The sequence below is a fragment of the Paenibacillus timonensis genome, from assembly GCF_022427145.1.
GTDB classification, from domain to species: Bacteria; Bacillota; Bacilli; order Paenibacillales; family Paenibacillaceae; genus Fontibacillus; species Fontibacillus timonensis.
Genome location: NZ_JAKSXN010000049.1, coordinates 1 through 42035 on the forward strand (window position 1 = coordinate 1; position 42035 = coordinate 42035).

The following is a 42035-nucleotide window of genomic DNA, read 5'->3' on the forward strand; positions in this document are numbered from 1 at the left end:
GTTTTTACAACATTATTCGAGACGGGCCAGTTAGGCCTAGTGAAATGTTGCAGTTTTTACAACATTTTTGGATACTGGCCGATCATACCCGATAAAATGTTGCACGTGATCCAACATATCGCCGGGAACACAGATTACGCGAGCCACGGAAGAAGTTCCGGGCACGCGTTTTTTGCGTTTTATGTGTTTTTGGAAGCTGGAACGGACCGCAAAGACGTGGAGGTCAGTCTGGAGCCTCGAAACGCTTCCGCCTCATGTTCACCGCCATCCCTCGTCCGATTACGCTTCGTTCCGCGGCATCCAAATCCGGTAGTTTCCGCTTAACGCCAGCAGCGCGAACAGGTAGAGGCAATTGTCGTAATAGCGACGTTTGCCGGTTCGAACCGGAGTGTTCCAGAACAGCTCGACGCTCGCTTTCGCTTGGGGGCCTTCGGCTGCCAGCGACGCCATCGCATTGGTGGCAAGCAATCCGACCGGGTGAAGCGCTGGTTCCTCGAACGGCTCGCCCGATATCGTGTAGCGGCGATAATCCTCCGGCTCCTTATCGGCGAAGAACGCCTGAATTTTGCCCGCCGTCTCCCGCTGCCAAGGATCGGCGGCGAACCACTCCCAGTCGAGGCCAAGATTAGCCGCCACCCGATAGGCATCGCTATAAAAGTGGCCGAACCCCCGCTCGTTATTCGGCGTTCCATCATAATACGCATACTCCGGCGCTAGCCCCGTGACCGGGTGGCAGGAGAGGTGCAGGTATTGCCGGCTCGCCTCGGCCGCATCCTTCCAGAACGACCGGTCCTCCGGATACGCCCACAGCGCAAACAGCTCGTAAAAATGAGGCAGATGATAGGATGGATCGGAAAACTCGCAGTTCGGGATAAACTTGATCAGCTTGTTGTCCGGATTCCACATAGGATCACCAACTCCGTCTTCCCCCTGGTGCAGACAGGTACGCAGCAAGTCCCGCGCCTGGGTGCCATAGTTGAACGGCACCTCCCGGTCGCCCCAGCGGTGGGAGGCAAACAGCAGCGCCAGTGCAAAATACTCCTCGCCGTCCGGCGCCGGCCCGTTCGACAGACGTTTGCCGTCCGGTGCGCAGGACCAGGCGAAATAACCGGCGTTCTCCCCTTCGGTCATGTACATATAAGTGATCGTCCATTTCCATAACCGGTCGAACACGTCCTGACGGTCGTATTGAACGGCCATCATCATTCCGTAAGACATGCCCTCCGTTCGCACGTCGAGGTTCCCCGTATCCAGCATATAACCCATATCCTCGCCGGAAGGGTAATAGATGCGCGTCTCCTCGTCCCCTTCAAATAATTGCTTCCACGTTTCGTCCAGCCGACGCCGGACCGCCTCCTCCCCATAGCCGTATTCCGCCAGCAAGTTCCGATATTTTCCGGTATAGAAAGCTCCTTGGCGCTCCCTCATGTATTTGCCGCCTCCTCCTCGTTTCAGCTTGTTTTGTCGAGATATCAACGTAAACGTAACACGCATCGCCCGAGAGATTCCATGTGCATTTCGCGCTTTTATTTATCCAAATCGAGCTCAATAGCCGCGCAGGTGTATGCGCATTCAAAAAGGTGCGAAACGCGTTGATTTTTTGCTTGCAAACCACAACGTTCCATACTACCATACAAGTATGGTAGTTAGATGAGTTGAGGATGGGTACGAGGATGGGTACGAGTATGAGCAAGTGTATGAGCAACGGCTAGAGCTAGACCAAACCTAGACCACAACCTAGATCAAAAGGAGGTGACGGGATGAGCGACAAATGGCTGACGCAGCCGGGATCGGCGGGGAACGCGGTGTATGCCAAGCTGAAGGAGCAAATTGTCACGCTGGAGCTGCCGCCGGGAACGACCCTATCCGAAAAAGAAATGTCGCTGGCCTTTCAAGTCAGCCGAACTCCGGTTCGGGAAAGCTTCGTGCGGCTGGCGCAGGAGGGGCTGGTGGTCGTCCTGCCGCAACGCGGCACGCGGGTATCGCTGATCGACCCCGAGCTCGTGGAGGAAGCGCGGTTTATGCGGGAACAGCTGGAGCGCGCCGTGATCCGGCTCGCCTGCGAACGGTTCCCGGAAGAAGCGCTGGCCGCGCTGGCCGACAACCTGGCCCGCCAGCAGGACAGCATCCGCCGGCACGACAATCACGCGATGTTTGCGCTGGATGAGGAGTTCCACCGCATTCTATTCGCCGGCTGCCGCAAGCTGGGCACCTGGGACGTCATCCAACAGATGAACGCCCATCTCAACCGGACGCGGGTGCTGTGGCTGACGACCGATCCGCATTGGGAGAATCTTTACGAACAGCATCAAGCCATGCGCGAAGCGATCGCCAGCGGTGACGCCGACCGGGCCGACCGGTTGATGATGGAGCATTTGCATCTCAGCATTTCCAATTTGCCGGTACTGCAGGAGCGGTATCCGGACTATTTTAAGCAAAGCTAACGCTTCGCAAATAACCAGATAGGCGGTGAAGGGATGCGAATGACATTTCGCTGGTTCGGCGAAGGCAACGACACGGTAACGCTGGATCAGATCAAGCAAATCCCCGGGGTGGAGGGCTTGGTATGGTCGCTGCACGACGTGCCCGCGGGGGACGAATGGCCGATGGACAAAATCGAGGAAGTGAAGCGGCAAGCGGATCGCTACGGTTTTCACCTGGAGGTTGTGGAGAGCGTCAACGTGCACGAGGACATTAAGCTGGGCTTACCGTCGCGCGACCGGTACATCGAAAACTACAAGCGGACGATCGAGAAAGTCGCCAAGGTGGGCGTCAAGGTGATCTGCTATAACTTCATGCCGATCTTCGACTGGCTGCGTACCGATTTGCATAAGGCGTCGGGGGACGGTTCGACGGCGTTATTTTATGAAAAAGCCCGCATTCACAATATCGATCCGTTCGAGCTGGTAAAGGTCATCAACCAAAACAGCGCGCTGACGATGCCCGGCTGGGAGCCGGAGCGGCTCACGCAATTGACCTCCCTGTTCGAAGCGTATCGCGGCGTTACGGAAGAGGGTCTTTGGCGCAACCTGGAGTATTTCCTGAAGGAAATCGTTCCGGTGGCCGAGCAGCACGGGATTAAGATGGCCATTCACCCAGACGACCCGCCGTGGTCGATCTTTGGACTGCCGCGCATCATCACCAGCCAGCAAAATCTGCGCCGCTTCCTGAAGCTGGTCGACAGCCCTTCTAACGGAATCACGTTATGCAGCGGGTCGCTCGGAGCCAATCCGGACAACGATATCATCGCGATGATCCATGAATTCCATGACCGGATCCCGTTTGCCCATATCCGCAACGTGCGCGTGTTCGACAACGGCGATTTCATGGAAACGTCGCACCGGACCCAGGACGGCACCGTCGATATCGCCGGCATTGTCAAAGCGTATTTTGACACCGGGTTCACGGGGTATGCCCGTCCCGACCACGGCCGACACATCTGGGGCGAGGAATGCCGTCCGGGGTACGGCCTGTACGACCGGGCGCTCGGCATCATGTATCTGTGGGGCTTGTGGGACGCATATGCCAAGCAGTCCGACCAGCTGAACTAATCGATCTTCCTTCATTAACGGTGAAAAAAGGAGTGGAGCAACCGATGAGCAACTTGCCAGTACATCCCGCATTGGCCGGCAAAACGGCCGTCATTACCGGCGGCGCCGGGATCCTGTGCCGGGCGATGGCCCGCGAGCTGGGCCGCCAGGGGGCAAAGGTAGCGATCTTGAACCGCACGCTCGCCAAGGGAGAAGCCGTAGCGGAACAAATTCGCGCCGACGGCGGCACGGCGGCCGCATTCGCCTGCGACGTGACGGACGCCGAGAGCGTTAAGGCAGCTGAAGCGGCCGTTCGGGAGCTTTATGGCCCGTGCGATATTCTAGTCAATGGGGCCGGCGGCAATAATGCCAGTGCGAATACGACAAATGAGATTTTTCGACTGGGGGATGACGCGAATCCCGACGTCACCAGTTTTTTTGACCTCAGCATCCCCGGCGTTCGCGGCGTTCTTGACTTAAACTTCACCGGGACGTTGATCCCGACGCAAATTTTCGCCAAAGAAATGATCGGGCGGCCCGGCGCGACGATCATCAACATCTCCTCCATGAGCTCGTACAGCCCGATGACGAAAGTTCCGGCTTATAGCGCGGCCAAAGCAGCGATCAACAATCTGACGCAGTGGCTGGCCGTGCATTTGGCGGAATCCGGCATTCGCGTGAATTCGGTCGCACCGGGATTTTTTCTGACCGAACAGAACCGCAACTTGCTGACGAACCCGGACGGATCGCTAACCGAACGTTCGCATAAAATCATCACCCATACCCCGATGCGCCGATTCGGCGTTCCGGAGGATTTGCTGGGCACGCTGCTGTGGCTGGCGGACGCCGAGACGTCCGGCTTCGTCACCGGCACGGTCATTCCGGTCGACGGCGGATTCATGGCTTATTCCGGCGTCTAGGCGGAAGCGCCTTCCCGCAGGAGCTGAGCTTGACGCCGGCGCGTCATACAGCTGCCGGTACGTTCTGGTCGTCTCGCTTTAAACGCAGAGTACAATGGCGAGACATAGAAAAACGGTTGGTATCGGAGGAACCCTCGCCTCCTGTACCAACCGTTTTTGACGTTTATGAATTAATAATCCCCGACCCGATCAATGGTGCGAAGCGTTAGCACCGCGTTCAGCAACCCCAGCAAGGCGAATCCCCCAATGATCAACCCTTGATTGAAATCGAACATATACGAGAAGTTTTGCGCCTGCATCAAAATAAGAGCGCAGAGGACGGCCGGAATCGTCGCCCGCCGGATGACGCCGAAGTAGAACAAGGGAACCAGCCCGATCAGCGCGGAGATCGCGGAGCTGACGAGCATCTGCCACAGGAATGCGGCGATTTCGGCTCCTGTGAGCGAGTCCTCCAGGAAGCCGTACGCTTCATTCAGCAAGTAGGTCGTCACGCCGCTCAACAAGAAACTCATCAACGATACGGCAAACACCGCCATCCCGATAAACACGATCTTCGCCAAGAATAACCGCCGACGGCTGATCGGATACTGCCGCAGATGCTGACGAATCAGTTCGCTGATTTCGCGGTCGTCTTCGATGAGTAAGATGGTTTTCCTCATTCCGTCACCTCTCTTGCGGTAAGTTTTTCCTTATTATAACGGGTCGCGGCCAAATGCGGGGGTAGGAGTCGCAAAAAAGGAAGGAATACGACGCCAGCGAAGAGAATAAGGGAAGGAGAAGAAAACGAAGCTTCACTCCACGCCAAAGGAGATGCGAAGAGACATGTCTAGCTATCAAGTGATCAATGAAGTTTCCGTCCGGGAAAAAGCCGTCGCCTTTACGTTCGACGACGGCCCCAATCCGCTGTATACCCCGCAGGTTCTGGAAATTTTCCGGGAAGTACAAGGAAAAGCGACCTTCTTCATGATCGGCACGCAGATCGAGAAAAGCCTGGAAACCGCGAAGGCCGTTCACGAGCAAGGCCATGAGATCGGCAACCACACTTACACGCACCCGCACCTGCCCGAACTGAGCTCCGAAGAAGTTCGCCGGGAATTGCAACTGACGGAGGAGCTGATCCGGCGGGTGACCGGGGCCAAACCGAAGGTCTACCGTCCGCCTTATATCGATACTTCCGAGGAGGTTGCCGCGATCACCGCCGGCGAATTCGGGTATCCCGCGATCGGGGCGGTGAACGGCACGGCAACGGACTGGGAGATGCCCGGCGTCACGCACATCGTGGAAAAGACGCGGGAGCAGGTTCGCCCGGGCAGCTTCCTGCTGTTCCATGACGGCTTCGACGATCGTTCCCAAACCATTGAAGCCGTGCGGATCCTGGCTGCCGAGCTGACGGCCGCCGGGTATCGGCTGGTCACGGTCAGCGAGCTGCTCGCATTGAGCGAAGCAGAATCATAAGCCATATAGCCATAAGCCCAAAAAGGCCAAAAGGGCCGCGCTGATCACGCGCTCCTTTTGGCCATTTTTCACCCGGCAGGCTTGCTGAACCTGGTGGCGAAATGTAAAAGTGCAGTTCATTTTCAACTAGACGGCCTCTTACGACCCGTAATACACTTCCGCCTGAAGTTCGAATAACTGCAACTGCTCGCGGACGCGCACGACTTCGCCGACGAGGATGAGCGCCGGGTTGCTGAGCTTCACGGCAGCAGCCAGCTTGTGCATATCGTCCAAGGTGCAGGTAAACGTGCGCTGCCTGCGGGTCGTGCCGCTTTCGATCAACGCGACCGGCGTCTGGGCCGGCTTGCCGTGGCGGAGCAGCTCCCCGCGGATGGCGGCAAGCTGGCTGACGCCCATATAAATCGCCAGCGTGTCGACGCTTTGCGCCAGCAGGTCCCAGCGAACCGGCTGGGTGTCGCCGGGGCAGCGGCTGCCGGTTACGCAGGCGAAGGAGGCGGCCGCCCCGCGGTGCGTCAGCGGCACGCCGGCGGAAGCCGCCGCGCCGAGCGCCGACGTGATGCCGGGAATCACCTCATAGGGGATTCCCGCGGCCGCCAGCGCCAGCGCCTCTTCCCCGCCGCGCCCGAAGACGAAGGGGTCGCCGCCTTTCAGGCGCACCACCCGTTTCCCTTCCAAGGCGTATCGGACCAGCCGCCGGTGGATGTCCTCCTGCGGCATCGCATGGCGTCCCGGCGCCTTGCCGCAGTAAACCAGCTCCGCGTAAGGCCCGGCGTACGCTAGCAGCTCTTCGCTGACGAGGCGGTCGTACAACACGGCCTCGGCTTCGCGCAGCCGGTTCACCGCCTTGACCGTGATCAGCTCGGGGTCGCCGGGGCCCGCTCCGACAATACTCACCGTTCCGGGGCCCTTCATAGGCGTTCCCCCGCCACGGACAACGCACGGCCGTCCGGCTCGACCGTCTCCGTTGCGGCAGCCCGAACCCCTACCTTATGCCGCAAGGTACCCTTTTGCGCGACATACAACATCAGACCGGTAAACACGACGCCCCCCAGAAAGTTGCCGATCAGGACGGGAATCTGGTTCCACAGCCACCAGTCGGCCAAGCTGACGTTCGCCCCGAGCAGCATCCCCGCCGGAATGACGAACATATTGACGACGGCATGCTCGAACCCCTGCGCAAAAAAGATCAGAATCGGCAGCCACATCGCCGCAATTTTGCCGGCCGTCGATTTCGAGGTCATAGCCATGACCACGCCAAGCGTCACCATCCAATTGCACAGAACCGCTTTGATGGTGACCAGCGCCAGCCCGCTGCCCCCCATATGCTTATAGGCCAGGGTCTTCGCTTCGCTCGTTTGGATCAGTGCCTGTACGAGCGGGTGGGACAGATCCGTGCCCATTTTCGTGATCGTCAGCCCATACAGGATCGCATAAACGGCGCAGCCGATCACATGCCCCAGAATCACCCAGCCGAAGCTGGACAGCATCCGCTTCACCGAAACGCGCCGTTCCAGCACCGCCAGCGGGATCAAAGCGAAACTGCCGGTGACGAGCTCCAGGCCCAGCAGTACGATGATCACGAAGCCTACCGGAAAAATCACCGCCCCCACGATTCCCAGCGAGGTTTGCTGCGTCGCGGTCAACGCCAAGGTTGTGGCGAAAGCGAGGATTGCCCCGCCCAAAAATCCCTTTACCAGCAGCTGCAAGATGCTGAGGTTGGCTTTATTTTCCCCTGTCTCGATCATTGCTCCAAGTACTTCCCCCGGTTTAACGTAATCCATGGTTCATCCACTCCTTTATCTGCGGCGGTATCTCAGGTAATGCTACAGCGAAATATAGATGGCTCCGGTGGCTTCATCCACTTCGGTCTCATAGACGGTCACCGCGCCGTGATCCGGCTCTTGAACGCGTCCGCTGTGCAGGTTAATCTTCCAATCGTGCAGGGGACAATGCACGGCCGAACCGCACACCATCCCTTCCGACAGCTTGCCGCCTTTGTGCGGACAGCGGTTCTCGACCGCGTGGACGCTGCCGTCGCTGAGGCGGAAGATGGCGACTTCTTTGTCTTCGATCATCACCGTCCGCGAGCCGAGCCGATCAATGTCGTCCAAACGGGCGACCTGAATTTTAGTCAACATAAGTTCTCCCCCTCGAAAAGATTACGAATTTTGCAATTGCACGTCTTGCAGCGGTTCGAAGTTTTTGCGCAGCTCTTCGTTTTCGATGATTTCCTTCCACGGGTCGGTCGTCCGGCTCAGGGTATCCTCGATCCGTGCAGCCAAAGCCTGGCGTTCTCCGGCTTGCTCCAGCACGGCCTTGATGGCGTCCAGCCCTACCCGTTCGACCCACTGGGCGGTGCGTTCGTTCCAGTTCGCCTGCTCGCGGTAATGCTGCAGGAACGCGGCCGTCCATTCGACGACCTCGTCTTCGGTTTTCACCACGCAGAGCAGATCCGCCGCCCGCACCTTCACGCCGCCGTTGCCGCCGACATGGATCTCCCATCCGCCGTCGATGGCGACAACCCCAAGATCCTTAATCGTCGCTTCGGCGCAGTTCCGCGGGCAACCCGACACCGCCAGCTTCACTTTGCCCGGCGTGTTCAACCGCTCGAACGCCTTTTCCAAGCGGATGCCCATCCCGATGGAATCCTGCGTGCCGAACCGGCAGAAGGTCGAGCCCACACAGGTCTTCACCGTCCGCAGCGCTTTGCCGTACGCGTGGCCGGACGCCATGTCCAGCTCCTCCCACACCTTCGGCAGATCCTCCTTCTTCACCCCGAGCAGGTCCAACCGCTGTCCGCCGGTAAACTTCACCATCGGGACCTCGTATTTCTCCGCGACCGCCGCGATCCGTTTGAGTTCGGCCGGGGAGGTGACGCCGCCGTAAATCCGAGGCACGACGGAGAAGGTTCCGTCCTTCTGGATGTTCGCGTGGTACCGTTCGTTGGCGAAACGGGACTCTTTTTCGTCCACATATTCGGCCGGCCACAACATCCCCAGATAGTAGTTCAACGCAGGACGGCATTTGGAGCAGCCCTCCGATTCGCGCCATTCCAGCACGTTCATGACCTCGCGCACGCTTTTGAGTCCCATCTCCTTGATGCTTGCAACGATTTCGTCGCGGCCCAGCGGCGTACAGCCGCAAATGCCTTCCTTCACCGCCTTGACGTCGCCTTCCGCATATAAATGCAACAGTCCCTCCACCAGCGGTTTGCACCCGCCGCAGGAGCCGGACGCCTTCGTGCATGCTTTAATCTCGCCTACGCTGGCGCATCCGCCCTTCACGGCATCGACGATCGTGCCTTTGGTGACGCCGTTGCAGCCGCAGATGATTTCATCGTCGGCCATCGCCGCCAGCCGGGCATTCGGGGAGGAGGCCCCTGCCCCTGCTTGCCCCGGGGCGTAGCCGAGCAGCAGCTCCTTCTCCTTCCCGGCCACGGATTCGCCGCTTTTGATCTTGGCGAACAGCGAAGGTCCGTCCGTCGTATCCCCAAACAGCACCGCACCGATCAGCCTGTCGTCCTGCAGGACGATTTTGCGGTACGTGCCCTCCAGTTCGTCCTGAATGCGCAGCGAGCGCGTGCCCGGAGCGTCATTGAAGTACCCGGCGGAAAAGACGTCCACCCCTGAGACCTTCAGCTTCGTCGAAGTCACGGATCCTTCGTACCCGGCCGTATCGGCACCGGCCAACCGCTTGGCCAGCACGCTGCCCTGCTCATATAGCGGGGCGACCAGCCCGTAGGCAATGCCGCGATGCTCGGCGCATTCCCCGACGGCGTAAACGCCCGGCGCGCTGGTCTCCAAGTAGTCGTTCACGATGATGCCCCGCGCTACCTCCAGTCCCGCCTCTTTCGCCAGCTCGATGTTGGGCTTGATACCGACGGCCATCACGACCAGATCGGCTTCGAGCCGGCTTCCGTCTGCGAACTCCAGACCCTCGGCCCGACGCCCGCCGTAAATGTTCGCCGTTTGCTTCTGCAGCAGGAACTTCATGCCCTGTGCCTCCAGCTCGCGCTGCAGCATCCGCGACGCCGGCTCGTCGAGTTGGCGTTCCATCAAATAAGGGTGAATGTGCACGACCGAGACGTCCATGCCGAGATGCAGCAGGCCGCGGGCCGCCTCCAGGCCGAGCAGGCCGCCGCCGATGACCGCGGCTTTCTTATATTTGCGGGACGCCTCCATCATCCGCTCGCAATCCTTAATGTCCCGGAACCCGATCACGCCTTCCTTGCGCGCTCCCGGAATCGGCAGGATGAACGGGTTCGAACCCGTGGCCAGGATCAGCGCGTCGTAATCGGCCTCCGCCCCGGAGGCCGACACAACCTTGCGCTCCTTCGTATCGATCTGGACGACCGCATCGCCCAGATGAAGCCGGATTTTATTTTCCTCGTACCAAGCCAGGTCGTTAATCACGATCTCCTTCATGTCCGCCCCGCCCGCAAGTACAGAGGACAATAGGATTCGGTTATAGTTCGGATGCGGTTCTGCGCCAAACACCGTAATTTCATACGCCTCCGGAGCCAGCTTCAATACATGCTCCACCGTTCGCATTCCCGCCATCCCGTTCCCGATCAACACCATTTTTTTCTTTCGGTTCATCTCCATCTCCCCTTTCTCGTATCTCCAAAAAAACACAAAAAGCCTGCTTCGCCCCTAGAAACACGCAGCTTTCGCGTATTTCCACGGATTGCGAAGACAGGCTCCATTGCCGCTTCTTGCGGGTACCCCATTGTACCCGGCATTCCAAATATGGAATTTTGAATGATGCAAATTTGAATCAAGCGTTTGGTTGTCATTTACTATATAAGAGGATGGTGGCGATGTCAATATATATTACATAAAAATATGGTGATCAAATTTTTAGTGTAAGTTTTTGTGACATATGTATTGATTTTTCAGAAAAAAGGCGCGAAAATACATTTATCCATTAAAATTTGAAATGTAATGTCAGGTTTTCTTTCCTCCCTTACCTTCGGAACAACGCTTAATCCTTAAACCTTTATCCTTTATCGCTTTAAAGCTCAGCACCCGCTTGGATTTGAAACACATCGTTATGGATAGGAGGGATCACCTCTCGATGCGCTTCTTACTGGTCATTCGCGAAGCTGCATTACCCGGGACTGCTCCGGCAGATCCCCTGAAGTCTTTGCCCTTGGCTGAACCCGAAACCCTCCTCAAAACGAGCGGGTATCAGGTCTTCTCCTCCTGTCAGGAGCCGCAAATCCGCAAACGGATCAAGGAGGTGGACGCCGCGGTGCTAGATATGCCGATCGAGCGCATGCCGCGCTGGGGCACCTTGCTGCTGAAGTGGAAGCCGCTCCCGCTTCTCTGGTGGTGCAGCCCCGACACGGCAGCGTCCTCGCTCGAGGCGTGCGAAACCGAGGTCCCCGTCGACGGCCTGCTCTCCCCGTCCATGACGGCGTCGGAGCTGCATTGGGCGCTTCATTTCAGTGCCAAACATTTCTTCGAACGCCGGACCTGGCAGGATGAACGGGCCCAATTGGTTTCCCGGCTGGAGGAACGGAAGTGGATCGACATGGCCAAGAGTATTCTGTGCGGCGTCAACAAAGTGTCCGAAGCCGAAGCTTACGATTTGCTGCGCAAGCGGGCGATGAACGAACGCAAACGGATGGTGGATGTGGCGACCTCGGTCGTCAAAGCCCACCAGCAATTGAAATTTTGAAAGGAATTTAATAAAGGGGGGCTCCCGATGACGATGACAGAAATCCTGAAGGAAGTAGGCCGAGGCAAAAGAGGCGCCCGCGACCTGACCTACGAGGAGGCCGCGAGCACCGCCGAGCTGATGATCGGAGGCCATGCGACCCCGGCGCAAATCGGCGCCTTCTTCATGGCGCAGCGGATCAAGCTGGAGAGCGTTGATGAGCTGAGGGCGTTCGTCACCGTCTTCCGCAAGCATGCCCATCGCTCGCCCATTCCGCAGGGGTTGGACTGCGCCGGGCCTTACGACGGCCGAACCACCTCCTTTATGGCGACGTTCGCCACCTCCTTTCTGCTGGCCGCGGGAGGTTTGCCCGTCACGCTGCACGGTACCCCGTCGCTTCCGCCGAAATGGGGCGTGACCCTAACCGATTTACTTAGCGAATTAGGCGTCGATAGCCGCTTGATGGAATGGGCGCCCGCCGCCCGCCCGGCGGATTTTGCCGGAGTCCGGTTCGTGCCGGCCGAGGTGTGGTGCCCGCCGCTTGCGAAGCTTCGTCCGATCCGCGAGGAACTGGGCTTGCGGACGATCCTGAATACGATCGAAAAGCTGCTGGACTTCAGCGACTCGCCTTTTTTGGTGTACGGCGTATACCATAACACGGTGTTCGACCGGATGGCCCAGCTCATCGAGCAGCTGGATTATCGGAGAGCGTTGATCGTCCAGGGGGCGCAGGGCTCGGAGGACCTGTTTATCGATCGGCCGACGCGCACGTATGTCGTAGGAGACGGCGAAGCCAAACTGCACGTGGTCGATCCGGAGACCTACGGGTTGGACACCCCGCTGCCGGAGGAAGACGACACGGTCTGGACTGCGGCCAAGCAACTGAAAGTCACCGAACAGGTGCTTCAGGGAGATGCACATCCGGCCTACGTGAATCAGGTGTTACTGAACGGGGCGGTCCGCCTGGAGCTTGCCGGGCGCGTCGATTCCGTCGAGGAGGGCATCTACACCTGCAAAGCGCTGCTGGACGACGGCAGCCCGTGGGCCACTTACTGCAGCTGGCGCGACACCCTGCGCTTGGAACAGGCGGCCGCCACGGAACGCGCAAAAGCCCCCCATCAAGCCTGATTACAGGCTGAGGGGAGGCTTTCTCTTTAGCAGCGTATCCACGGTCGGTTCGAAATAGCGGTAATTTTTCACCTTATTTCGCCCATCCGGTCACCGAGGCGCCCCAACCAAATTAATAAGCTCCGCGAATATGCTGGGCGACCTCGGATTGGTAGAACGCGGCCAGCCGCATCAGCTCAGCTTCGCTGAACGAAGGCACGTCGATCGCGCCGAGGTTGTCCTCGACCTGGCGTACGTTGCGGAAGCCGGGGATCACGCAGGTCACTTCCGGCTGATCGAGAATCCAGCGCATCGCCGCGCGGGCCATGTCGCCGCGGCCTTCGGCGATCCAGTCCAGTTGCGCCGCCAGCTCGACGCCCTTGGCGAACGGCAAGCCCGCAAACGTCTCGCCGACGTTGAATTGCTCGCCGTTGGCATTAAAGCTGCGGTGATCGTCCGCAGCAAACGTCGTGTCCGGCTTGAACTTGCCGGTCAGCAGGCCGCTGGCCAGCGGAAGCCGCACGAGAATGCCGACGCCGGATTCCTGTGCCTTCGGCAGCAGCTGCGTCAGCGGCTTCTGGCGGAACAGGTTCAGGATGACCTGCAGCGCTTTTACTCCCGGAACGCCTAAGCAGAACAAGCCCTCTTCCACCGTCTCCACGCTAACGCCGTAATGGCGGATTTTGCCCTCCGCCTGCAGCTTGTCCAGCACCTCGAACACCCGGCCGTCCTTCAGCACGGACAATGGCGGGCAATGGATCTGATACAGGTCGATGCGCTCGCGCTCCAGCCGTTTCAGGCTGGCTTCGCAATAGGCCCGCACCCGCGCTTCCGAATACGTCTCCAGGTCATGGATATCGCCGGCGCGGCAAAATTTCGTCGCAATATAAATGTCGTCTTCCTTCCCCTTGGTTGCTTTGGCGAGCAACTGCTCCGCATGCCCGTCGCCGTACACATCCGCCGTATCGAAGAAATTAACGCCTTCCCCGATCGCTTTATCCAAGCCCTTCAAGGCCTCATCATCATTCGTGTTGCCCCAGCTGCCGCCGATGGCCCAAGTGCCGAAGCTGACCTCACTGACTTTTATCCCCGTATTTCCAAGCTCCCGATATTTCATCGGTCTTCCCTCCTAGTAAAGTGTGGTGAGCGCTGCTTCTCAATAACTCCGTTCCGAGTCACAAGAGTGTAGCATGTCTAGGTCTCCAATTGGTGCTGCATACTTCAAAAGAGGCCCTTCCAACCAGAAGGGCCTCTTCCTATTCTACACCGAAAACGCCCGTAGAATAAAGCGTTTTCCCTTTTGCAATTTTCCTTTAGTAAATCGTTCTTCCCCGTTCGTCCGGTACCCCGGATTTGCGGTAAAAATACGTGTTGACGACGTCGCGCCAATGCTTGGCATGTTCCGCCTGCTCGGCCAGCCGGTCCGCCACCGCCGCATGCAACAGCGGATCGACGCGATCCCGGAGCGCCTTTGCATCCCAGGTTTTCTTCAGCCTTTCCGCCGCCTCGGCTCCGGCAAAATGCGCGTCATAAATGTGCTGGATCACCGTTTTCCCCGAATGCAGCCGGTGGCTGTAAGGTACATGGTGGAAGAACAGTAGCAGCTCATCCGGACACTGATCCAACGAATCGTACATCTCCCTGTTCGGGCTGAAATACTGCGACGTATATCCCGTCCCCGTGGCGATCGTCCGGTTGACCCCAATTCCATCCCGATCGGCAAAATGATACGTCCCCCAGCGCGAATACTCGTACCCGTCAACATCGGGTCCATAGTGGGTATGCGGCACCACCATCCAGCCGACGCCAAGCGGTGCCGTGTAGCTCTCATAAATCGGCCAGGAGGCCATCAGCATTTCGCGGATCGGACCGGTCACCTCCGGATCGTTGCCGAAGGTCAAGCCGGCCCATTCCTCGGCAATCGTCTCCGCGGAGAGCTCCGGGTTCCAGATCAGCCGTCCATAGCCGAATAAGTTGGCCTGCGCCAACGGATGACCGGTCCAACTCTCGTCGTCGCCGATGTTGGACACCGCCGCCACGCCGCTGTACTTCATGCCGAACAACGATCCGTCCACCACGCGTTTCACCTCTGCACCTGCGTCCGCTGCATGCGTGTTGAAATCCAGCACTTGCTTCCATTGCGGGACCAGATAACACAGATGCCGCTGCTGTCCGGTGTATTCCTGCGTAATTTGGAATTCAAGCATCTGGTTGGTGTGCCGTATGGCGCCAAACAACGGCGATACCGGCTCCCGCACCTGAAAATCCATCGGCCCGTTCTTGATCTGCAGCAGTACGTTGCCGCGGAATCTGCCGTCAAGCGGCTTGAAATGGTCGTAGGCGGCACGGGCCCGATCCGTCGAGCGGTCCCGCCAATCCTGCATGCAATTGTAGACGAAGCAACGCCAGATCACCAACCCGCCGTGCGGGGCCAAGGCATCTGCCAGCATATTCGCGCCGTCGGCATGGTCTCGTCCGTAAGCGAACGGGCCTGGGCGATGCTCCGAATCGGCCTTCACCACAAATCCGCCAAAATCCGGGATCTGCCGGTAGATCCGCTCCGCGGCATCCGCCCACCACCGGCAAACTTCCGAATCCAACGGATCGGCCGTGTTCAAGTCCCCTAGCGATAACGGTGCCGCAAAATTAATGCTCAGGAACACCGCAATGCCGTAATCGCGAAACACTTCGGCCACGCGGGCAACCTCCGGCAGCGATTCCTCGGTGATCCACCGCGTCTCCCGTTCATGCACGTTCACGTTGTTGATCGAAATCGCATTGATTCCCACCGAAGCAAGCAAACGCGCGTAATCCCGAACGCGCTGCAGATCCTGGACAATCTCTCCATCCCGATAAAAGATCGATGCCCCCGCGTATCCCCGCTCAATCGACCCGTCGGCATTATCCCATTGATTGATCATCCGCAGCGGATTTGCCGGGTATTCCTCGGCAATTAGGCGGTCCGGTTCCCAGCCCTGTGCGATGCCGAACAATAGACGAAATACCCCGTACAATACGCCGTTTGCCGATCCGCCGGCCAACTCCAGCCGCTGTGCCCCATCTACCGAATCCATCTTCAGCCTGAATCCATCCCGCCCGGCGTTCCACCTGGCCGGCTCGAAGGAATTCCGCTCGGACTTCAGCCCGGACTCCGGCCCGGACGCATCCCCCGCTGTCGTATAAAGTACTAGGCAGGGGCCCGCAGACGGAATTTCATTCAGCACCTCCGGCCGGATCCCCAGCATCGCCTGCAAACCTGCGCTTAGCTCGGCGATCGCCGTAGCCCATATCCCGCGTTGATCCTCCGCGACGGCGATTCGGCCCAGCAACTGACGGTACGTGTCATAAGGGTCACCTAACGGCTTGCTTCCATACGGGAGCCATGCTTTGTATAACCTGCTCCCGTTCATGTCCGTTTCTCCGCAGCCAGCGCCGCAACGCGCTCAAACGCCGTCTTCGGACGGTGATAGGCGTCGAATAGAAACGGCCAGTTTTTCCGGCCACGGACCGGGAAATCGTCCAGCCAGGTGTAATCGTCCGCCGCCCCCCAGAAGGTCACTCCGCTGATGACATCACGATACTCCAGCAGCAGCCGGAACAAGGACTCATAACGTTCGGCTTGCCGCTCCAGCATGCCCGGCTCCGGCTCGGTCAAGTCGATTCGCCGGTCTTCGAAACGGAACATCGACACATCCAGTTCGGTTAATTGCAGCTGCAACCCCAAGGAAGCATATTTCTCAATCGCCGCCCGAATCTCATCCAGCGACGGATCGAACAAGTTCCAGTGGGCCTGCAAGCCGACGCCATGAATCGGCACCCCTTGCTCCAGCAGCGATTGGACGAGCGTGTAAATCTTATCGCGCTTCTGCGGGTTCGATTCGTTGTAGTCGTTATAAAACAATAGGGCCTGCGGATCGGCTTCATGCGCATACTCGAACGCTTTCGCGATAAAGTCGGGGCCCGCGATCTCCGTCCACTTGGAGGTGCGCAGCAGTGCCTCGCCCTCGTCGGCGATCGCCTCGTTGACAACGTCCCAGGCGTAAATCTCGTTCTTGTAGCGGCCCACCACGGCGTGAATATGCTCCCGGACCCTCCCCAACAGTACATCCTTGCCTACCGTTCCGCCCTGGCGATCTCGGAACAGCCAGTCTGACGTCTGGTTATGCCATACCAGCGTATGTCCCCGCATGGCCATCCCGTGCTCTCGGGCGAATTCGACCAGCCGGTCCGCAGCTTCGAACGTATACGTCTGCTCCTCCGGATGCACACTGACGAATTTCATCTCGTTCTCCGCGGTGATGCTGTTGAAATGATGAGTCAGCAGAGACTCCTGCGTCCGGATCGTCGATGGATTGACCGCTGCCCCGATTTTAAAGTCCGCCGCAAACAGCCCCTTTAATGACGGCACCGAATTGAACGTTTGATTCATGTTGGTTTCCTCCTCTGCTTATCGCGGCCTTAACGGATGTCAAACCAATCGAAGCAAGCCGGAGCCTCGCATGCCGCACCGTTGCCGGACGCATATAAACCGACCACAACGCCGGTAAAACACATCTTCCGGACGTAATCCTCGGGAGACAAGGATAAGGCGGTCTCCGAAGCCAATTCCGTCCACTGCCGGCCGTCCAAAGAATAGCAAAGCGTGTATGTGCTCTCGTCCGAGCGGATTTTCAAATACACATAGTCCGTATACACGGGCACGATCACGGCGACTCGCGTCTCCCCGCGGACGGTCAATCGGGCAATAACCTTGTTCTGACCGTCGTCCCGCGTAAGAAACACCTCATAATGCGCGGCCTCATCGCGGCGAGCACACAGACCGGCCTCTTCGCCGTCCCGGATTCCTTTAAATTGCAGGAACGTGCTCCATTCCGCCGTGGTCCGTTGCTGCCTTCTGCCGACGAAAGCGACCGAAGCCACATCGTTCAACCCCGCAGCCTGGCCGCGCAAGGCCAGCCAACCTGGGCGTTCGCTCAGCGACCAGCTCCCCTCCTCCGGATTGCGAAGGAACGTCCAGGCCGGAGAAAGCGTATCCCGATCGAAATCATCTTTTTCCGCCAATGAGGGTTCTCCGGCGTTCTCGGATGCATTCCCCGGCACCCGCGGCACGCTCATCCGGAGCTGCACGCGTCCCTCGTTGTTGTCGATCATCGGCCAGCCATCCTCATTCCAGGTTACCGGCGCCAGGAACGTTTCCCGGCCCAACACGCTGAAGCCGGAACCAACCAGGCGTACGCCGAGAAACACAGCCCACCAATCGCCGTTCGGGTCTTCAATCAGGTCCGCATGACCGAGGTATTGAATCGGATGCTCCATGCTGCGGTGGGTCAAGATCGGCTCCGCATACAGCTCGAATGGGCCGTACGGCGTGGGGCCGCGGCCGATGATTTCCCGGTGATCCTTGGCGGTGCCTCCCGAAGCGGTCATGATGTAATACATTCCGCGGATTTTATACAAATGCGGTCCTTCCGTCCAAGGCCCGCCGTCCCCCCGCCAGATCACGACCGGTTCGCTTAACGCCTCGCCGGTAGTGATGTCGATTTCGTATTGGATGGCATGGGAATCGTAATCGGCACCTTGCTGCGCGGTCACGTATACCTTCCCGTCGTCATCGAAGAACAGCGATGGATCAATGCCGCCATAAGGGATGCGGATCGGATCGGACCAAGGGCCCGCGGGATCAGCAGCTGTCACGTAAAAGTTGCCGATCCCCCGCACATCGGTCGTGATCATGTAAAATACGCCGTTATGGTGCCGAATCGTCGGCGCATAAATGCCGTCCGAGCTTAACCGATCCCGAAGATCCAGTTGGCTTGGCCGGTCCAGCACATGCCCGATCTGCTCCCAATGGATTAAATCCCGGCTGTGAAAAATCGGTACACCAGGAAAATATTCAAACGAACTATTCACCAAATAAAAATCATCCCCGGCCCGAGTGATGCTCGGGTCGGGGTAAAATCCGGGTAAAATCGGATTCGTGTAAGAGACAGGGGATTTCATCATTATTCTTTGACACTCCCTACGTTAAGTCCAACGACGAAATATTTCTGCATGAACGGATACACCAGCAGAATCGGAACGGAAGCGACGACGGTAACCGCCGCCCGGATGGACAACGGAGTTACCATGGCAGCAGCCGAATCCTGGGTCATGCCGGCACCGTTTGCGACAGCCGGATTGCTGTTCGCGTTCATACTGGAAGACAACAGCTTCATCAGCTCATATTGCAGAGTACTGAGTTCCTGCCTGGAGGAGGTATACAGGAACGCATCAAACCAGGAGTTCCAGGCCCCAACGGCGACGAACAACGCGATGGTCGCCAATACCGGTTTACATAGCGGAAAAATGATCGACCAGAAGATTTTGAAATCACCGGCACCGTCAATTCTTGCGGACTCTACTAAGCTTTCTGGGATCGTGCCGATATAAGTCCGGATGACGATTAAGTTAAATGCGCTAATCATCGACGGAACGACATAAACCCAGAAGGTGTTGATTAAGTGCAGATCCTTCATCAGGAAGTACCCCGGAATCAAACCGGCGTTAAAATACATCGTCAATACAAAGATCGTCGTTATCGGTTTGCGAAATACATATTCCCGCCGGCTTAACGTATAAGCCAGCATCGTCGTCAGGAAAATGTTCAGAAGCGTAGATAACACCGTTCTTGCTACCGAGATCAGAAAAGCATCATAAATCGTCCCGGAAACGAAGATCGCCTTGTAGTTCTGCATCGTGAACTGTCTCGGCCAGAGGTAGAGACCGCCGCGAATCGTATCATTGCCGGCATTAAAGGACACCACAATCGTGTTTAAGAACGGATACAACGTGACGATGACCAGCATAATCATAAAAACGGTATTGAAAGTATTGAACAAAATCGGTTCAATGCGGCCTCTTCCGACCCGTCTCTGCAAAGCGGCAGCAGATACTCTCTCCGGGCTGATCGATTGGTTTGCCATCTCTATAACAGCCTCTCTTCCCCTAGTCGTTTCGCCATCCAGTTCGCGAAGAGCAGCATGGTTACGCTAACGACCGTTTTGAATATACCGCCGGCGGTAGCCAGTGAGTAGTTGCCTTGAGCAATCCCGTATTTTAGTACGAAGATATCGATCGTTTCCGCCCAGTCGACGACCAGACCGTTGCCAAGCAGGTACTGCACCTCGAAGCCCGCCTCCAGAATATGACCGATGGACATAATCAACAAAATGACAATCGTAGGTTTGATGCCGGGAAGCGTGACGTGGAACATTTTCCGGTAACGGCTCGCTCCATCGATATCCGCTGCTTCGTAGAGCGCCGGGTCGATAGCAGCCATCGCGGCCAGATAAATGATCGTATTCCAGCCGACCTCTTTCCAGACGTGGGAAGCGCCAACGACGCCCCAGAAATACTTGCCTTCGCTGAGCCAAAGAATCGGCTCTTTGATCAAGTGCAACCGCATGAGTACATCGTTAATGATCCCGTCGGAAGCAAGGGAGGTGGCCACGATCCCGGTTACAATAATCCACGACAAGAAGTGCGGTAAATAGGAGATCGTCTGCACGGTTCTTTTCCAGAAAATATTCTTGATTTCATTCAGCAACAAAGCCAAAACGATAGCGGTTACAAAACCCAATACTAGGTTGATAATACTCATCCCCAGCGTATTGCGAAGAACACGCATAAAGCTGTCGTCTGTAAACAGAAACTTGAATTGCTTAAAACCAATCCACTCCTGCTGTCCAAAGCTCCTAGCAGGTTTATAGTTTTGGAACGCCATCGTCCAGCCCCATACCGGGACATAAGCAAATAAAATGATATATGCCAATAACGGGACCGACATGAAAATCAGTTGTCTCTGATCTTTAATGATGGACCAGGTAATCCGCTGCCGTTTTCGCTTTTTTGCTTTTGGGACAATGGGTTCTTGCAATAAGGTCTCATCCATATTTGTTCTCCCCACAAATCCTATGATTTTCGAAGTGGAAGGCTTCGCGCCTTCCACTTCGAATGGTTTCCAATTCTTTTATTTAACAGTCCAGTTGTCAATACGCCATTTCAGCACTTCATTGATGCGGTCTTCGTACGCTTTGATGTTGAGCTTGTGGATTTCTCCGACGTATTCATCCCAGACATTGTTGAAGTCGGACGGATTAGCCAAAATCGCTTTTGGCAGATATTTCGTGGACAGGTCGTTCTGCTTGGTGTTTACAATCTTAGCCTCAGACCCTTCTGCCAAGTCAACGGACCATGCCGGATAAGAAATTTCATTTTCCGGAGCCGGAGTGAAGAAGTCAACATAGCTGTTGAATCCGTATGCCTTCAAGAAGTTCTTATCGTACTCCTCCAACCCTGCTTGGTATTCTTCAGGTTGTGCTGCTGCATCGGTCGCATTGCCGTCGCTGAAGTAACCTTCCATTTTCGGGCTGAACTTATGAAGCGCATCGGCTTTGTTCGCCAGCTTCCAAGTCGCATCCGTAAACTTATCGCGTTGATCCTGCGTCTTCATAAAGCGGCCTTCTTCGTTGACGATGTAGTCTTCGCCTTCAATCCCCCAGGACATGATTTTCTGCCAATCTTCCTGAATCAGGCGGTCCCACATCTTGAGGATCTTAATGGCCTTTTCTTCACCCGCATTCACGCTAATCCCAAAACCATTGTTCAGGTTCAACGCCGGGCGATCCAAATAGTGGTCGGTAATGCCTTTATCATAAACCAGCGGCAAGCCGACATACGTTCTTTCATGCTTCTTCGCCGTAATCAGCACATTCTCGGCGTCTTGGAAGTTCCAGTGCTGATCAAAGAATCCAAGAACCGCGCCGCTCGAAATTTTCGCCAGGTATTGGTCATAGTTTTGCGTAAATGTTTCTTTATCGATAATCCCTTGCGCATTTACTTCGTTCAGCTTCTGATAATACTGTTTCGCAATATCCTTATCTGCAAAGATTTCGGCTTTGCCGTCCTTAACGATGACGCCGCCGTCGTTCGGATGTCCGATCAGGTGCTGAGGCGCATTAAACAATCCCCAGTTTCTCCAGTCATAGTTCAGAATTTCAAAGCCGATCGTCGGTTTGCCTTCGATGGTCGGGTTCTTCTCCTTATACTTGGCAATCAAGTCAAAATATTCATCAAGCGTTTTTACTTGCGGGTAACCTGCATCCTCCAGTACCGCTTTTTGAATCCAGAAAGCCGGTCCCGAGTACCAGGTCGTGCTCACTTCCCCGTTATAAGCCCCGTAGTTCGGCAGGATATAAATATGGCCGTCGTTCGGATCTTTCATCATGTTCCAGTACTTCTCGTAATGCTTCTTCAAATTCGGAGCATGTTTCTCAATGAGGTCTTCCAGCGGAATGTATGCGCCTGCTGCTGTTAATTTCGTATTGCCTGTCATGATATCGGGATAATCAGAGCCTGCAATCATAACACCAAGCTTCTGGTTAATATCCCCGGCAAGAAATTCGAATTTAAACGTTGCGCCAAGCTCATCTTTGATCTTCTTGTAGATCTTGTTGTCCGGCGTCGGCTGCTGACCAGCTTCGCCGATAAACGCCGTAATTTCGAACGGTTCGATCTTGTCTCCGGCGTTGTTTCCTGTTGCTGCCTCATTGCCGGTGTTGCCGGTGTTGTTTTCGGCTTTGGTCGCGTTGTTATTGCCGCCGCATCCCGACAGGACGACGCTGAGCGATAACAGCAGGATCACGCTGAGCCGGAGCATTGATTTGGTCTTGCCCCCCATGTAAAGCACCTCCGTCATGATTTGTTGATGTTCGGGTTATTTGTAAGCCCTTTCATCAACTTATCTTTATTCTAAAAGCGCTACCAAACCGTAACTAGTTCACAATTAAAGTTTTAACCTTCAAAATCTCAGTTCCTGTTTCTGTATTCGTTAGGCGACATTTGTAACCTTTTTTCGAATTGCTTGAGGAATTGGCCGTAGTTGGCGTAACCGACCTGCTCAGCGATCTCGCCGTTGTTCAAATTCCCGTCGTGAAGCAGCTTGAGGGCTTCTTCAATCCGCAAATTATGGATCATTTCGTTAAAATGAATGCCGTTTTTCTTCTGCAGCAGCTGCCCTAAATAAACCGGGTGGAGGAAAAAGACCTCCGCCAGTTTCTTAATCGTCAAAGGCTCCCGATAATGCTCCCGGATATAAGCGTTAATGTTCTGGATGATCCCCTGGGAACGCTGGGATTTATCCTCGAGGAGCAGATCGATGCATGCCATACCGAAGGAACGGATGCGATCCATCAACTCCCACAATGTACATGCTGCTGCGGCATTCCCGGGGATATCATATTGGTTCTGGAGCTCCACCCCCTTGTCCGGGACCCCCTCCAAATGCTCGATCATCAGGTACGACAAGTGGATCACAAACTTACGCACAATATCCGGTGTAAGATAGTGCTCCCGGAAATTGCCCTCCGCCTTGGCCAACGCCTCCTCCAAGCCGGCTTTATCCAGCAGTTGCAGCGCTCCTACGATCTGATCCGCCAGCTCCGTTTGATCGTACTGGCAGCGAAACGCGAGTTCGGCCACGTCACGGTAAACGGTTATCCCGACAGGTCCGTCCGCGTAAAAATGATGCAGCATCGCCGTTTGAGCCTGACGATACGCCTCCGCAATTTCTTGCAGAACCGCCGCTCCTTCACCGACAGCCGCAAATGCTCCGCGCTTGCGGAGCCGGCTCTCCAATTCGCCAATCCGCACAAGACCGTCCAGGCCGTCTTGATCGGGGTTGAACCCATATACCAGCGCCAGGTTTCCAAGCTCCAAATCGATGAGATACATCGCTTCCTGCTCCTCGGCATAGGCGGAGATCTGCTCTCGCACCTCCGCCGCATTGCTGCTCTTCGGGCGGATCAGACAGACATTCCATGCCGGCCGAAGACCCGATAACGCAGCGAGCCGTTCCGCATCCCGCGGGGGGCTCGGCCGTTGATTCAGCAATGCCTTGAACAGGCTGACCGCTTCCTCGTAGGTTGCGATCCGATGGATGCGCTGACGCCTCCGTTCCTCGAGCAGCTCCTTGTAAATGGCCGCCAGCTCTTCGGCGGCCATTTCCTCGTCGATCGGTTTCAGCAGATACCGGGTGATCCCGAAGCGGAGCGCTTTTTGGGCATATTGAAACTCGCTGAAGCCGCTGACGATGGCGAAGCTGACCTGCCGGGCATTCTGCTTCTGCCAGGCCTCAATCATCTCCAGTCCGTCCATCACCGGCATCCGCACGTCCGTTATGACAAGATCGGGCTGCAGCTCGCTGATTTTTGCCAGCGCCTCCGCTCCGTTACAGCTGGTCCCGCAAATATCGAAGCCAAGCTCCGGCCAGTTGATCCACAGCTGCATGCCTTCCAGCGCTGCCGGCTCATCATCCACCAATAACACCTTGAATCTCATCTTATTCCTCCCCAATAATCCCTTCCTGGTGTTCAAGCAGTTTAACCGGGATTTCAAAGGACACTTCCGTTCCTTCCCCCGGCTTGCTGTTGATGTTGAAGCGAACCTGGTCGTTGTAGTACAACTCGAAACGGCGGTACACGTTGCGGATGCCGATGCTGTGCCCGGAGGTGCTCTCGCTCCGCACGGCGAGCAGCATTTCCCGCAGCTGCTCGGGTTCGATGCCTTTACCGTTATCCGAAATGACGATGCGCAGACGTCCGTCTGCCACGCGGGCCTTGACCGTAACGAGTCCGTTTCCCTGAACGGCCTGGATGCCATGTTTGCAGGCGTTCTCGACCAGCGGCTGAATGCTCATTTTCGGAATTTTATAATGCAGCGCATCCTGTTCAAGATCGAAGACGTATTCGAATTTGTCCCGGAAGCGGAATTTCTCAATTTTCAGATACATGTCGATAAATAAGATCTCCTCCTCCAGCGTGACCAGATCCTCCTTCCAGCGCAGCAGACGGCGCAGCAGCTTGGACAAGTTCTTGATGATATCCGTCACGTCGGAGTAATTATTCTTCGTACAGACGACCAGAATCGCATTGAGCGTATTAAACAGGAAATGCGGGTTCATCTGGCTCTGCAAAAAGTTCAATTCTGCCCGCACCCGCTCGGCCTCCAGGCTCTTCTGCTGGATCTCCAGCTTATACACGTTGTTGATCAGCGCATTGATCCGGGCTGTCATCATGTTAAAGTTTCGAATTAATTCGCCGACTTCGTCGCGCCCCTCATCGATATTGATCAGGTCGAACTTCTCGTGGGTCACCTTCTGCATATGGCGGGACAACCGTTTCACCCGGTAATGGTACGATCTCAGCATCACGTAGATAAAAATTGACGTGAACAAGGTGATCGCCGCCGCCATCATCCCGAAGAACAGCCTCATATCGAACATCGCCTTCGACACTCTTGTCCCTTGCGGAATGCCGATCAGGCGCCAGCCTTTTACGTATCGGGCGTTGCCTACGGCGACGGACTCCACACCCTTCTCCGCATCCTCTGCAGACAATTCGAGCTTCGGATATCCTCCGCTTGCATCCTGCCGGTAGCCGCTGTTGGCCGATACGATGATTTCGTCGTTCCCGTTGACCAAATATAAGTCCAGGTAATCCTTCTCCCGAACGATGACGTCGTAGATTTTGCTGAGGTCGATGTCGATCCGCAGCAGCTTGTCGAACGTGTTATAGGAATCATAGTAGTCCATCTTCTCGATCACGCTGAAATAAGGCTCGGTAATGGCCTGATTGATGGCTTGTGAAGCACGGTACGCAGCGACGACCACCGGGTCGCTCGAGTTCTCCCACATCCGGTACCAATCACTGCTCTTCACCTCCTCGTCGAGCACATGATAATTGCCGCCGGGGACGATCGTCGGATTCGTCGTGTAAATCCCGATCCGCAGGATCTGATTATTGACCGGAATATAACTGGTGACCCGATTACGCAGCTGTTCGTCGAACGTTTCGTAAAAATCAAGCGGGTCGGCATACGTCTGGTCCATCTTCTCGTACAACGTTTTATCCGTGTTCAGTGCATGGCTGACGGCCACTCCGCCGTCGATGAAATCGTGAATGTCCTTTCGGGCGCGCTCCATGGAAATATCCAGGTTCTGCTCCTCGCGCTCTTTGATAAAGTCGGCCATCCGCCCCATGAACAGCACATTAATGACCAGAATCGGCAGCAGCACACCCATGAGGTAGATCAGCAAAAATTTTATGTTCAGCGGAATATCATTAACCTTACCCCGGAATCTCCATCTTCTCATGCTTGCACCACCTCGGGCTTATTCGGCAGGCTTGGGCCCTGCCTCATGTCTAGAGACATCATTCGCGGACTCGGATTTGTAGACAGACGGCAGCAGGCCGGTAGCCTGTTTAAATTTGCTGATAAAATAATCCGTGTTCGGATAACCCACCTGAAGCGCAATGTCGGATATTTTCATGGGAGTGCGCTTCAGCAGACGTTTGGCTTCCTCGATCCGTTTCTCGTTTAAATATTCGTTGAAAGCTTTACCCGTTTCTTTTTTGAACACTTGTCCTAAATAGGTCGGATTCATGTGAAACTTCTTGGCAAGGGTTTGCAGCTTCAGTTTGCTGCGGAATTCCTCGTCCACGTACTGAATGACCTGAAACATCGTGTTGTTCTCGTTCTTCCGCCGCAACCCTGCCAGCAGCAGCGCGGCCTCCCGGCACAGCCGAAGCAGTTGATGCTTCAACGCCGGGTAACCGCTCAAACCGTTCGGACCCCCTGCGTCCGCCTGCATACGAACCATAAAAGCGTCGGGGTCGCCGCCCGCTTTCTTGATTTTGCGGCATAACGTCAGTTCCATATTGGCCGCGAACGCCCGTAAGGCTTCTACACCGGTTTGGCTGCAAGCCAGAGTGCCGAACACCTCATCCACCGCCGCCTCGGCCGCATCGGGCTCCCCTTCAAGGACGGCATCAAGCAACTGCTCGAATTTCCCCTTTAGCAGGTCTTCGGCTTTGGAGGACTGCGGATAGTGACAAGGCAAGAAGAGGCCGGTTTTCCCCTGTTCGCGCTTGGCCTTGACGGTCTCCAGCGTTTGCAGGTACAGCTCCCGGATGGAACGGATGCCTTTTCCGGCGCCGCTAACCGCAATGATGACCGGCGATTCCGGATTCGAAAGTCCGCTGCTGATCGCCAGTCCGATCTCTTCCACCCGCGGCTGCGGAAGTTCATCCGTGCGAACGATCACGCCGACCCGGCCCAGGCCGTCCAGAAACGCGCGATCCGTGTTTTGCGAGAAGAAGCCGAGCACCCGCTGCTTCAGATCCGGTAGATAAGCGCCGGCATCGATCAGCATGCACTGCAGCTCCGGCTCCCCTTCGAGCTGAAGTGCGGTCGCTGCTTCTTGCTCCAGCCGAACTCCTTCCTCCCCCTGAATCAATCGGTTCAAGATGTTATTTTTAAACAACGATTGCTTGCGGGACGAGGAACGCTCCATTTCCCGCTCCTCGGCGATGGTCTGACCAAGACGTTCTAGAATCACTTCGAACTCGTCCTCGTCAATCGGTTTCAGCAGATACTCCGCAACCCGCTGCCGCATGGCCGTTAACGCGTAGTTGAAATCGTCGTATCCGCTCAAAATGACGAACTTGGGCGGCTTCCCCAGCAGCCGCTTGCTCCTCTCAATCAACTCCAAGCCGCTAATGACCGGCATATGGATATCCGTGACGACCAGCTCTGGCCGGAACTCCTGCATTTTGACCAGCGCCTCGGGGCCGTCCAGCGCCTCCCCGCATACTTGAAAGCCATGCTTTTCCCAATTCACCATGGTCCGGAGCCCTTCGAGCACCCAAGGCTCGTCATCCACCAGAAGCACTTGCAGCATGACCGCGATTCCTCCCCTTCAAACGATTCCTTGTTTATATATAGATGCTGAAACACACCATGTAAGCGTACTCATTTTTATGCTAGCACACTTTCTCCCATCGTGGAAACTTAATTTATCGAACAAACAAAGACAGCCCGGAGCAGTATGCTCCGAACCGCCTTTTCTATTGCCGCTAAGTTCACGGCCTTTAATGTGTTTGTTGACTGCCAACGGACCCGGCGATCCCCAGATCGTACCTCGGCCGTTCCAATTCGAAAACTTCGCCCAACCGGGCATAACTGTTCCCCGCCAAACGGCTGACCGGACGCAAACCATGGGGATCGATCCGACCGGACTCGTACAGCGCCTCGTCGATGTGAAACCGGACTACCCGGCCGACCAACAGATCGACCGAAGGGACCTGACCCGTTCCGCCTAAAGGGATCGAGCGTTCCAATACACACTCCATGCGAATCTTGGCTTCGGCGATCCCGGGGACCGCCACCGCTTCGCTGGTGATCGGCGTGAGGCCCGCCGCCTCCACTTCGCTCTCCTCCGGGGGGAGCGGCGCCGCCGTCAGGTTCAACTCGCGAATATACGCTTCATCGGCGATATGCACGACGAAGGCGCCCGCCGTCGCGGCATTCCGGGCCGTATCCTTAGTCGCGCCGTTTTTCCGCTGCACCGCCACCGACACCATCGGCGGGTCGGCGGTCACGATGTTGAAATAACTGAACGGGGCCGCGTTCAGCACGCCCTCCGGCGACAAGGTCGTCACCAGCGCAACTGGCCGCGGGATGATGCTGCCGATCAGCAGTTTATAGTTGTCCCTCTCGGTTTGGTGCTCCGGGTTGATCGAGATCATAGCGGCGAACCTCCCTTTTTGATCAATTCTTCAGCAGATGGTTGCGGAACCACTCCGCCGCTGCCTGAACTTCGGTTTCGGTCAATTGATGGCCATACGGCTCCCAATGCACATGGACCTGGGCACCCGCGTCTCTGAGCAGCCCTTCCAGCTCCTGCGTTTCCTCCGGCCGGCACATGGCGTCATTCCGGCCCGCCCCGATAAAGACGGGAAGCCCCGCCATCTCCGGCAATTGCACGCCGCGCCGCGGCACCATTGGGTGGTGCAGGATCGCCCCGCTCAGTGCCCCCGCATGGTGGAACAGCAGGCTCGCCGCGATGTTCGCTCCGTTCGAGTAACCCACCGCAACGACGCGGTTCCGGTCGAAACCGTATTGCGCGGAAGCTTCGTCCAGGAAGTCGTGCAGCTCCTTGGTGCGGAACACCAGGTCCTCCTCGTCGAACACGCCCATCGCCAGCCGCCGGAAGAACCGCGGCATCCCGTTCTCCAGCACGTTGCCCCGGACGCTTAGCACCGCCGACGTTGGGGAGATCATCTCCGCCAGCGGCAGCAGGTCCTGTTCATTGCCGCCGGTGCCGTGGAGCAGAAGCAGCGTAGGCGCCGCCGCTTCGCCGCTTGCCGAACCCGGCTTGAAGAGATGCTTCATCCCTGCTGATCCTCCTTCAGCACCCGAACTTCGAACGGGGCCAGATTTTGTTCGATCGCTTCGCGGTGCGGTTCGTACCAGGCCGGCAGCATCAGCTTTTCGCCCAAATGCTCCGGCGTCTCGTCATTGGCGAATCCCGGCGGATTCGTGGCGATCTCGAACAGGATGCCGCCTTCCTCCCGGAAATACACCGCGTGAAAATACTGACGGTCAACGATAGGCGTCGGTTTGTAGCCGTGTTCGGCGACCCGGGTTCTCCATTCCTCGTGCTCCGCGAAATCCCGGGCTCTCCAGGCGATATGATGCACCGTCCCGGCACCGCCTGCACCGTATTCCATCGGTTTGACGTTGACGTCGATCACGTCCCCAAGATCGCCTTCGGCTTTAAAGCGGGCGTAGTCGCTGTCCTCGCCGAGCTTCTGCAAGCCCATGACGGTTTCGAGCAAAGCGGCGGTTTTCGCCGGGGCCACGCTGTAGAGCACCGCCCCGCCGAAGCCTTTGATCGCCTTGTCGGCCGGGACGCCGCCGAACGACCAGGTGCTCTGCGAACCGGCGGCACGTTCGACCAGCTCGAGCTGCAGTCCGTCCTTGTCGCGGAAGTGCAGATATGTTTCGCCGAAGCGGCTGGTCTCGGTAGTGGAGATGCCGAATTTGTGCAGACGCTCCTGCCAGAAAGCCATGGCGCCGACCGGAATGGCAAAGGTCGTGATGCCCACCTGACCGGCGCCAACCCGGCCGCGGCGGGCTCCCGCCGACGGGAAGAAGGTCATGATGGTTCCCGGATTTCCGTCCTCATCGCCGAAGTACAGATGGTACACTTCCGGCGCATCGAAGTTGATGGTTTTTTTGACCAGTCTGAGTCCCAGCACCCCTGCGTAAAAATCGACGTTAGCCTGCGGATCGGTTGCGAATGCGGTAATATGATGAATCCCTGAAGTTGGATGTACCATGTGAAATTCCTCCCTTATTTTTATCGTAGTCGTTTAGAAACGGTTATAGCTGACGAACTCGCCAACCGGTTTGCGGTAACCTCGCGGACGGAAGCTGGAGGTGTCCTCCTTGCCGATCGCGATCAGCATCACCGGATCGTAATTGTCCGGGACGTTCAGCAGCAGCCGCATGGCCTCAGGGTCAAAACCGATCATCGGGCACGTATCCCAGCCGCGGTCCTTGGCGATCAGCATCATCTGCATAGCCGACAGGCTGGCGCTGCGGATCGCTTCCTCCCGCATGAACGCCTCGCCCCGGTTCTCATAGAAGCCGATCGTATCGGACACGAGCCGGTCGTACTCCTGCTTGCTGAGCACGCCTAAATTCAACAGCCCTTCGTTCATCGTTCCGGCATCCTTATGGGCATCCCGTTTTCCCAGCACCAGGATCACCGCGGAAGCAGTCCGGACTTTGTATTGCTTGGCCGCAGCCTCATACACCTGTTCCTTCAATGCGGAGTCTTTGACCACCACGTAGTGGGTATGCTGTAAATTAAACGCCGACGGCGCGAATTTCGTGAGATTGAAGATTTCTTCCAGTTCCTTGTCTTGGATTTCCACGCCGGGGATAAATTTATTCGCCGAACGGCGGGATTTTACGATCGCAGTCAAATCATGTTCATTCGAATTCATGACCAAAGCTCCTCCCAAATTAGAAAATCATCGTGATCGCCATTGCGATTACGGATATCAGAGCAAAGCATCGAGAGAATAAGCTCCCGCACCGGACAAAATCAAACCAACCGAGACGGCGATCAGCAGCAGATTGTATTCGTACCCGCCTGCCGTCGACCAGAACCCGTTCTTGGCGTGAACGGAAGCGATCGCCACGATCATTGTAAGGATCAGCAGCGCAGCGCCGATCGGCGTAAACAGACCGGCCGCCACCAGCAATCCGCCGCCAAATTCGGCCAAGCCGGCCAATACCGCCATCAACACCCCGGGCTTGATGCCCAGCGATTCCATCCAACCTCCGGTTCCTTTGGGGCCGTAGCCGCCAAACCAGCCAAACAGCTTTTGCGCGCCGTGCGCCATCATCGTGAATCCCAACACCAAACGGATAATTAATAAGGCCAATGCCATAGACATGTTCATGTCTCCTTTGTTTTTGAATTTTGTCGTATTCGTACTTGACGAACCGATTGTTCATTTCTGTATTTCAAGATTCTTTATATTAAGATATTAGGGCTGAGAAGACGTCCGGTGACGCCTTTCCCCACCGCCTATCGGGAACTTCGTTAAGGTCTAGCTCATTCGCGTGCGACGATTCCGTAATTTGGGAGTCCTGCCGCTACTTAAAGCCTTCCTTCGCCGATTTCCCGAGCTTTTTTAGCAGCATAGCGGCGATTTCCTTCTCTTCCGGCGAAAGACCGCTGACCGCTTCTTCGATGAGGCGGGTATGCTGCGGGAACACCTCTTCAATGAATCGGCGTCCTTGCTCCGTTATTTCCGCATATACCAGCCGCCGGTCTTCCGGACAATCCTGGCGGGTCACGTATCCCTTCTTCTCCAGCTTATCGACGACGTACGTGATGTTCCCGCTGCTCATCAACACCTTGCTGCCGATTTGCTGTATCGGCTGGCGGCCTTTGTGGTAAAGCAGATCGAGCACGCCGAATTCGGTCCGGGTCAATCCATATTGCCGAATGCCCTTGTCGCTATGCGCATGCACCCACTCGCTTGCCCGGGACAATACGACGAATAAATGCAGCGCGTCGTTCTTCGATGGCTCAGTCATTGTCATTCACCTCCATGTCTTTTCGATAAACGATAGGATAACCTTAAACGATTCGGTTAATTCTTAATTTGTTTTATCTTGATTTTAAGATATATCACATCGAGATAATTGTCAACAACAAATTGCTTTAAATCTGAAAAAGAGGGAGAAGAGGGCGTGCGTTCAAGACAGGGGGACGTAAACACATGGAGGAGCACTGTACGAAAAAGGCCGCCCCGGAGATGCACGACTGTGCACCCGGCGCGACCGTCAAGACATGACACTTGGGCGTCGGTCGGCTTATTTTGCGGAATACCCGCCGTCGATCGGCAGCTCGATGCCGGTGATGTACGAGGACTCGTCGGAGGCGAGGAACAATACGCCCTTGGCGATATCCTCCGCTTGGCCAAGCCGCGGAATCGGCGTCTGGGACAAGAACCAGTTTCTCATGTTCTCGTCAGCCATCAAATCTTTGGTCATCGGCGTTTCAATGTATCCCGGATGGATGGAGTTGGCCCGGATGTTATGCTTCGCATAATCCACCGCCGTCGCTTTCGTAAGCAAGCGAACGGCCCCTTTGCTGGCCGTATAGGGCCCCGTGCCGCTGCCGCCGGTCAGGCCGGCGATCGAGGAAATATTGATGATGGAGCCTCCTCCTCCGTTGATCATGTGCGGAATGACGTATTTTTGACCGAGAAATACGCTGGTGACGTTGATGTTCATCACCTTGTTCCACAACTCCAGGTCCGTCTCCAAAAAAGGCGTCGCGCTGGAGATCCCCGCGTTATTGACGAGGATATCGATTTTCCCGAACTGCGTCAGGGCCGTTTCGGTAACCCGCGCCCAATCTTGCTCCGACGTGACGTCCTGCGTCAAAGCTACCGCAACCCCGCCTTGATCGGTAATCTCCTTGGCAACTGCTTGAATCTTCTCGTCCTGGATGTCCGTAATGACGACCTTGGCGCCCTCTTTGGCGAACAACAACGCGTCGGCCTTGCCCATTCCCCCGGCAGCGCCGGTAATAATGGCGACTTTATGATCTAATCTTCCCATGTTTAAACTCCTCCTTGATCGGCTCTTACGGCCGGATATTGTCCCCGCGCGCTTGATTAGCGCTTTCATTTCATTTGGGATCGAACCGTTCCAGCATTTTCTCGAACGCCAGAAGCAATACGTCCGTTTCTTCCTCTGAGAAATCCTCCCACAGTTCCCGCGTCATTTCTTCGTATTTCTGTACCATGCGTGCCTCCACTTCCTGTCCGGCCTCCGTGATGCGCAGGAGAACGTTGCGCCGGTCGCTTTCCGGAATCACGCGATCAATCAACCCTTTGGCCGCCAATTTATTGGCCAGATTGGTCACGGCCGGCAGGGAGACCTCCAGCATCTCGGCCAATTCAGAACATTTCCGCTGCTCCGCGCCGGATAAGATCTGGAGGATCAAGTATTGGGGGGCCGTCAATTCCGGATCGAGGATTTTGGCGTATCCGACGACGAATCGAGTCATTTGCATCGACATTAACAGCGATAAACGCTCCTGCTTATTCAGTACGCATCCCCTCCCAAAAGCCATTAATTAATACTTATTACATTTAAATAGTTAATAGCTTTTAATAATATTATTATAGTACTTCTTTCAATAACCCTCGTCAACTCCTTAAATTATCATTCCCGTCCCACAAAAAAACGCCGATTTTCATCGGCGTTTTCTCCCATCTTATTCGTCGTTATCGACCTTATTTCTTGCCCCGCGAAGACGCGCTGGTCCGCACGTTCGTCAACACGTTGACCGCGAATACGATTACGCTGATCACGACAAGCGTTCCGCCGATCGCCACCAAGGGCTCCAGCTGTTCGGAACCGTTCAGCACCAGCGCTAAACTGATCATCATGACCGGAAGCCCGATGGAGTACGTCCAGAACTGGATTTTGCTCAGCAGACTCTCCCCTGCCCCTGGAAACAACACGTAAATCACGCCGGCCAGCGCGAAGGACGCCCAACCGAGCAGATTCACATGGGCATGCACGCCCGCTAAAGTATAGTCATGCTGCATGGACATGTACATGCCTAGCAATACGCCGATGACAAAATAGACGACCGAAACCTTAATATACGAAATCCCCAAACCAACGCTCCCCCCAACTTAAACAAGTTATCCTTACCTGTTCAAAATATGTCACAATTGAAGGGAATATTCGAGGAGGTTCTAGCGCCATTCCTCCGGGAGCAGCCGCGAGTATTGGGGTTGCAGATAACGATCGTCAATCAGGGCCAAACGGCCTTGGTCGGTCTCCGAACGGATCAGGCGCCCGCCGGCCTGAAGGACCTTGTTCATGCCGGGGAACACGTAGGCGTAATCGAAGCCGTTTCGCCCCGAGGCCTGGAAGTAGTCACGGATCAAGTTGCGCTCCGGACCGATTTGCGGCAGACCGACGCCCACGATCGCTACTCCCGTCAAGCGATCCCCGACAAGATCGATGCCCTCCGAGAACAGGCCGCCCATCACGGCAAATGCGATAAAGGTCCGGCCCGGTGCGGGGTGAGGCACAAAGGCGGCCAAAAACTGCTCCCGATCCTCCTCGGCCATTCCCGCCTTCTGTAGCCGCAATTCCGTACCTTCTTCCGCGACGGCGGCAAAGTCCTCGTAGATCATGTTCATGTAAGCGTAAGAAGGAAAGAAGAACAGATAGTTCCCCGGACGGTCGCGGGTCGCTTCCTGTAAAGCGCGAACGAGCGGGCCGCGCGTCTGTTCCCGGTCCTGATACCTTGTAGACAGCGGCACCACGACCACCTCCAGCTGATCCCGGGAGAAAGGGGAAGGCAGCGATACCGTATAATCGTCCGGCCCCGCCCCCAGCATATCGCGGTAATAACCCATCGGCGATAACGTCGCCGAGAAATAAATGCGTGAACGAAACCCCTTGCTCATCTCCTGCAGCAAATGGGAGGGATCCAGGCAAAACAGCTTCACCCGGACGTCCTCCCGGGTAACCTCCGCGTAGGTGACGAACCGTTCATCGTACAGCTTGCCGATCCGGCCGAAATGCAAGGCATCGAAATACGCCTGGAGCAGCAGCTCTCGCGCATCCGCTTCCGGGCTCCCCGGCGTGCTCGACTGCCTGGCGGCGGAAGGATCGATCGCCAGCTCCCGCTCGGCTGCCTCGGCAAAAGCTTCTACCCGCTGCAACAACGGCTCAGGCGCTTCTATATCGACCCGAAACGGCCCTTCCACCTGCTTCCGCAGCTCGATAAACCAGGCGTTCACCGCCTTGGCCGCCTTCGCGACGGAAGGGCATTTCTCTTTATAAACCCGCTGCAGCGAAAGGAAGCTGGACTTCTGCAGTTCGGCGGAATACATCTCCCTGGCCCGGTCGACCAGATTATGCGCCTCATCGATCAGCAGCGCGGTTTCCTTCTTCTGCTCGGCGAACATGCGTTGCAGGGACACTTTGGGATCAAACACGTAATTATAGTCGCAGATCGTCACATCGGCGGCATAGGAGAGGTCCAGTGAAAATTCGAACGGGCACACCCGGTGCTTCCGGGCGTATGCCTCGATGACCGGGCGGGCGAGCTGCGTCTCGTTCGCCAGGATATCCAGGATCGCCCCGTTGATCCGGTCGAAGTAGCCGTCGGCATACATGCAGTCTTCCTTGGTGCAGCGGATTTCCTCGCGGAAGCAAATTTTCTCCTTGGCGGTCAAAGTCACCACCCGGGCTTGCAGTCCTTGCGCTTCCATAAGCGCGAAGGCGTTCTCCGCCGCGGTCCGGGTGATCGTCTTGGCGGTAAGGTAGTACAGCTGATTCAGTTTGCCTTCGCCCATCGCCTTAAGCGCCGGAAATGTAGTAGAGATCGTCTTGCCGATGCCGGTCGGCGCCTGGACAAACAAGCCCACGGCTCCCTCGATCGTCTTGTACACCGCGCCCGCCAGCTTCCGTTGTCCGGTCCGGTAACCGGGAAACGGAAACGCCAACTCCGCGATGCTCCGGTTTCGCTCGCGCCGATGGTTGCGAAGCAGCCGGGCGTACGGAGCGTATTGCCGAACGACGTCATAAATAAACGTCTCCAGCTCGTCCACCCCGGCGCGCGTCCGAAACTGCTTGCGCTCTCCCGTATCCAGCTGCACATAAGTCAGCTGGATCCCCATCCCGCTCAGACCGTTGGCCTTGGCGTACATGTAGGCGTAGCATTTCGCCTGGGCCCAATGAACGGGGTACGTGTCCTCATGGATCGCGGCCAGCTCGCCGGCCGTCGATTTGATCTCGTCCACGGTCAAGCTCCCGTCCTCGCCGGCCAACAGCCCGTCGCAGCGCCCGTCCACGACGAAGAGGAGATCCCCGCAGGGAATCTCCGCCTTCAAATACACTTCTTTCTGATCGCCTTCGTCGTATTGCTTCTGCACCTGCTGATGGGCCTTCGTGCCTTCCGTCAGCGAAACCGCAGCGCGAAAGCCGCCTTCCAGGCTGCCGCTGCGGAACACATATTCCACCAGAGGACGCACCGCTATCGTAACCGTAGATTCGTTTGCCATTTTCCTCTTTGTCACCCGCCGATACCCCTAGAGAACATTTGTTCCATAAGTATATCATGACCCGACGGGGATCGCCATGCGTAGCGGTTTGGGCTCCAATTCATTAAGCTTAGCAGCGGACGTGCAGCGCCCGGAACTCGTCTTCCAGCATGCTCATCAGAATCGAATCGTGATACTTGTGGTCGTAAAACAAAGCTTCCCGCTGCACGCCTTCCCGCTTGAACCCCAGCTTCTCATAGACATGCATCGCCCGCTCGTTATAGTCGAACACGTTCAGTTCGATCCGATGAAGGGCCAGCACGCCGAAGCCGTAATCCAGCATCAGCTTCATGGCCTCGCTGCCAAACCCCTTCCCGGTATCCGCCGTATGATTAATCGCAATGCGAATGTTGCAGCATCGGTTGCTCGGATCGATATCCTGCAGAGCGATGTCCCCAATCGGCCGATCCTCGTCCCGCCGCACGATGGCCAGCAATACGCTGGACTCGTCCTGTCCTTTCCGCTCCAGGTAAGCAGCGATGAATTCCTTTGTGAAGTGGCGTTTCGTCCCCGTCCATCTTCTCATCTCCGGCTCATGCAAATTGTGAAAATACCACTCGGCATCCTCCACGTTCATCGGGCGCAAATATACTTTCTCTCCCATCAAAAAACCAGCGTAACTCATCTTCAGAAATCCCCTTTTTCATCTCTTGACCGATTCTCTCTCTTGCTGCGGCAACTGGGCCTCTTTATTCGGTGCTTCTTTTCTCTTCGCATCTTAGCACAGTACTGTATACTTAAAAATATACAATTGATTCAAAAAATAAAGGACAGTTTGGATAGGGGGAGTTGAGCGAATGTATATCTTACCGCTGCAAAATGACGGGAAAGCCGAGCTGGCCGGGCGGTCCTACCGGTATGTCGAAATTTACGAGTCGTTCAAGCGGGATATCATTGCCGGTTCGCTCCAGGAGGAGCAGCGGCTGCCATCAATCCGCAAGCTGGCGGAGTTCCTGGGGATCAGTACGACGCCTGTCGAGCTCGCTTACCAGCAACTGATCGCCGAAGGGTTTATCGAGAGTCGGCCGAAACGGGGATATTACGTCGTCAAGTTGCCTGAGCCTTATAAGGCTCTTGAGCTGGGCGGCCCGAATCCGAAACGCAAAATCCCGCCGGAGACTGCGGCAATGCCGCAGACGAAGCTAGCTCCGGATGCCGGGAACGCGGGATTCCTTCTTTACGATTTTCATCTGTCCAAGAACGATTTCAGCCTGTTTCCTTTTGCGGTATGGAAAAGACTGCACAACCAGCTCTTCCGCCCGGAATCCGCCAACCTGCTATTCTACGGGGACGCTCAGGGGGACCCGGGATTGCGGCGGGAAATCGCCGGATATTTAAGCCGGTTCCGCGGGGTCCATGCCACCCCGGATCGGATCGTCATCGGAGCGGAACAGCATCTGCTGCTACTGTTGCTGGGGCAAATGATGAAGGGCGAGTTCAATGCCGTCGCCGTCGAAGAACCCGGATATCGCATCGTTCCCGCAACGCTAGACGCGCTCGGCTTCACGGTACATCCGGTCCCTCTCGACGAGCACGGGCTGTGCCCGGATCTGCTGCGGGCCAGTGGTGCACGAATCGCCAGCGTGTCCCCGTCCCATCAATTCCCAACGGGCCTCATCATGCCGTTAACCCGCCGGCTGGAGCTGCTGGAATGGGCCAAGACGGTGGACGGTTACCTGATCGAAGACGATTACGGCGGCGAATTCCGATATCAGGGCAAACCGGTGCCGGCGCTGCAAGGACTGGTCCCAAACGACCGCGTCATCTATCTAGGCGGATTCTCCCAGGTGCTCGCCCCTGATATCTGTATCCATTATCTCGTGTTGCCTGAGCATCTGGTGCCTCGCTTCCACGCCTTACGGCGCCATACCCTGTTTGAGGCGTCCGCCTCGGGGATTCACCAGCGCACCCTGCAGCGGTTTATGCAGGAAGGGCACTTCGAACGGCATATCCGGCGAATGAGGAACCTGTACCGCAAAAAAAACCGGCAGCTCGTCGCCTCCCTGACGTTTCATTTCGGGAAGCGGGCTGCCGTTTCGGGCGATAGCGCCGGTCTGCATGTGATCCTAAGCGTCAAATCCCGCCTGCCGGAGGCACGGCTGCTGCAGCTGGCCGAGCAGGCCGGCGTGCGGGTCGCCTCCGCTGCCTTCTTCTGGAACGCGCCGCCGGAGATGGAGCGGAAGTCGTTCATGCTGGGGTTCGGCGGCATTGCGTCGGAGCGGATCGACGAAGGCGTGGCCCGGCTGCATCAGGCCTGGTTGCCGTACCTTCAATAACTTCCGCGCACGGTCATTGATCGACCTGAATCTTGTAATCTTTTTTCAAATAAGAATGGATTCGCCGAAAATCGGCCGGCGTCAACTGGCTTAACCGCTTATGATGCTGCTTCCATTCGCGGCTGAGCAGGATGCCCATCGTTTCCCCGGCCAGCGCGGTGGTGGGAACGATGCGGGCGCTTCCGTAGGCTTTGATTTCCGCGCCGACATTCTTGCCGGCCACCAGCACGTTGTCGTATGACTTCAACTCAAAGGAACGCAGGGGGATTCCGTACCGATCCGGTTTGCCGTAACCTACGCCCTTCTTCACGATGCGGGTGGCCTGCAAATCAACGGCATACCCCCCAATCGTGACGTTGTCCCAAAACATCCGACCCGACATCACATCTCTATAGTTCAGCACATATTCCGTTTCATACCGGTTATAGTCGCGAATGTATAAGTAATCGGGATACCCGTTCAGCTCGGCTTTGGCGAAGCCGGGAATATGCTTGCGCAAATACTTGGCGATGTACGGCGCTTCCGTTTTCGCCCTCGCGACGGCAGAATGGACCGATTGCGGATTGGCCGGGTCGACATCATATACAAGCAAGCTGTTGATGATGACCTCGCCGTTTTTTTGATATGTCGCATTTAAGCCCCTCAGCATCAATTGGGAATCCCGCGGTTTGTAGTTGTAGGTCAAGTTGCTGAAGCCGGTGGCGAAGTCCCAATCCACATAAGTGTTGGCACCGTATTTCTTGACGACGTTCGTCAGGGGATAGTCCTCAAGCACCGCCTGATGCAACTGGCCCCAGTTGACGCCTTTGAACCGCAGCATATAAGTAGCCGCCATATAGTCGGGTTTCTTGCCGTTGTATAGGCTCTCCATCCCCGGAATGCGTTGGTTGCCAAGATGGACAGTGAGCGCATTAGAATCGGTATTTTCCACAAAATACCCCGCCTGCACCTGATACAATTTGCCGTCTTTGGCCAGGTACGTTACGGACTTCAGCGTTTTGGCTTTTTCAACCCCGCCGGAGTCCTCGATCTCCACACCGTCGACGGTAATGCCGCTGCGAAGGGGAATCCCCTGAATCAGTTTACGGTAAAAGCCTTCAAAGGCGGACAGTTTGCGAATCGCCCCGGCCTTATAACCGTCGTACAGAGGTTTTAGCTCCCCTTGGACTAAGCTGTGCTTGCGGTTGTCATTGGGCTCGTCCAGCACGAGCATCTGCCCCTGGATCAGCTCCCCGCCCGGCTTCTCGCGCGGATCAAGGATCAACACGCTTAACCCGGCCTCATGCGCTTTCTTCGCCAAGAGCACCCCTTCGATTTCGCTGCCGATCATGACGACGTCATAACGGGTACAACCCGGCCCGCAATTGGAGGCTGGAGTGGACAACGCCGAAGCCGTTGCGGGAAAGCCAACCGATTCAAGCAGCAGCAAAGCACACAGAAACCATACAAGTAACCGTAAAGCAAAAGTTCGTTTTCTCTCGAAATAGATAGACATCAGTTCTGGATAACTCTCCTTGTCATGGGATATACTGACATTCTATCTCCGGAAAAGGTTTGGTATCCAGTAAATATTTGGTATATTATGGAGTTTTCTGTTTGTTTTTGTCGTGCAACAGACGTGATAAGCGCAGCAGCTTGGATGGATCGAGAGGAGCCAACCCATCCCCGCCTATCCGTACGGCGGAACCGAAATGCACTTCAGTCACGCCCGTTTCGGCAACAAACCGTGAGACGGTCTCTAGGGTCAAGCCGTGTCCGGCTAAAATGCGCAGCGGGCTGCCGCCGGCGATCTCCACCAGCTCCCGGATCGCGGGAACCGCCTGAGGTGCGGGGCGCGGTCCTCCCGACGTCAGCACCCGGTTCACCTGCGGGTACCGCAGCAGTGTACGTAGTCCGGACGGCAGGTCGGCCAACTCGTCAAACGCCCGGTGGAACGTGACGTTTAACCCGCCGGACAGCGCCAATATCCGTTCCAGCGCGGCCTCGTCGATCGTACGCTCGGCGGTTATCGCGCCGAACACGATGCCCGCCGCCCCCGCATCGGCAATGGCCCGGACTTCTGCCTCCATAGTAAGCACATCGACCTCCCCGTACACAAAAGACCGGCTATGCGGACGTACCATCACGTGAACCGGAATGGCCACGGCCTTCACTACTTGTTGGACCATGCCAATGCCGGGGGTTAGCCCGCCCTCCGTTATCGCCGTGATCAACTCAAGCCGATCCGCCCCGTTCGCTTCCGCTACGACGGCGTCTTCCACACAGGTTGCTATGACTTCCAGAAGCATCAGGAAACCTCCTTGTTATCGATGATACGATGATATCCAATATGGTATGAAATAACAAACGGGTGATCGAAAGCAACGGCGTCAACTTCTAAGACGGCTTCAGCCAAACGAAACGTAAATGATTCAAAGACCTGCGGATCTTCGGCTCCGACAGGTCTTTTTGGCTTGGAACCAACTAAGATATAGAAGGGATGAAACCTGAACCCCTCTAGATTCGTAAATAATTTCCGTAACGAACCCTACGCATCCAAAATCAGTCACAACCAAATAAAATGGTGAAGGTAGGTTGAAATCATGTCCTTTTTCAAGAAAATGCTAGCCAGCGTGGGTATCGGCTCGGCGCAGATCAATACGGAACTGGATGCGGATGAAGTCCAGCTGGGCGGAGAAATCAGCGGTACCGTTTATGTGGAAGGCGGGCAGACCGACCAAACGATCGGCAACATTTACCTGAAGCTGAAGACCAACTACCTGCGCGAGTCGAATGACCATAAGTTCAGGGAAACCGGCACGATCGCCAAATACTTGGTGGCGGAGGGCTTCCCGCTACGGGCCGGGGAACGCAAGCAGATTCCGTTCCGGTTCCGGCTTCCGGAGCAAATGCCGGTGAGCCTGCGCAACGTGCCGATTTGGGTCGAAAGCGGGCTTGATATCGAGATGGCTGTGGATCCGAAGGACGAAGACCTGATTCAGGTCGTACCGGACGCGAAAATGCAAACCGTGCTGGATGCCGTCGATTTGCTCGGTTTCCGGTTGCGCGAGGTGACGAATGACTACGCCCCGAGACTTGGCGGCGCCTTGCCCTTCGTGCAGGAATTTGAATACGTACCCGGCTCGAAGTTCCGCGGATATCTCGACGAACTGGAGATCCTGTTCTTCCCGCGGGGCGAGGCATTGGAGTTGGTGCTGCAGGTCGATCGCCGTGCCCGGGGTTTAAGCGGGTTGTTCGCCGAGGCGATGGAACTGGATGAGCGGTTCGTGCGAGTCCCTCTGTCGAGGGAGGAGCTCCAACGCGGACCGCAGGCGGTGGCCGGCTTACTGGAGGACGTCATCGCAAGGCATCTCTAGTCAGGCGGGATTTGCCGCAACGCAAACTCTCCTCATTTTCCCCATATCAGGCGAATGACCTCAAATGCCTCATTTTCAAATGTACTTTTACAGTTGAACGGGGATGGGGACGGGGTGTTTCCAGCGCCTCACCTCCAGCAGCCTACAAAAAAAGGACTTGGAGCATTGCTCCAAGTCCTTTCTCATT

At 56.3% G+C, this 42035-nt stretch carries 37 protein-coding genes; 8 read left to right on the forward strand and 29 right to left on the reverse strand.

What is annotated here, in order from left to right; all coding sequences use genetic code 11:
* Nucleotides 1-279: 279 nt before the first annotated feature.
* Nucleotides 280-1428, reverse strand: a complete 1149-nt coding sequence (locus MJ257_RS18020) for a family 8 glycosyl hydrolase (RefSeq protein WP_240270538.1) — start codon at nucleotides 1426-1428, stop codon at nucleotides 280-282.
* 332 nt (nucleotides 1429-1760) lie between these two features.
* Between MJ257_RS18020 and MJ257_RS18025 the strand changes: the two genes are divergently transcribed.
* The 3 genes from MJ257_RS18025 to MJ257_RS18035 are packed head-to-tail and all read left to right on the forward strand — an operon-like array spanning nucleotide 1761 to nucleotide 4450.
* Entirely contained in the window at nucleotides 1761-2444 is a 684-nt protein-coding gene (locus MJ257_RS18025) for a GntR family transcriptional regulator (protein ID WP_240270539.1), read from the forward strand.
* Nucleotides 2445-2477: 33 nt separating this feature from the next.
* Entirely contained in the window at nucleotides 2478-3551 is a 1074-nt protein-coding gene (gene uxuA, locus MJ257_RS18030; RefSeq protein WP_240270540.1) for a mannonate dehydratase, read from the forward strand.
* 44 nt (nucleotides 3552-3595) lie between these two features.
* Nucleotides 3596-4450: an SDR family oxidoreductase gene (locus MJ257_RS18035; RefSeq protein ID WP_240270541.1), complete on the forward strand. Its 855-nt coding sequence runs from the start codon at nucleotides 3596-3598 to the stop codon at nucleotides 4448-4450.
* A 170-nt stretch (nucleotides 4451-4620) separates the two neighbouring features.
* Here the strand turns inward: MJ257_RS18035 and MJ257_RS18040 are convergent, their stop codons facing one another.
* Nucleotides 4621-5109, reverse strand: a complete 489-nt coding sequence (locus MJ257_RS18040) for an ABC transporter permease (RefSeq protein ID WP_240270542.1) — start codon at nucleotides 5107-5109, stop codon at nucleotides 4621-4623.
* 163 nt (nucleotides 5110-5272) lie between these two features.
* Between MJ257_RS18040 and MJ257_RS18045 the strand changes: the two genes are divergently transcribed.
* A complete protein-coding gene (locus MJ257_RS18045) occupies nucleotides 5273-5905 on the forward strand; it encodes a polysaccharide deacetylase family protein (protein ID WP_240270543.1) in 633 nt (210 codons plus the stop codon).
* 138 nt (nucleotides 5906-6043) lie between these two features.
* Here MJ257_RS18045 and cobA read toward each other — a convergent pair whose 3' ends face one another.
* From cobA to nirB, 4 genes are read right to left on the reverse strand one after another with little or no spacing between them, the layout of a single operon-like run.
* Entirely contained in the window at nucleotides 6044-6817 is a 774-nt protein-coding gene (gene cobA / locus MJ257_RS18050) for a uroporphyrinogen-III C-methyltransferase (RefSeq protein ID WP_240270544.1), read from the reverse strand.
* Nucleotides 6814-7686: a formate/nitrite transporter family protein gene (locus MJ257_RS18055; RefSeq protein WP_240270545.1), complete on the reverse strand. Its 873-nt coding sequence runs from the start codon at nucleotides 7684-7686 to the stop codon at nucleotides 6814-6816. The genes cobA and MJ257_RS18055 overlap by 4 nt, the downstream gene beginning before the upstream one ends.
* Before the next feature lie 42 nt (nucleotides 7687-7728).
* Nucleotides 7729-8043, reverse strand: coding sequence for a nitrite reductase small subunit NirD (gene nirD, locus MJ257_RS18060; protein ID WP_178023866.1), 315 nt, complete (start codon nucleotides 8041-8043; stop codon nucleotides 7729-7731).
* 21 nt (nucleotides 8044-8064) lie between these two features.
* Complete coding sequence (gene nirB, locus MJ257_RS18065) at nucleotides 8065-10503, reverse strand: nitrite reductase large subunit NirB (protein WP_240270546.1); 2439 nt, start codon at nucleotides 10501-10503, stop codon at nucleotides 8065-8067.
* A 478-nt stretch (nucleotides 10504-10981) separates the two neighbouring features.
* Here nirB and MJ257_RS18070 point away from each other — a divergent pair, with 478 nt between their 5' ends.
* Together MJ257_RS18070 and MJ257_RS18075 are read left to right on the forward strand one after the other, a co-directional pair.
* The gene (locus MJ257_RS18070) at nucleotides 10982-11587 is read left to right on the forward strand and encodes an ANTAR domain-containing response regulator (protein ID WP_240270547.1); all 606 of its coding nucleotides are present in this window, start codon (nucleotides 10982-10984) and stop codon (nucleotides 11585-11587) included.
* 27 nt (nucleotides 11588-11614) lie between these two features.
* Complete coding sequence (locus MJ257_RS18075; RefSeq protein WP_240270548.1) at nucleotides 11615-12694, forward strand: anthranilate phosphoribosyltransferase; 1080 nt, start codon at nucleotides 11615-11617, stop codon at nucleotides 12692-12694.
* Nucleotides 12695-12806: 112 nt separating this feature from the next.
* On the opposite strand, the gene MJ257_RS18080 is transcribed toward MJ257_RS18075, so the two are convergent.
* The 21 genes from MJ257_RS18080 to MJ257_RS18180 all read right to left on the reverse strand — a co-directional run bounded on the left by MJ257_RS18080 (nucleotide 12807) and on the right by MJ257_RS18180 (nucleotide 36820).
* A complete protein-coding gene (locus MJ257_RS18080) occupies nucleotides 12807-13790 on the reverse strand; it encodes an aldo/keto reductase (RefSeq protein ID WP_240270549.1) in 984 nt (327 codons plus the stop codon).
* Between the two features lie 196 nt (nucleotides 13791-13986).
* Nucleotides 13987-16083 carry an alpha-glucuronidase family glycosyl hydrolase gene (locus MJ257_RS18085; RefSeq protein ID WP_240270550.1) on the reverse strand — a complete coding sequence of 699 codons (2097 nt, stop codon included), beginning with the start codon at nucleotides 16081-16083 and terminating at the stop codon, nucleotides 13987-13989.
* Nucleotides 16080-17102 (reverse strand): endo-1,4-beta-xylanase, encoded by a 1023-nt coding sequence (locus MJ257_RS18090; protein ID WP_240270551.1) that lies wholly within the window; start codon nucleotides 17100-17102, stop codon nucleotides 16080-16082. Before MJ257_RS18090 ends, MJ257_RS18085 begins: the two co-directional genes overlap by 4 nt.
* 29 nt (nucleotides 17103-17131) lie before the next feature.
* Nucleotides 17132-18676 carry a glycoside hydrolase family 43 protein gene (locus MJ257_RS18095; RefSeq protein WP_372489849.1) on the reverse strand — a complete coding sequence of 515 codons (1545 nt, stop codon included), beginning with the start codon at nucleotides 18674-18676 and terminating at the stop codon, nucleotides 17132-17134.
* Complete coding sequence (locus tag MJ257_RS18100; protein WP_240270552.1) at nucleotides 18676-19635, reverse strand: carbohydrate ABC transporter permease; 960 nt, start codon at nucleotides 19633-19635, stop codon at nucleotides 18676-18678. The genes MJ257_RS18095 and MJ257_RS18100 overlap by 1 nt, the downstream gene beginning before the upstream one ends.
* Before the next feature lie 2 nt (nucleotides 19636-19637).
* The gene (locus tag MJ257_RS18105) at nucleotides 19638-20603 is read right to left on the reverse strand and encodes an ABC transporter permease (protein ID WP_240270553.1); all 966 of its coding nucleotides are present in this window, start codon (nucleotides 20601-20603) and stop codon (nucleotides 19638-19640) included.
* 78 nt (nucleotides 20604-20681) lie between these two features.
* Nucleotides 20682-22391, reverse strand: coding sequence for a type 2 periplasmic-binding domain-containing protein (locus MJ257_RS18110; RefSeq protein WP_240270571.1), 1710 nt, complete (start codon nucleotides 22389-22391; stop codon nucleotides 20682-20684).
* A gap of 128 nt (nucleotides 22392-22519) precedes the next feature.
* On the reverse strand, nucleotides 22520-24049 hold the full coding sequence (locus MJ257_RS18115) for a response regulator (protein ID WP_240270554.1): 1530 nt from the start codon (nucleotides 24047-24049) through the stop codon (nucleotides 22520-22522).
* A gap of 1 nt (nucleotide 24050) precedes the next feature.
* Nucleotides 24051-25862 (reverse strand): sensor histidine kinase, encoded by a 1812-nt coding sequence (locus tag MJ257_RS18120; protein ID WP_240270555.1) that lies wholly within the window; start codon nucleotides 25860-25862, stop codon nucleotides 24051-24053.
* Nucleotides 25863-25880: 18 nt separating this feature from the next.
* Complete coding sequence (locus MJ257_RS18125) at nucleotides 25881-27449, reverse strand: response regulator transcription factor (RefSeq protein ID WP_240270556.1); 1569 nt, start codon at nucleotides 27447-27449, stop codon at nucleotides 25881-25883.
* A 190-nt stretch (nucleotides 27450-27639) separates the two neighbouring features.
* A complete protein-coding gene (locus tag MJ257_RS18130) occupies nucleotides 27640-28296 on the reverse strand; it encodes a flavin reductase family protein (protein ID WP_240270557.1) in 657 nt (218 codons plus the stop codon).
* Nucleotides 28297-28318: 22 nt separating this feature from the next.
* Nucleotides 28319-28942, reverse strand: a complete 624-nt coding sequence (locus MJ257_RS18135) for an alpha/beta hydrolase (RefSeq protein WP_240270558.1) — start codon at nucleotides 28940-28942, stop codon at nucleotides 28319-28321.
* Nucleotides 28939-29892 carry a ring-cleaving dioxygenase gene (locus tag MJ257_RS18140; RefSeq protein WP_240270559.1) on the reverse strand — a complete coding sequence of 318 codons (954 nt, stop codon included), beginning with the start codon at nucleotides 29890-29892 and terminating at the stop codon, nucleotides 28939-28941. Before MJ257_RS18140 ends, MJ257_RS18135 begins: the two co-directional genes overlap by 4 nt.
* Before the next feature lie 33 nt (nucleotides 29893-29925).
* Nucleotides 29926-30564 carry a nitroreductase family protein gene (locus MJ257_RS18145; protein ID WP_240270560.1) on the reverse strand — a complete coding sequence of 213 codons (639 nt, stop codon included), beginning with the start codon at nucleotides 30562-30564 and terminating at the stop codon, nucleotides 29926-29928.
* Between the two features lie 57 nt (nucleotides 30565-30621).
* A complete protein-coding gene (locus MJ257_RS18150; RefSeq protein WP_240270561.1) occupies nucleotides 30622-31020 on the reverse strand; it encodes a DoxX family protein in 399 nt (132 codons plus the stop codon).
* Between the two features lie 202 nt (nucleotides 31021-31222).
* Nucleotides 31223-31675 carry a MarR family winged helix-turn-helix transcriptional regulator gene (locus MJ257_RS18155; RefSeq protein ID WP_372489850.1) on the reverse strand — a complete coding sequence of 151 codons (453 nt, stop codon included), beginning with the start codon at nucleotides 31673-31675 and terminating at the stop codon, nucleotides 31223-31225.
* A gap of 273 nt (nucleotides 31676-31948) precedes the next feature.
* Nucleotides 31949-32701, reverse strand: a complete 753-nt coding sequence (locus tag MJ257_RS18160) for an SDR family NAD(P)-dependent oxidoreductase (RefSeq protein ID WP_240270563.1) — start codon at nucleotides 32699-32701, stop codon at nucleotides 31949-31951.
* Nucleotides 32702-32771: 70 nt separating this feature from the next.
* Nucleotides 32772-33164, reverse strand: a complete 393-nt coding sequence (locus MJ257_RS18165) for a MarR family transcriptional regulator (RefSeq protein ID WP_240270564.1) — start codon at nucleotides 33162-33164, stop codon at nucleotides 32772-32774.
* 217 nt (nucleotides 33165-33381) lie between these two features.
* The gene (locus tag MJ257_RS18170) at nucleotides 33382-33771 is read right to left on the reverse strand and encodes a heme-copper oxidase family protein (RefSeq protein WP_178023845.1); all 390 of its coding nucleotides are present in this window, start codon (nucleotides 33769-33771) and stop codon (nucleotides 33382-33384) included.
* A gap of 81 nt (nucleotides 33772-33852) precedes the next feature.
* Nucleotides 33853-36177, reverse strand: coding sequence for an ATP-dependent DNA helicase (locus tag MJ257_RS18175; protein ID WP_240270572.1), 2325 nt, complete (start codon nucleotides 36175-36177; stop codon nucleotides 33853-33855).
* A gap of 109 nt (nucleotides 36178-36286) precedes the next feature.
* Nucleotides 36287-36820, reverse strand: a complete 534-nt coding sequence (locus MJ257_RS18180; RefSeq protein ID WP_308193220.1) for a GNAT family N-acetyltransferase — start codon at nucleotides 36818-36820, stop codon at nucleotides 36287-36289.
* Nucleotides 36821-37013: 193 nt separating this feature from the next.
* Here MJ257_RS18180 and pdxR point away from each other — a divergent pair, with 193 nt between their 5' ends.
* Nucleotides 37014-38492, forward strand: a complete 1479-nt coding sequence (gene pdxR / locus MJ257_RS18185) for a MocR-like pyridoxine biosynthesis transcription factor PdxR (RefSeq protein WP_240270566.1) — start codon at nucleotides 37014-37016, stop codon at nucleotides 38490-38492.
* 13 nt (nucleotides 38493-38505) lie between these two features.
* On the opposite strand, the gene MJ257_RS18190 is transcribed toward pdxR, so the two are convergent.
* Nucleotides 38506-39987, reverse strand: coding sequence for an FAD-dependent oxidoreductase (locus tag MJ257_RS18190; protein ID WP_240270567.1), 1482 nt, complete (start codon nucleotides 39985-39987; stop codon nucleotides 38506-38508).
* Nucleotides 39988-40072: 85 nt separating this feature from the next.
* On the reverse strand, nucleotides 40073-40780 hold the full coding sequence (locus MJ257_RS18195) for a copper homeostasis protein CutC (RefSeq protein ID WP_240270568.1): 708 nt from the start codon (nucleotides 40778-40780) through the stop codon (nucleotides 40073-40075).
* 294 nt (nucleotides 40781-41074) lie between these two features.
* Between MJ257_RS18195 and MJ257_RS18200 the strand changes: the two genes are divergently transcribed.
* Nucleotides 41075-41848 (forward strand): sporulation protein, encoded by a 774-nt coding sequence (locus MJ257_RS18200; protein ID WP_240270569.1) that lies wholly within the window; start codon nucleotides 41075-41077, stop codon nucleotides 41846-41848.
* Nucleotides 41849-42035 lie beyond the last annotated feature (187 nt).

Coding starts and splice junctions, on each gene's coding strand:
- MJ257_RS18020 (WP_240270538.1), bottom strand. CDS start 1,428: ATGAGGGAGCGCCAAGGAGCTTTCTATACCGGAAAATATCGGAACTTG.
- MJ257_RS18025 (WP_240270539.1), top strand. CDS start 1,761: ATGAGCGACAAATGGCTGACGCAGCCGGGATCGGCGGGGAACGCGGTG.
- uxuA (WP_240270540.1), top strand. CDS start 2,478: ATGCGAATGACATTTCGCTGGTTCGGCGAAGGCAACGACACGGTAACG.
- MJ257_RS18035 (WP_240270541.1), top strand. CDS start 3,596: ATGAGCAACTTGCCAGTACATCCCGCATTGGCCGGCAAAACGGCCGTC.
- MJ257_RS18040 (WP_240270542.1), bottom strand. CDS start 5,109: ATGAGGAAAACCATCTTACTCATCGAAGACGACCGCGAAATCAGCGAA.
- MJ257_RS18045 (WP_240270543.1), top strand. CDS start 5,273: ATGTCTAGCTATCAAGTGATCAATGAAGTTTCCGTCCGGGAAAAAGCC.
- cobA (WP_240270544.1), bottom strand. CDS start 6,817: ATGAAGGGCCCCGGAACGGTGAGTATTGTCGGAGCGGGCCCCGGCGAC.
- MJ257_RS18055 (WP_240270545.1), bottom strand. CDS start 7,686: ATGGATTACGTTAAACCGGGGGAAGTACTTGGAGCAATGATCGAGACA.
- nirD (WP_178023866.1), bottom strand. CDS start 8,043: ATGTTGACTAAAATTCAGGTCGCCCGTTTGGACGACATTGATCGGCTC.
- nirB (WP_240270546.1), bottom strand. CDS start 10,503: ATGAACCGAAAGAAAAAAATGGTGTTGATCGGGAACGGGATGGCGGGA.
- MJ257_RS18070 (WP_240270547.1), top strand. CDS start 10,982: ATGCGCTTCTTACTGGTCATTCGCGAAGCTGCATTACCCGGGACTGCT.
- MJ257_RS18075 (WP_240270548.1), top strand. CDS start 11,615: ATGACGATGACAGAAATCCTGAAGGAAGTAGGCCGAGGCAAAAGAGGC.
- MJ257_RS18080 (WP_240270549.1), bottom strand. CDS start 13,790: ATGAAATATCGGGAGCTTGGAAATACGGGGATAAAAGTCAGTGAGGTC.
- MJ257_RS18085 (WP_240270550.1), bottom strand. CDS start 16,083: ATGAACGGGAGCAGGTTATACAAAGCATGGCTCCCGTATGGAAGCAAG.
- MJ257_RS18090 (WP_240270551.1), bottom strand. CDS start 17,102: ATGAATCAAACGTTCAATTCGGTGCCGTCATTAAAGGGGCTGTTTGCG.
- MJ257_RS18095 (WP_372489849.1), bottom strand. CDS start 18,676: ATGATGAAATCCCCTGTCTCTTACACGAATCCGATTTTACCCGGATTT.
- MJ257_RS18100 (WP_240270552.1), bottom strand. CDS start 19,635: ATGGCAAACCAATCGATCAGCCCGGAGAGAGTATCTGCTGCCGCTTTG.
- MJ257_RS18105 (WP_240270553.1), bottom strand. CDS start 20,603: ATGGATGAGACCTTATTGCAAGAACCCATTGTCCCAAAAGCAAAAAAG.
- MJ257_RS18110 (WP_240270571.1), bottom strand. CDS start 22,391: ATGGGGGGCAAGACCAAATCAATGCTCCGGCTCAGCGTGATCCTGCTG.
- MJ257_RS18115 (WP_240270554.1), bottom strand. CDS start 24,049: ATGAGATTCAAGGTGTTATTGGTGGATGATGAGCCGGCAGCGCTGGAA.
- MJ257_RS18120 (WP_240270555.1), bottom strand. CDS start 25,862: ATGAGAAGATGGAGATTCCGGGGTAAGGTTAATGATATTCCGCTGAAC.
- MJ257_RS18125 (WP_240270556.1), bottom strand. CDS start 27,449: ATGCTGCAAGTGCTTCTGGTGGATGACGAGCCTTGGGTGCTCGAAGGG.
- MJ257_RS18130 (WP_240270557.1), bottom strand. CDS start 28,296: ATGATCTCGATCAACCCGGAGCACCAAACCGAGAGGGACAACTATAAA.
- MJ257_RS18135 (WP_240270558.1), bottom strand. CDS start 28,942: ATGAAGCATCTCTTCAAGCCGGGTTCGGCAAGCGGCGAAGCGGCGGCG.
- MJ257_RS18140 (WP_240270559.1), bottom strand. CDS start 29,892: ATGGTACATCCAACTTCAGGGATTCATCATATTACCGCATTCGCAACC.
- MJ257_RS18145 (WP_240270560.1), bottom strand. CDS start 30,564: ATGAATTCGAATGAACATGATTTGACTGCGATCGTAAAATCCCGCCGT.
- MJ257_RS18150 (WP_240270561.1), bottom strand. CDS start 31,020: ATGTCTATGGCATTGGCCTTATTAATTATCCGTTTGGTGTTGGGATTC.
- MJ257_RS18155 (WP_372489850.1), bottom strand. CDS start 31,675: ATGACAATGACTGAGCCATCGAAGAACGACGCGCTGCATTTATTCGTC.
- MJ257_RS18160 (WP_240270563.1), bottom strand. CDS start 32,701: ATGGGAAGATTAGATCATAAAGTCGCCATTATTACCGGCGCTGCCGGG.
- MJ257_RS18165 (WP_240270564.1), bottom strand. CDS start 33,164: ATGTCGATGCAAATGACTCGATTCGTCGTCGGATACGCCAAAATCCTC.
- MJ257_RS18175 (WP_240270572.1), bottom strand. CDS start 36,177: ATGGCAAACGAATCTACGGTTACGATAGCGGTGCGTCCTCTGGTGGAA.
- MJ257_RS18180 (WP_308193220.1), bottom strand. CDS start 36,820: ATGGGAGAGAAAGTATATTTGCGCCCGATGAACGTGGAGGATGCCGAG.
- pdxR (WP_240270566.1), top strand. CDS start 37,014: ATGTATATCTTACCGCTGCAAAATGACGGGAAAGCCGAGCTGGCCGGG.
- MJ257_RS18190 (WP_240270567.1), bottom strand. CDS start 39,987: ATGTCTATCTATTTCGAGAGAAAACGAACTTTTGCTTTACGGTTACTT.
- MJ257_RS18195 (WP_240270568.1), bottom strand. CDS start 40,780: ATGCTTCTGGAAGTCATAGCAACCTGTGTGGAAGACGCCGTCGTAGCG.
- MJ257_RS18200 (WP_240270569.1), top strand. CDS start 41,075: ATGTCCTTTTTCAAGAAAATGCTAGCCAGCGTGGGTATCGGCTCGGCG.